The sequence below is a fragment of the Humibacillus xanthopallidus genome, assembly GCF_044793955.1.
Taxonomy (GTDB): domain Bacteria; phylum Actinomycetota; class Actinomycetes; order Actinomycetales; family Dermatophilaceae; genus Humibacillus; species Humibacillus xanthopallidus_C.
Genome location: NZ_CP084995.1, coordinates 1316129 through 1373799 on the forward strand (window position 1 = coordinate 1316129; position 57671 = coordinate 1373799).

A 57671-nucleotide genomic window follows, 5' to 3' on the forward strand; every position below is an offset into this window, starting at 1 on the left:
GTAGCTCGATCTCGAACCGGGCACCGCGCCCGGTGCTCGAGTCCGTCACCCGTGCGGACCCGCCGTGGGCCTCGGCGATGGCCCTCACGATCGAGAGGCCGAGCCCGGAGCTGCGGCCGCCGGAGCTGCGGGCGAAACGCTCGAAGATCCGCTCACGGTCCTCGGGCGCGACGCCCGGCCCGTCGTCCTCCAGCCAGACCCGCACGGTCTGTCCGCTGAGCGCGGACCCCAGGCTCACCCGGGTGCCCGGAGGCGTGTGCTGGCAGGCGTTGGCGGCCAGCTGGGTGACGGCCTGGGTCAGCCGCTGGCCATCGGCCACGACCCGGCCCTGACCCACGTCGACGAGCTGCCAGTCCCGGGCACAGAGGACGGAGGTCTTGCGGAAGACGTCGTGGGTCCATTCGGACAGCTCGAGCGGGCCGATGTCGAGGAAGTCGGGCCGCTCCGCACGGGCGAGGGTCAGCAGGTCCTCGACCATCCGGTTCATCCGGTCGATCTCGTTGGTGATGAGCTTGGTCGTCTCGGCCCGCTCCTGCTCGTCGTCCTCTAGGTCGAGCAGCTCGAGGTGCCCCCTGATGACGGTCAGGGGGGCTCGCAGCTCGTGGCTCGCCTCGTCGAGGAAGCGGCGCTGGTTGCCGAACGAGGACTCCAGACGGCCGATCATGTCGTTGAAGGCCATGGCGATCCGCGAGGCCTCGTCCTGCCCACGCACGGGGATGCGCTGCGAGAGATCGGTGTCCGAGATGAGCCGGGCCGTGTCGGCGAGGCTGCGCAGCGGTCGCAGCACCCGCCCGGCAAGGCCGTAGCCGATGGCGGTCGCGATGAGGATGGTCACGGCGAGGATCAAGGCCTGCGTCGTGACCGCGTCATCGATCTCGGCGCGCTCGGACCGGGGCAGGTTGACGGCGACGAAGTGGCCGCGGCTCCCGCCGACGTCGATGGGGTTGACGATGTAGCGCACGTCTCCCGCCGCGGTGTTGAGACTCCCCTCCCGCAGCGCGGTCTGCGACAGCCAGAAGTCGATCGGCTGGCTCAGCTCCTCCTCCGTCAGCGCCTCGGAGTCCGCCTCGGCCTGGTAGAGCCGGCCGTCGATGAAGGTCAGCAGCGTCTCGCCCTCGTCAGGCACCTCTCGCGCGAAGTAGAGGTCGAACACCGCGGCGAGATCACCCCCGAAGGCCGATCCTGTCGTGGGGTTCGTGCCACCAGCGAGGAGCCTGAACTCCTCGACCTCGCGCGTCAGCGCCGTGTGGATCTCGACGTCGAGCCGCTCCACGAGCACGTTGCGCAGCAGCACGAGCGACACGCCCGCCGAGCCCGCGAGCAGGACCGCCATGGCGGCCAGGATGCGGAGCCTCATGTTGCCGAACAGCCGTTGTGCGCGGAGCAACTCTGGCATCTCCGGAGCGTAGCTCCGGAGACCGTTGTCCGTGCGTCGATCGGCGAGCATCGGGGCGGCCCCTGATGGGGGATGGCCAGGGGCCGCCCGCGAAGTCAGCGCCGGCTCAGGGGGCGGGGGCAAATCTCACCACCAGCTGCGGGGCCCGGTCGGCGCCGTCCTCACGGCTGTGGAATGACTGCTCCGCGTTGCCGCCCTCGGCCGAGTCCCGGATGACGAAGCCGTTGGACTGCCCCGAGCCGTACATCGTGCGGACCTGGCTCGTCACGGCCCACTGGCGCCACCCGGTGCCGGACGTCGTGGTCGCCGCGGTGCCCGTCGTCGCGGGCTGGTTGGACCACGTGGCCCCGCCCTCGGTCCAGGCGGCTGCGGCCGAGAAGGCCTGGAGCGTGCGACCGCCCGCGGCGGATCCTGCCTCGAGGCGCAGCGTGGCCTCGTCCACCACGCACCCTGTCGGGGTCGGGGGAAGCGTGAACCCGACGAGGGTCCGCAGGGCCTGACCGCTCTTGGACCTGACCTTGAGCGAGGAGTCACCACCCTTGTTCTGGCTCGGGCTCGACTGGTCGACCCACGTGTCGCGGTTGGCGGCCAGGGTCAGCACGGGTCCGCAGTCCGGTGCCGTGGGCCCGGGCGGGGGAGGCGTCGGAGTCGTGGAGGTCGACCCGGCTGTCACCCAGGTGATGACGAGCGACGGACGGTCGCTGTTGCTCTCGCGACTGCGGAACTGCTGCTCGTGGTCGTTGCCCTCGCTGGCGTCGCGGACGAGGAAGCTCGGTGCCCCGGCTGCCGAGACCATCGTCCTGACCTGGTCGGTCACCGTCCACTGGCGCCACCCGTTGCCCGAGGTGGTCGTCGCCGCGGGGCCGCCCGTCGCGGGCTGGTTGGCCCACGTGACGGCGTTCTCGTTCCACGCCCCCGTCACGGGGAGCGCCTGGAGGGTGCGCCCCGTGCGCGACGAGGTGGCATTGAGCCGCAGGGTGGCGCTGCCCACCGCGCACGCGCTCGGCACGGTCGGTGCCGGGAAGCGCACGACGGCTCGCAGGTTGCCGCCCGACTTCGACATCACCTTGAGCACGGAGTCGGTGCCCTTGTTGGACGACGGGCTGCCCTGGTCGAGCCAGCTGTCGGCGTTCGCCGTCAGCGTCGTCGTCGGGGCGGTGCACACCGCCGGGGCGGCCTCGACGGTCCAGCTCCACGTGTGCGGCGAGGCGTCGGTGTTGCCGGCGCCGTCGGTGGCCCGCACCGAGAAGGTGTGCGACCCCGCCGAGAGCGCGTTGAGTGTGACCGGTGACGTGCAGCTGCTGTATGCCGCCGCGTCGAGGGCGCACTCGAACGTGGACCCCGGCTCGGAGCTGGCGAACTCGAAGGTCGCCGTCGTGCTCGTCGTCGTGCCCGAGGGGCCGGCTGTGCCGGTCGTGCTCGGGGGCGTCGTGTCGGGCGTGGTGATGGTCCACGATGCCGTTGCCGGTGAGGCGTCGCGGTTGCCGGCGAGGTCGATCGCGCGGACCGCGAACGTGTGGTCGCCGGCCGCGAGCCCGGTCAGGGTCAGCGGCGAGGTGCACGCCGCGTAGGCCGCCGCGTCGACGGAGCACTCGAAGGTGCCCGGCTCGTTGGTCGCGAAGGCGAACGTTGCCGTCGTGCTCGTCGTGGAGCCGGTCGGCGCCGACGTCAACGTCGTCGTGGGCGCGACGGCGGTGACGACCGTCCACTCCCACTCGGTCCAGTTCGGCTGCACGTTGCCGGCCGCGTCCGTGGCCTGCACGGCGAAGGTGTGGGCCCCGACGCCGATGCCGGTGTAGGTCTTGGGCGAGTCACAGGCAACGGTGACACCGTCCAGCCAGCAGGCGAAGGTGGAGTCGGCCTCGTCCGACGCGAACTCGAACGTTGCCGTCGTCATCTCCGTCGGGTCGTCCGGACCAGCGGTGATGGTCGCCTCCGGTGGGCCGTCGACGGTCCAGGCCCGGGTGGCCGGGGTCGGGTCGGCGTTGCCGGTGTGATCGACGGCCCGCACCTCGAGCACGTGGTCGCCCTCGGCCAGCCCAGTGAGGGCGAGCGGGCTCGTGCAGGGTGCGAACGGCACGCCGTCGAGCGAGCACTCGAAGCCCGCACCGGGATCGGTCGACTCGAAGGTGACGGCGGCCGTCGTCGCGGTGGTGAGGGCCTGCGGGCCCGACAGGATCGCTGTCTCGGGCGGTGTGGTGTCGGCCGGTGCTCCCTCTACGGTCCACGTGTGCTCAGCCGGTGTGGCGTCGACGAAGCCGTGGACGCTGGCGCGCACGAGGAGGGTGTGGTCTCCGTCGGCCAGGTCCGCATAGCTCTGCGGTGTGGGGCACGGCAGGAACGGACCTGCGTCGAGGGCGCACTCGAAGGTCGAACCCGGCACGTTCGAGGCGAGCTCGAAGGTCGCCGTCGGGTCGGCGGTCGGGCTGGCGGGGAACGACGTGATGGTCGTCTCCGGCGGGCCCTGCAGCGTCCACGTCACCTGTGCTGACCCGACGTTGCCGGCCAGGTCGGTGGCGCGCACCGTGAGGGTGTGCGGCCCGACCACGTCCGCCGTCGCTTCGTGCGGTGACGCGCACGGCTCGAAGGTCACGCCGTCCAGGGCGCACTCCGTCACGGCAAACGGATCGTTCGTCGAGAAGCTCACGCGCACAACGGGGTTGGTCGTGATAGCGGGCACCGCTGCAACCGTCACGGACGGCGCGATGGTGTCTGCGGCATACGTGAAGGTGTGTGATGCCGGCGTGGCGTCGACGTTGTCCTCGACGTCGATGGCGCGCACGTAGAAGGTGTAGGACCCACCATCCGTCAAAGGCTCCGGCACGTCGGGGTTGGGGTAGGTCCAGGGACTCGTGCAGGCCGTGAAGGCGGCGTCCGCCGGGTCGTTCAGACTGCACTCGAACGTGAGTCCCTGCGGCGAGGTGACGTTGTCGGCACCGGTGAAGCTGAAGGTGACCGCGCCGGTCGGGTCCGCCGGCCCGCCGGTGATGGTGGTGGTGGGCGCGACGGTGTCGAGACCTGCCACGATGACCCACTCGTAGACGGTGACCTCGATCTGCTCCGCCCCTTCCGGGCTGATCGCGTAGACGCGGAACATCCGGTCACCGACGGCGAGGCCGGTGTAGGTGACGGTGCCCGAGTCGCAGGTCGTGAAGGGCTCGCTGTCGATGGCGCACCGGAAGGTCGAGTCGGCCACGTTGGACTCGAACGTGAAGGTCGCGTTCGTGTCGATGGTCTCCCCGCCGGTCGCCGGGTCGGTCCCTTCGGGCGGGATGAACGCCGGACCGTCGGTGACCGTCGCCACGATGCCCGTGACCGTCCACGTCCACGTCGCGGGCGACGCGTCCGTGTTGCCCTCCGGGTCGGTCGCGCGCACCCGGAAGGTGTGCTGACCGACCTCGGTCTCCTCGAAGGAGTGCTCGAAGGCGAACTCGCACGGGCTGTATGCCGCACCGTCGAGCGAGCACTCGAAGGTGACGTCAGGCTCGTCGGACGAGAACGTGAACACCACGTCGAGCAGTGGCGAGGCCAGCGGGGGCTTGATGCCGATGAAGGTGTCCGGCGCCACGTCGGGCGGCAGGGCGGCATACGTCCAGGTGAAGGATGCCGGGCTGGCGTCGACGAGGCCCGTCTCGTCGATGGCGCGCACCTCGAAGACGTGCTCGCCGGGGGTCAGCCCGGTGAGCTGCCACGGGTTGTCGCAGTCGACGAAGTCGGCCTCGTCGGTGCTGTCGAGACGGCACTGGAAGGCCAGGGCCGCGGCCGGCGTCGTGTTGTCGCTGCCGGTGAACGTGAACAGGGCGTTCGCGCTGTTGGACGGGTCGGAGGGCCGGTCGACGATCGTCGTCTCCGGGGCGCCGATGGCGGCCGAGATGTCACAGACGACGCCGAGGCACTGACCCGGCTCCGCGTTGCCCGAGGCGGCGTTGGCGCCACCGTCGGTCGTGCCGCTGACCGCGAGGATGCCCCAGCCGTCGTTGAGCGTCGCCGTGTTGCCGGTCACGGTGTGGCCGGGGTCCGCGACGGCGATGCCGTCTCCGGCGTTGCCGGTCACGGTGTTGCCCCGGATGAGGTTGCCCTCGCCTGCGGGGGCGCTGCCGGCGACCTCGATGCCCGAGCCCGAGCTGCCGCTGATGGTGTTGGAGGCCACGAGGTTGCCGAACGACTCGGCCTCGAGGGTGATGCCGGACCCGGAGCTGCCGGTCACGGTGTTGCCCTCGATGACGTTGTCGCTCGACTGGGTCAGGCAGATGCCGGCCGCGTTGAAGCGGAGGTCGTTGCTCGTCACCGACGAGCCGTCCGCGTCGTCGAGGCTGATGCCACAGCCGCCCGACGTCGTGACCGTGTTGGCCGCGAGGTCGTTGCCGGTCGAGGCCGTGACCGAGATGCCGTCACTGCCGCTCGCGTCGATCGTGTTGCTCCGGACCGTGTTGTCGTCCGACCCGAGGTCGAGGGAGACGCCGGAACCGCTGTTGGCGGTGGCGGTGTTGCCGCTGATGACGTTGCCGTCCGAGGCCGTCAGGCCGACGGCCGACTGGCTCGACCCGGTCACGGTGTTGTCGGTGACCGTGTTGGCGTTGGCCGAGTCGAGCATGATGCCGTCGCCGGCGATCGACCCGATCTCGTTGTCTCGCAACACCGCTCCGGTGGTGCCGCCGGAGAGCTCGATGCCGACCGGGCTCGTGGTCACGCTGGTGTGCCTCACGATGGTGCCGGCGAGGGCGCCGCGCAGCGCGACCCCGGTCACCTGGTTGTCGGCGAGCACCATCTCGTCGACGATGCCGGACGACCCTGTCGAGAGCAGCACGCCGTCGTCGAACTCGCGCACCGTTCCGCCGGTGATCGCGACTGACGCGAAGCCGTTGTTGCGAACGCCCGCACCGAGTCCGATGCCGTCGACGGTGTGGCCGCCGAGGTCGATGGTGATGCCGCCGGCTCCCACGACGAGGCCGTCGCCGGAGCAGTCGGTGAGGTCGCCGGTCAGCACGACGCTCGTGGTGATGGTCTGGCCGCAGCTGGCCGCGGTGGGCACGGGGGCGCTCGTGACGGCCCAGGCGTGCGCTGCTGGTGTCGGATCGGTGAGCCCGTCGCCGTCGGTGGCGGCCACGGTGAAGGTGTGCGGACCCACCCCGAGTCCGGAGTAGCTCGTCGGGCTGGTGCAGGGCGCAGCTGTCCCGTCGAGCGTGCAGGTGAAGGTCACCATCTCCTCGTCCGACGTGAACGTGAAGGTGGCGCCGGTGGCGACGGTCGTCGCATCGGGGGCCGAGAGGATCTCGGTCTCCGGCGCGGCGTCGGGCGCCGGTGGGGTGACGTTCCAGGTCACCGTGGCGGGCGTTGCGTCGACGTTGCCCGACCAGTCGGTGGCGCGCACCTCGAAGGTGTGGCTGCCCAGGGACAGGCCGGTAAGGGAGACCGGCGAGGAGCACGGGGCGAAGGCGGCTGCATCGGTCGAGTCGACGCGGCAGGTGAAGGTGACGGGCGTGGCGTTGTCGGCCCCCGTGAACGCGATCGTCGCCGTCGTGCGGGTGGTCGTGGCAGTCGGACCGGAGACGATGGAGGTGTCCGGGGGCACGAGGTCGGCCGGCAGGCCGGGGCCGCCGTCGCAGACGACGTTGTGGCACTGGATGACGTCGCCGGTCTCGGGGTCGATCGCCCCGCCGGAGTTGCCGGCGGCGCGGTTGCCCCCGCCGTCGACGTTCATGCCCGCGAGGGTGCCGAGCGAGGAGTAGATGCCCCACCCTCCGTTGTTGTCGGCCTGGTTGTCCCGGATCATGTGCCCGAGCCCGATGACGCTGAGGCCGTCGGTGGTGTTGGCGTTCGTCGTGTTGGCGAGCAGGAGGTTGCCCTCGCCCGCCGGCACGCTCGCCCCGACCTCGATCCCGGCGCCACCGTTGGCGTTGGCGATGTTGCCGAGGAAGACGTTGCGCTGCGAGCCGTCGCCGACCTCGATGCCCGACCCGGTGGAGTCACTCGCGTCGTTGCTCTCGAAGCGGTTGCCGGTGGAGGCGTCGATCTCGATGCCCACGGCGTTGAAGCGCAGGTCGTTGCCCCTGACGAGCGACCCGTTGACGGCCTCGAAAGCGACCGCACCGTCGGACGACCCGTGCACGGTGTTGCCGAGGATCTGGCTGCCGTTGGAGAGGTCGACGTGGATGCCGCCCTCGCTGTCGGTCAGCTCGTTGCCCTCGACCCGCGTGTCGTGAGAGCCGTTGGTGACGAGGATCGCGACGTCTGCGGCCAGGCTGACCGTGTTGTCGAGCAGCCGGTTGCCGCTCGAGCCCTCGACCTGCAGGCCCACGTCGCTCGAGCCGACGATCGTGTTGCCCTCGATCGTGTTGGCGCCCGAGCCGAGGAGGTAGATGCCCTGTCCCGAGTTGCCGCTGATCGTGTTGCGCAGCACATGGCTGCGCTCGGTGCCGGTGTCGAGCTGGATGCCGATGCCGTTGCCGGTGCTCGTGTTGTCGCGCACGGTCGTGCCGCCGGTGGCGTCATCCGCGTTGGACAGGGCGATCCCGGCGAGCTCGTTGAGCCGCAGCTCCAGCCCGGTGACGATGCCACGCGCGGACCCCGCTGCCACGGCGACGCCGTTGTCGAACTGCTGCACGACGCCGTTGCGCACGGTGACGGCGTCATGCCCGTCGACCCGGATGCCGATGGCGAGGCCGGTGCCGTCGACGAGGTGGCCGCCGAGGTCGATGGTGATCGAGCCGGCTCCGGCGACGAGACCGTCGCCACCGCAGTCGAGCAGGTCCTGCGTGAGGATGATGCTCTGCGTCACGACCTGGCCACAGGTCGCGGCGGTGGGCACGGGTGCCGGGCCCACCTGCCAGGTGACGCTGGCGGGCGTCGGGTCGACGTTGTCGGCGGCGTCGACGGCGCGCACCGAGAAGGTGTGCGTGCCCACGCCCACCGTGACGGTGTGCGGTGAGGTGCAGGCGGTGTATGCCGCCGAGCCGAGCTGGCACTCGAAGGTGGCCTCGGGCTCGTTGCTGGTGAAGGCGAATGTCGCCGCCGTGTCGACGGTCGTCGCGTCGGGTTGCTCCGTGATCGTCGTCTCAGGCGCGATCGTGTCGGCTGGAGGCGCCTCGATGGTCCACGTGTGGGTTGCCGGGGAGGCGTCGCGGTTGCCCGCGACGTCGATCGCCCGCACCGCGAAGGTGTGCTCGCCGAGCGTGAGTCCGGCGAGCTCCTCGGGGGAGGTGCAGGCCGCGTAGGCGCCGCCGTCGAGGGAGCACTCGAAGGTCAGGTAGGGGCCGGGAGTCGCGTTGTCCGACCCACGGAAGGCGATCGTGGCCGTGGTGCTCGTCGACGGGTCGGTCGGCGCGGAGCTGATCGTCGTCGTGGGTGCGATGCCGTCGGGCCCGGGCGGGGTGGAGACCACGGTCCACATGAAGACGGCTGGGGTGAGGTCGACGTTGTCGGCGGGGTCGATGGCGCGCACCTCGAACGTGTGCTCGCCACTGAGGAGGAGCTCGTAGGTCATGGGGCTCCCGCAGGCGTTCCAGTTCTCGACGTCGACCGGCTGGGCCGGCTCCACCGGGTCGCCGGGATCCGGCGGCTCGGGAGGCTCGGGCTCGGGGTCCGGGGGCGCGTCGACGCGGCACTCGAAGCGGAGCGCGGTCGGGGGAGTCTGGTCGTCGGACCCGGTGAAGCTGAAGGTGTGGCGTCCGAGACTCGGGCTGCCGTTGGCCGGACCGGCCGTGATGGTGGTGTCCGGTGCGGTGGTGTCCGGCGGGACGACGGGCGGAGCTGTGCCCGCGGCGCAGACCACGCCACGGCACTGCTCGGGCTCGGCGTTGCCGGAGGCGAGGTTGCCGCCGCCGTCGGTGGTGCCCGCGGCTGCGGAGATGCCCCACGCGCCGTTGTTGTAGGCCTCGTTGCCCGTCACGATGTGGCCGGCACCGTTGACGGCGATGCCGTCGCCGAGGTTGCCCGTGGCGTCGTTAGCCGAGATGGTGTTGCCGTCGACGGGGTTGCCGTCGGCATCCAGCACCTCGCCCTCGACGGAGATGCCGGTGCCGCCGGTGTGGCTCACCTGGTTGCCGGTGACGGTGTTGCGGGCAGAGCTCTCCAGCGAGATGCCGTCGGCCTGGGTCCGTCGGGCGTCGTTGCTTTCGACCAGGGTGTCGTCGGAGCCACTGAGCTCGACGCCTCCGGGGTTGAAGCGCACGTCGTTGTCGCGGACCACGCCGTGGTCGGAGTTGCCCAGGCTGATGGCTGCGCCACCTGCCTGGTGGAACGTGTTGGCGATGACCCGCACACCGTCGGAGTCGTCGACGTTGACCGCCGAGTCCGAGCTGCGGGTCGTCGTGTTGCCCTCGATGAGGGTGCGGTGCGAGCCGGCGGCGATGAGGAATGCCGCATCGCCGACATCGGAGAGCGTGTTGTCGGTGAAGCGGTTGTCGGTGGAGGCCTCGAGGTGGAAGCCCCCGTCGCTGTCGAGCGTGGGGTCGAGGGTGTCGCCGCTGACGACGTTGCCGTCGATGACGTGCCCGCTCGCGTCGAAGGCGTAGAGCGCGCGACCGAGGTTGCCGCTGAAGGTGTTGTCGGCCACCGTCGACCCCTCGGCGCCGCCGAGCAGGGTGATCCCGTCGCCGTTGAGCACGAAGGTGTTGCCTCGCACGGTGTTGCCGATCCGGCCGTTGTCGGCGTCGAAGAGCTCGACCCCCGCCGAGGTGTTGGTGCGCAGGGTGAGCCCCGTCACGAGGTTGTGCGTGACCCCGGACGTGAGCCGCACCCCGTAGCCGAAGCCGGAGATCGTGCCGTTGCGCACGACGACGTTGGTGTGGCCGCTGTTGCGCACTCCGGCGTAGAAGCCCTCCTCGGCGCCAGGGTCGAGCACGAGCCCGCTCGAGATCGTGTGGCCACCGAGGTCGAGCACGAGGTCGGGCGCGCCGATGACAAGCCCTTCACCGAGACAGCCTGTGAGGTCGTTGCCGACGAGCGTGCTCTCGGTGATCACCTGTCCGCAGACGACGGTGGTCGGCGGCCCGCTGGGGGCCGGGGGTGCTGGCGGCGCGGGGGTGCCGCTCGGCTGGAAGCGCAGCACGAGCTGTGGGGGAGTCGGTGGGTCGGTGATCGCCTCGGACGAGACGAAGGACTGCTGAGCCCCCGCCGCGTCCTCCTCGGCTGCATCCCTGATGATCCACCCGTGGTTCGGCTCGCCCGCGAGGAAGGCCTCGACGTGAGCGCGCACGTCGAACTCCCGGTAGCCGCTGCCGGACGAGGCCTCGGCGGGCGCGGCCGTGCTGGGCTCCGGCTGGTTGTTCCAGATGACAGAGCTCTCCTGCCAGGCGGCACCGGCGGGCGTGGCCTCGAGGGTCCGTCCGTCGTCGCCCTCGCCATAGAGCCTGAGGGTGGCGCTCTCGAGCTCGCAGGGCGGCAGGGAGGTGGGCAGCGTGAGCCGCACCAGGCTCCGCGCGTCGGCGCCGGGCGCGGCGGATCGAACGATGAGCGACTCCAGTGCCCCGACGTTCTCGAGGGGGTTGGCCTCGTCGACCGTGGCGTCGGTTGTGACGGGCATGGTGATGTTGGCGGCGTCACAGTCGACGGCGGTTCCCACGGTCCACGTCCACGAGGCCGGACTGGGGTCGATGTTGTCGGCCGCGTCGACGGCACGCACCTGGAAGGTGTGCTCGCCAGGTGGCAGGTTGCCGTAGGTGGCCGGGTTGGTGCACTCGAGCCAGAGCTCGGGGTCGAGGGTGTCGAGCCGGCATTCGTAGGTCATGAACTCGAGCGGCGTGCGCTCGTCGGTCGCGGTGAAGGAGAAGGTCGCGGCACCACTGCTGCTGGGGTCGGCCGGCTTCTCGACGAGCTGGGTGTCAGGGGGGACGAGGTCCTCGATGCCGTCGAACTGGTGGACGTCGGGGGTCGGGTCGACGTTGCCGGCGCGGTCGATGGCCCGCACCTCGAACGTCCAGAAGCCGTCCTCGATCAGTGGAACCTGCCACGGTTGTGCACAGCCCACGAATCGGAGCTCGGGTGGCAGTGGCGCCGTCGGGTCCGGCGGCTCGGGCGGCTCGGTCGGGTCGGTCTCGATGAGCCTGCACTCGTAGCGCAGGTCCGCGGTCGCGGTGAGGTCGTCGGTGCCGGTGAAGCGGAAGAGTGAGGTGCTCAGGGTGTCCTGCACCGGGCCCGAGACGTAGGAGGTGTCGGGCGGCGTCGTGTCGGGCGGGCCGAAGGGCCCTTCGAACTCGAAGGCGCCGCTGTCGCAGCCGACGTTCTTCGGTCGGGCGATGCCGCGCTGGTCGGTCGTGGGGCACGGAGACACGCCGTTGTCGACCGCAAGGCTCTGTGGCACGAGCGCCATCGTCATGGTGGCCCCGCCGTTGTCGGCGACGGCGTCGAGGCCGGCGGTGGTCGCGTTCTGGCGGTCTCGATCACCGCGGAACCAGCAGGAGTCGCCGTCCTCGAGGTTGCCGCCCTGCGAGCCGACGGCGAAGGAGCAGTTGGGGCCGAGCTGGTTGTCCGCGACGATGGTGTTGCGCAGCACCACCCCGGCGCTGGGCTGGATCGGCACGTTGGGCGAGCCGATCTCACCGCCGACGCCACTGGCGATGGGGGCGGTGTTGTGGGCGATGGTGGAGGACGAGACGTGCACCGGGGCGTCGGCGTCGACATAGATGCCGCCGCCGCGCACCTGGGCGATGTTGCCGGTGATCGTCACGTTCTCGTAGAGGGCCTCGGCGTCGCCGAGGCTGTAGACGCCGCCGCCGAGGCCGGTGTCGTCGTTGAACCGGGCGAGGGCGCGGTTGTCCCAGATGAGCGACTTCTCGACGCGAAGGGCACCGTCGGCGGCGTTGGCCAGCCCGCCGCCGTTCTCTGCGGTGTTGGCACTGATCGTCGTGTCGATGATCGTGAAGTCGCCGCTGCCGTTGCTCTCGATGCCGCCGCCGTCGTGCTCGGCCTCGTTGGCGGTGACCGTCACGTCCCGGAGGGTGACCCTGCTTCCGGCGTTCTCGATGCCTCCACCGGCACCCGCCTCGTTCCCGGTGACCATCGTGTCGGTGATCTCGATCGCGCCCTGGTTGCCGAGCAGCAGACCGCCACCCTCCTCCGTCGCGGTGTTGGCCTCGAAGCGCGCGGCGTCGACGGTGAGCACGCCCATGCCGGAGGCCGCCAGGCCCCCGCCCGAGCCGGAGGGGATCTCGCCCTCGATCTCGGCTCCGGCCACGTTGCCGATGAAGAGCGTTCCGGTGAACGACACTCCCGCCTCGGTGGCGGTGTAGGCGCCGCCACCGTCACCGCTCGTGCGGTTGTCGGCGAACCGTCCGCCGACCACGGTGAGGCGCGACTTCGACGTAGCGGAGAGCCCGGCGCCGTGCGCGCCGGCCTCGTTCGCGGTGAAGGTCGAGTCGCGGACCTCGGTCGTGCTCCCGCCCTCGATGGACACGCCGCCGCCGGTGTCGGCGCCGTTGCTCGACAGGGTGACGCGCGTCAGCACCGCGCGGGCCTCGAGCCCGTTCGGGTTGATGGCGCCCGCGACGTAGAGTCCGCCACCGCCTCGGCCGTGGTTGTCGGTGAGGGTCGAGTCGGTGAGCAGGAGGGTGCCGTGGACGTGGTGGATGCCGCCGCCCTCCGCCTCCGACTCGCTGCCCGAGACCGTGACGTCTCGCAGCGACACCGTGGCGGCGGAGAGGTTGTAGAGGGCTCCGCCGTCCTCGGCGCTCCAACCGTCGCTCAGCGTGAGCCCGGTCAGGGTCACGGCTCCCGCGGTGTCGGTGATCTCGACGAGCCGGTCCATGCCCGTCTGCTCAGGGGGTGCGTCGGCAGGGGTCGGTCCACCGTCGATGACGGTGGCCGCGGCCCCGGCCCCGGCGATCGTTACCGGCGCCGTCAGGTCGAGGTCGCCGGAGTCGTCCTCGTTGGAGCCACCCGGCGGGATCGTCAGCTGGTAGATACCGGCCGGCACCGTGATGGTGTCGGGCACTGGCGTCGCGTTCGCCTCCTGCACCGCCGCGCGCAGGGTGCACGTGCCGGCCGCGCTCAGACAGAGGCCGTCGCCCACATCGGCGTCGACGAGGTCCGTGGTCGCATTGACGCTGAACACCTCGGAGGCATACGAGGCGAGGGGTGCGACCAGCAGGGATGCGGCGATGGCCAGCGCCCCACCCACCCCCACGGTCAGCGTCCACCTGCGCTTGCGGCCCCACCCCAGGAGGTCTCGCTCGGAACTCGTGCCCTTGGTGCCTCTGGGCACCTCGTGACGACCGGACATGTCGCACCCACCCTTGTCTCCCCGGCGGGGCCCCCGCGTCATGAGGACGCGCTCCCGCCTCCTCCAGCGTGGTGCGCGTCCATCAGGGTCGGCTCAGGTGACGATGAGCGCTTTCTTATCTTCCGGCGTCATCGGCCGGCGCCATACGGCCGGCGTCGACCGAGAAGCGGTAGCCGGCCCCACGAACGGTCTGGATCATCTCGGCGCCGATCTTCTTGCGCAAGGTGTTGATGTAAACGTTGACGAGGTTGGTCGTGGGGTCGAAGTCGTAGCCCCACACCTGCGAGAGCAGCTGCTCACGGGTCAGCACGTGGTCGGCGTGCCGCATGAAGGTCTCGAGCAGGGCGAACTCGCGGTTGGTGAACTCGAGCCTGCGACCGTGGTGCTCGGCCCGCCTCGTGTGCAGGTCCAACCGGATGCCTCCGGCCTCGAGCACGAAGCTCGACTGGGTCCCGCTGTCACGCAAGCGGGTTCGCACTCTGGCCAGGAGCTCGTCGAAGGCGAACGGCTTGCGCATGTAGTCGTCTGCGCCGGCTTCGAGGCACGTCACGACGTCGCGTTCCGCGAGGCCGGTCAGCACGATGACGGGCATGGAGCTGCCTTGGCCACGGATGGTCTTGAGGACCTCCAGCCCGTCACCTCGGGGGAGTCCCATGTCGAGGATGACGACGTCGAACTGCTCCGTGGCACAGAGGCTCTCGGCCAGGTCGGCGCGGTCGGCAACGGTCGCGACGTAGCCGGATGCCCGAAGCCCCTTCTCGATGAAGGACGAGATCCGGACGTCGTCCTCGACGACGAGCACGCGGGTCATACGGTGCCCTCGTTGCCGTCCTCGGGACCGTCGGCCCTCGCGAGGGATGGTGGCCGCACCGGCATGATCATCGTGAAGGTCGCGCCCAGCCCCGGCAGCCCGTCGACCTTCACCCGCCCACCGTGTGACTCGGCAACGAGCCGTACGATCGCGAGGCCCAGACCCGCACCCTGGTAGCGCGCGCGGGCGAGGTCCCCACGCACGTAGGGCTCGAAGAGCTCCGGCTCGGCGGGGAGGCCGACCCCGGTGTCACGGACCCACAGCTGCCACTCGTCACCGTCGGCGGCCGTTCCGATGGCGATGGTGTCGCGCTCGGAGGTGTGCATCACGGCGTTGTGCACGAGGTTCATCACGGCCTCGGTGAGCCGGTGCCGGTCAGCGAGCACCGTGACGTCGGCGGCAGCGTCGAGTGCCCAGTGGCGCCTGCCCATCACCGTGGACTTGGCGACGAGCTCGTGCGTCAGCAGGTCGAGCGCCAGCGGCTCGGGTCGCACGAAGTCCCGTTGCTCCGAGTCCGCGAGGATCTCGAGGTCCCCGACGAGGCGGGCCATCCGGTCGAGCTCGTCCATCACGAGTCGGGTCGTGGCCTCGGCGTCGGGTGCGTCGTGGTCGAGCAGCTCGAGGTGTCCACGGCAGATCGCGAGCGGGTCGCGCATCTCGTGGCCGGCGCGCCGCACGAACTCCCGCTGGCTCGCGAGCACCTGCTCGAGGCGGTCGAGCATCGCGTTGAAGCTCCGGGCCATCTCGGCCGCCTCGCCGGTGGTCTGCACCGGCACGCGGCTCGTCATGTCCGACTCGCTGATGGCCTGTGCAGTCTCCGTGAGCTGGCGCACCGGGGCCAGCACCCTCCCGGCGATCGGCCAGGCGAGCAGCGTGGCGAGCGCCAGCACCCCGACGTCGGCGAGCAGTCCGAAACGCCCGATCTCGTTGATCTCCCTGAGCTCGCTGGCAGGCAGGCGCGTCACGACGAAGAGTCCCGACTCGTCCCCCAGCGTGAAGGCACGGCTCTGGAAGTGCCCGGTCCCGAGGGTCGTCTCGTAGGATCCTGCGTCCGCGCCACCGACGTTGTCCTTGCCCTGGCCCCGCGAGGCGGCCAGCCAGTCGGCGGCCACCGCGGCGGGGACGCTCGGCAGGGGATAGCGGACCAGCGAGGCGGATCGCTGCTGCCCGTCGACGAACGTCAGCACGGCCTCGCCCTCACTGGTCACATTCCGTCCGAGATAGAGGTCGAGCAGGGCGCCCGCCGACGTGAACGCCGCACCGGTGTCGGGGTCACGACCGTCTCGGACCAGCCGGTCGAGCTCGAGGATCTCCTGGGACAGCTCACCTTCGACCCGCGCCTCGAGGCGGAGCGTCAGCACCTGGCGGGCCACGACCGTGGACAGGATGGCGCAGAAGGCGAGGAGGATGACGTAGGACGTGAGGATGCGCACGCGGGAGCTCCGCGCCGGTCCGACCCACCTGCGAGCCGGGTGCCAGCCGGGGGCGCTGCCGGTGGCCGGTCGTGGGTCCGTGCGCGACCGGCGGAAGGCGTCGGCCGCCACTCCGGACCTGTTGGACATCAAGCGCGATCTCATGTTGCGCCCGCACCACCCCACTGCCTACTGCCCTACGGGTGCCCCGTCACCCCTGTCGCGAGTGTAGGCACGGCAGGGTGTCGCGACCCGGATATCGCTGTGATTGCAGTCGAACCCGCTCCAAGCAGGGGCGATGCGACGGATTTGTCCGGACATGGGAGGAGAGCCGGTGCCGGGTTGGGGGAGGGGCGCCGGCACCGGCTCTCGAGGGGGCGCCGGGGGAGCGCCTGCTGTGGGCAGCCTGCTCAGTCGGCCGAGTCCGAGCTGTCGGCAGAGGCCTGAGCGGCCGGGAGGACGGGCTGCGCAACCCGTCGCACGGGTGCAGGCACCACCTGGGGTGCGGGAGCAAGAGGTGCCGCCTCGACCCGACGCGGGGTAGCCGCGCTCGCCCTCACCGACGAGTCGGGCGCGATCTCGGCGATGGTCACGGGAGCGGTGTCGGCGGAGGCCGCCGACGTGGTGGGGAGGCTGCCGGCCTCGAGCGCGAACCAGCCCCCCACGCCGCGAGCGGCACCCGCAGGGTCGCCCAGCATGGCCCGGCGGGGGGCCAGAGCAACGCCATCTGCGACCGTCGCCGCGGCCAGTGCGCTCGAGCCGTCGACCTCCGCGGGCAGCACCACCGCAGGCACCACGCCGAGCAACGAGCCGTCACCCGGGTGGAGCGAGAGGGCGAGCGCGCACCCGCCGACCCCCAGCACGGTCGCCGTGCCGACGATGACCCAGTTCTTCGGCTCGGCCATGATGCATCCCCTCGTCGCGGGCCAGGCGAACCTTGCCCTGGTTCATCCCATCCTGCCCCCGGTGGATGAGGTCAGGGAGAGGCCACGGTGAGAGGTCTCTCATCCGGTGGGTGCCGTCATCGTGGCCGCGGGAGGTGCAGCGGGTGTGTGTCGACAGGCCGGTCCGGACGGGGGCCGGTGCGCCGTCGACCCGCGAGTAGCATGGCTGCGCATGCCGAAGCCGCAGGCTCGGACCCGCACCGCACCGACGTGCATCCCGATACAGAGGAGCTGCGACCCGTGAGCGATCCACGGCCCATCGCCGTGATCGTCCTTGCTGCTGGCGAGGGCACACGCATGAAGTCCACGATCCCCAAGGTGCTGCACACGATCGGCGGGCGCTCGCTCGTGGGGCATGCCCTCCGGGCCGCCCGCGGCATCGGACCCGAGCACCTCGCCGTCGTCGTGCGCCACGAGCGCGACCAGGTCGCCGAGCACGTGCTCGAGCACGACCCCGACGTGCTCATCGCCGACCAGGACGAGGTCAAGGGCACCGGTCGAGCCGTCGAGTGTGCGCTCGAGGCCCTCCCGACTGGTCTCGAGGGCACGGTGGTCGTCACCTACGGCGACGTGCCGTTGCTCACCGCGGAGACGCTGCACGGGCTCGTCGCCGTGCACCACGCGAGTCGCGACGCCGTCACCATCATCACGGCCACGCTGCCCGACCCGTCCGGCTACGGACGGGTGCTGCGTGACGACGACGGCACCGTCGCGGCTATCGTCGAGCAGAAGGACGCCACCGACGAGCAGCGCTCGATCCGCGAGGTCAACAGCGGGATCTATGCCTTCGACGCGGTGCTGCTGCGTGAGGCCCTGGCCGAGGTGGGCACCGACAACGCGCAGGGCGAGAAGTACCTCACCGACGTCATCGGCATCGCCCGGGGCCGCGGGCTCGGCGTGCGGGCCCATCTCGTCGAGGACCTCTGGCAGACCGAGGGCGTCAACGACAAGGTGCAGCTCGCCCGTCTCGGCGCCGAGCTCAACCGCCGCACCGTGGAGGCCGCGATGCGCGAGGGCGCCATCGTCATCGACCCCGCGACGACGTGGATCGATGCCGACGTCACGATCGGCCCCGACACGGTCGTGCACCCCGGCACGCAGATCCTCGGCGCGACCTCGATCGGGCGCGACTGCGTCATCGGCCCCGACACGACCCTGCGCGACGTCGAGGTCGACGACGGCGCCAGCGTCGTGCGCACCCAGGCCGAGCTCGCCGAGATCGGTCCGGGCGCGACGGTCGGGCCGTTCTCCTTCCTCCGACCCGGCACGCGCCTCGGCGCCGGCGGCAAGATCGGCGGCTTCGTCGAGACGAAGAACGCCCAGATCGGTGACGGGGCCAAGGTGCCGCACCTCAGCTACTGCGGTGACGCGACCATCGGCCCCGGCGCCAATATCGGCGCGGGCACGATCTTCGCCAACTACGACGGGTTGACCAAGGGCCACACGACGGTCGGCGCGCACAGCTTCGTCGGCAGCAACTCGGTCATCGTCGCGCCGCGCACGATCGGTGACGGCGTCTATGTGGCGGCCGGCTCCGCTGTCGTCAGCGACGTGGAACCCGGTCAGCTCGCGGTCACCCGGGCGCAGCAGCGCAACATCGACGGCTGGGTGGCCCGCCGCCGGGCGGGCACGACGACGGACGAGGCGGCCCGGGCCGCCTCGAGAGCTTCCGAGGGCACCGCGGGAGCCGCCGAGGCGCCGGCCACCGACCAGCTCAGCACCGAACCGAAGGACGCCAACGGATGAGCGGCATCAACAAGACGACCGAGAAGCACCTCATGGTCTTCTCGGGCCGGGCGCACCCGCAGCTGTCGCAGGAGGTCGCTGCGGCGCTCGGCACCGAGCTCGTCCCGACGAGCGCCTACGACTTCGCCAACGGCGAGATCTACGTGCGCTACGAGGAGTCGGTGCGCGGCTGCGACGCCTTCGTCATCCAGAGCCACACGTCGCCCATCAACGAGTGGATCATGGAGCAGCTCATCATGATCGACGCGCTCAAGCGCGCCTCGGCCAAGCGGATCACCGTCGTGCTGCCCTTCTACGGCTACGCCCGGCAGGACAAGAAGCACCGTGGCCGCGAGCCGATCTCGGCCCGGCTCATGGCCGACCTCTTCAAGACCGCCGGCGCCAACCGGCTGATGGCGGTCGACCTGCACACCGCCCAGATCCAGGGCTTCTTCGACGGGCCGGTCGACCACCTCATGGCGATGCCGATCCTCGCCGAGTACGTCGGCGCGAAGTACGGCCACCTCGACCTCGCCGTCGTCTCTCCCGACGCGGGCCGCATCAAGGTCGCCGAGGACTGGAGCTCGCGCCTCGGCGGGGCGCCGCTCGCCTTCATCCACAAGACCCGCGACATCAACCGGCCCAACGAGGTCGTCGCCAACCGGGTCGTCGGCGAGATCAAGGGCCGCGTCTGCGTGCTCGTCGACGACATGATCGACACGGCCGGCACCATCACCAAGGCCGCCGATGCGCTGATGCAGCAGGGCGCCGAGGCCGTGGTCATCGCCGCGACGCACGCGATCCTCTCGGGTCCGGCCGTCGACCGGCTCAAGGCCTGCAAGGTCGACGAGGTCGTCGTCACCAACACCCTGCCGATCCCCGAGGACCGCCGCTTCGACAAGCTCAAGGTGCTCTCGATCGCCCCGCTCGTCTCGATGGCGATCCGGGAGGTCTTCGAGGACGGCTCGGTCACGAGCCTCTTCGACGGAAAGGCCTGACCCTCAGGGTGGGCTGTCGCCTCTCGCGCGCTCCTGCTCGACGAGCGCTTCGAGGTCGATGAGCCGGTGGCGGCCCTGCAGCGGGCGAGCCATCCGGTGGTTGCCCTCGAGGCGGTCGGCGTTGCGGTCGAGGTAGGCCCAGTAGCCGGCGGTGAAGGGGCAGGCGTCGTCGCCGACCCGCTTCCTGGGGTTGTAGCGGCAGCCGCCGCAGTAGTCGCTCATCCGGTCGATGTAGGCCCCGCCCGATACGTAGGGCTTGGTCGCCATGGCGCCGCCGTCGGCGTGCTGGCTCATGCCGACGACGTTGGCGGGCATCACCCAGTCGTAGCCGTCGACGAAGCGGGTCTGGAACCACTCGGTGAGCGCGTCCGGGTCATAGCCGCGCTGCGCCGCCCAGTTGCCGAGCACCATGAGCCGGGGGATGTGGTGCACCCAGCCGCGGTCGCGCACCCCCTCGAGCACGTCGGAGAGGCAGGCGGCGTCGACGCGCTCGGCCTCGAGCTCGCCCCACCACGCCGGCAGGGCGGTCCTCGCCCCGAGACCGTTGCGCCGACGGTAGGCAGGCCCGGCGTGCCAGTAGACGTGCCAGACGTACTCCCGCCAGCCGATGACCTGCCGCACGAAGCCCTCGACGGAGGCGAGCGGCGCGTCCCCGTCGTGCAGCGCCTGCACCGCGCGCTCGGCCACCTCGACGGGGCTCAGCAGCCCGAGGTTCAGCGGCACGGACAGCAGGCTGTGGGCCATCGCCCAGTCGCCGCGCAGCATCGCGTCCTCGTGCGGGCCGAAGGGGCCGAGCCGGTGCGTGACGAAGCGCTCCAGCGCGGCCAGCGCCTCGCGCCGGGTGACGGCGAAGAGCCGCGGCCCGTCCTCGCCGACCGTCTCGAGCCCGTCCTCACGGGTCCAGCGGTCGAGGTCGTCGCGCACCTCGGCGTCGATGTCGCTCTCGCGAGGGCGGTATGCCGCGGGCACCCCGAGCGTGTCAGCGCCTTTGGGCGGTGGCTCGCGGTTGTCCTCGTCGAAGGACCAGCGCCCACCGACGGGACGGTCTCCCTCGACGAGCAGGTCGAGCCGCTGGCGCTGGAAGCGGTAGAAGTCGTCCATCCGCAGCCGCCGCCGCCCGCCCGCCCACTGCGCGAAGTCCTCCCTCGGCAGGCTGAATCCCGGGGTGGGGTCGATGCCCTCGACCTCGCCCGACGCGAGTCGGCGGCGCACGAAGTCGTCGGCGGCGTGCGACGTGGGCTCGTAGACGCGCACCGGCTCACCGATCTCGGCGAGCGCCTCGCCGTAGGTGTCGGTGCGCAGCACCACGGCGGAGTCGCCGAGCTCGGCCGCCCGGTGGCGCAGGGCGGAGAGCACCAGGTGCAGCTTCTGCCGGTGGTAGCGCCGCCGGCCGAGGGCCGCCCGACTCTCGACGAGGAGCACCCCGTCGCGCCCGGGCGCGAAGTGCGGGCCGAGCTGGTCGGCGAAGAGCCACCGTCGAGTCACGCCTGGGTCATACCCGACCGGGTCGCCACCACGACGTGAGGAGGCGGTATGCCGCTGGGCCGGCCCAGCGGCATACCGCCTCGTGCGGTGGCTCAGCCGATCACGCGGCGGGCTTGAGCTGGCCGGGCGGCGTGCCCGCCGAGCTGGCCAGCGTGTCCCACTCCGGGTTGCCGATCGTGCTCACCCAGGTGCGCACCTTGGCGACGTCGCCCCCCGCGTAGGCGAGGCTGAGCATGAGGAGCAGTCGTGCCTTCTGCGGGAGCAGGTCGTCGCCCGCGATGACGCTGCCCGTGGTGCCGCCGTAGACGGATCCCGAGCCGGTGCGCGTCGTGCTGAGGAAGACGACGCCCTTGGCAACCGCTGCCGTGCGAGCAGCGGACTGCGCCGACGAGATGCCGCCGGCCCCGGTGCCCGCGGTCACGATGCCCTTGACCCCGGCGTCGGCGAAGCCGGTGATGCCCTCGCCACCCGCCTGCTGGTAGCCGTAGATGATCTCGGTGCGCGGGAGGTCGGTCGCCGCGATCTTGGACAGGTCGAACGGCGTGTTCCAGCGCTGCGGGTTGTCGCAGGTGGCGACGCGCGCCGGCGCCCGGCCGACCTTGATGTTGGTGCCGTCGATCCAGCCGAGCACGCCGAGCTCGCGGGTCTGGAAGGTGTCCATGCGGTAGGAGCTCGTCTTGGTGACGTCGCGGGCCGCGTGGAACTCGTCTCCGAGCATGAGGACCGCGCCGAAGCAGGTCGTGACCCGGCTGCCGGCGAGGGTGATCGCGTTGTAGAGGTTGGCGGGTCCGTCGGCGCCGATGACGCCGGGACCGTCGACGGTGCCCGCAGCGGTCGGCCGCATGGCCCCCGTCATGACGACGGGCTTGCGGCTCTGCACCGTGAGGTCGAGCCAGTAGGCGAACTCCTCCATCGTGTCGGTGCCGCTCGTGACGACGACGCCGTCCGAGGTCTCGAGAGCCTTCTCGACGGCGAGCGTCAGGGCGTGGAACTCGGCGATCGTGTAGCCGCCCGAGCCCTTGTTGCCGAACTGGATCGTGTCGACCTCTGCGACCGCATCGATCTCGGGACGTAGGTCGTCGACGAGGTCGGCGATCGGGATCTGGCCCGCGCGGTAGTTGGTGAAGCTGCCGCGGTTGGTCGCGACGCCGGCGATGGTGCCGCCGGTGCCGATGACCGTCACCTTGGGCTTGCCGCTGGGCGCTGCGACGAGCGCCTGCTGGTAGGCGACGTTGCTCGCGAGGTCGGGCGTGAGGTCGGCGGTGGCGACCCTGCCGGCCGGGGCCGCGCCGACGGGGTCGGACGTGCTTCGTCCGAGCGCCCAGGTCGCCGCGGCCGAGGCGACGCAGAGGGCGAGGACGAGGAAGACGGCGACGATCCGCCGTGGTGTGAGGTGCTCGAGATGGGTCACGTGGTTGCTCCTGTGCCTGCATGACGAGACCGGGCGGCCTGGAGGTGGGCGACGTTGGCGACGTTGGCCGGGGACCGGGGCGCCCTCGGGGGTGGCGCCGACCCGAACCTCGCAGACGTTGTGGCACAGGGCGTTTCGCCCGGGTTACGTCGCTGTTGCGGCCTTGCGGGAGCGCGCACGGTAGGCCGCAGTGTGGGCCCGCGCGGCGCAGCCGCCGTCGCAGAAGCGACGGGACCGGTTGCGCGAGAGATCGATGACGACGTCGTCGCAGTCGTCGGCCTCGCAGATGCGCAGTCGGCGCAGCTCGTCGGCGCGCACGACGTCGATGGCGGCGATGGCGGCCTCGACAGCCATCCGCTGGGCGAGCGGTGCATCGGCCGGCGTCGCGTGGATGTGCCAGCCGACGTCATCGTGGTCGACGAGCTGGGGCACGGCCCGTGACTCGGCGAGCAGGGCGTTGACGAGGTCGACGACGCCTGCCTCGTCGAGCTCCCACAGCCCCCGCAGTCGCGGGCGCAGCTCGCGCACGGCGGCGAGCTCACGGGCGTCGCGGTCGTGGCGGCCGGTCCACCGCTGGGAGGCGACGAGGTCGTCGAGCTGCTCGAGGCTGGTCAACGTGTCGGGGCTGGAGTCGCCCGGCACCGAGCCCGGCATCGTGTTGACGAGCGCTGCCGCACCTTCGAGCGCCGCTTCGGTGTCATGGGTGAAGACCATCTTGACTCCTGACGTCGACGAGGGATAGCGTCATGAGTGTAAGCGATTTTGGTCCTGACATCGTTCCGCGCGGGCGTGTCGCAGCACGAGAACGGGGTGGGTCATGGCGCTCGAGGCCACGAGTGGCGCAGTGACCGGAGCCGCCCCGCGGGCCCCGCTCCACCGGGCGGCGCCGCGCCACCCGGTCGTCGGGCTGTCGGTCGCCCTCGTCTCGGCCGCGGCCTTCGCGACCTCGGGCGCCTTCGCCAAGTCGCTGCTCGTCGCCGGCTGGGCGCCGGGATCGGTCGTCACCCTGCGCATCACCCTGGCGGCGCTCGTGCTCCTCGTGCCGACCCTCCTCGCGCTGCGCGGACGGTGGGCGGCCCTGCGCCGCAACGCGTGGGTCGTCGTCGGCTACGGCCTCACCGGGGTGGCCGGGTGCCAGCTCGCCTACTTCTATGCGGTCACCCACCTCTCGGTCGGCGTGGCCCTCCTGCTCGAGTACCTCGCGCCCGTGCTCATCGTGCTCTGGCTCTGGGGCCGCCACCGGCAGACCCCGCGACGCCTCACGGTGCTCGGGGTCGCGCTCGCCGTCGTCGGTCTGCTGCTCGTGCTCGACGTCGTCGGGGGTGGTGCGACGGTGAGCCTCGTCGGCGTGCTCTGGGGTCTCGGCGCCGCCGTCTGCCTCGTGCTCTACTTCCTGCTCGCCGCCCACGTCGACGACGACGTTCCGGCGCTCGGGCTCGCCGGTGGCGGCCTGGCCGTGGGCGCCCTCGCGCTCTGGGCAGCCGGGCTCAGCGGCCTGCTCGACACCACCCGGGGCGCGTCCGACGTCGTGCTGAGCGGCGTCGTCGTGCCGTGGTGGGTGCCGATCCTCGTCATCGCCCTCGTCGCCGCGGCCTTCGCCTACGTCACCGGCATCGTCGCGGTGCGGCTGCTGGGGCCCAAGGTGGCCTCGTTCGTCGCGCTGACCGAGGTGCTCTTCGCGGTGCTCTTCGCCTGGATCCTGCTCGCCGAGCTGCCGGCCCCGGTGCAGCTCCTCGGCGGCGCCCTCATCGTCGCGGGGGTGGTCGCGGTGCGGGCCGACGAGTCCCGTCGGGCGCCCGGTGGCCCCTCGTCAGCGATCCGAGAGCCGGCGTCCACGCCCGCGACATAGGCTGGCGCCATGCGCGGGCGCACGGGCATGAGCCTGTTGCTGGGGGTGCTGCTCCTCTCCGGGGTCGCGGCGTGCGTCGCGGTGCCGGCCGTGGGCCCGACCGCCGGCGCCGCCCCGACCAGCCCCACCACACCGACCGCGCCGGCGGGAGAGCTGCGCTTCACGGCGGCGGGCGACTACGGCGCGACCGACGACACGGGCAGCGTGCTCGAGACGATCCGCGCCAGCGACCCCGACGTCCACTTCGCCCTCGGCGACCTGTCCTACGGCCGGCCCGGCGAGGAGGACCAGTGGTGCCGCTTCGTCACCGACCGGGTGGGGCCGGACTTGCCGTTCCAGCTGCTGCCGGGCAACCACGAAAGCGACGGGAGCAACGGCGCCATCGCAGCCTTCGCCGAGTGCCTGCCCAACCGGCTGCCGGGTCTCGTCGGCAGCTACCCGGGTCAGTACTACGTCGACCTCCCGCAGGGCGCGCCCCTCGTGCGCTTCGTCATGATCTCGCCGGCGATCACCTTCCCCGACGGCACCTGGACCTACACCGCGGGCTCGGACCGCTTCGCCTGGACGGCGGCGGCCATCGACGGCGCGCGCAGCGCGGGCGTGCCCTGGGTCGTCGTCGGCATGCACAAGCCCTGCCTCTCGACCGGCGTCCACTCCTGCGACGTCGGCCCCGACCTGCTCCACCTGCTGGTGTCCGAGCGCGTCGACCTCGTGATCTCCGGTCACGAGCACATGTACGAGCGCACCCGGCAGCTGGACGAGGGGCCCGGCTGCCCGCGCATCACGATCGGCTCGTTCACGCCGGCGTGCGTGGCCGACGCCGATGACGCCCTCGTCGCCGGGGCCGGCACCGTCTTCGTCACGGTGGGCACGGGCGGCACGGCGCTGCGGTCGACCCGACGCGCGGACGCCGAGGCTCCGTACTTCGCGGCGGTCTCGGCCGCCAACGCCGATCCCACCCATGGCGTCCTCGACGCGCGCGCGACGCCCACCGAGCTGCGCCTGTCCTTCCGGCGCGCCACGGGCGGCACCTTCACCGACGCGGTCGCGATCACCCGGTCCGGCGCCCCCTGGGCCCTGGTCCCGGCAGATTTCGTGGCGGGCCGCACCGTCCCGTAAGATCGAGCAGTTGCCTCGGCGAGGGACGGCGCACGGCTGGCTTCGGCCGGTCACGACGCAGTCCGTGATCGACGCGGGCGACCTGACCAGCGCGTGCTTGCGGTCAGGTCCGCCTCTGCGTGCGGACCACGACATCCCCGACCGAACACCCGCGCGGCGTCCCGCGTCGAGGCCGACCATCGCCTCAACCCCCCGATCTCCAGGAGACTCCCCGTGTCCGACAGCACCAAGCTCACCGCTGCGAAGCGCACCGACTTCGGCAAGGGCGCCGCCCGCAAGATCCGCCGCGCCGGCAACATCCCCGCCGTCATGTACGGCCACGGCACCGAGCCCGTGCACATCTCGCTGCCGGGCCACGACACGATGATGGCCCTCAAGCAGGCCAACGCCCTGCTCACCATCGTCATCGACGGTGACGAGCAGCTCGCCCTGGCCAAGGACGTGCAGCGCGACCCGATCAAGCCGGTCATCGACCACGTCGACCTCGTCGTCGTCCGCAAGGGCGAGAAGGTCACCGTCGACGTCTCCGTGCACCTCGAGGGCGAGGCCGCTCCCGAGACCGTCGTCACGCTCGACAACAACTCCCTCCAGCTCGAGGTCCTCGCGACCAACATCCCCGAGAACGTCGTCGTCTCGGTCGAGGGCCTCGCGGCCGGCACGCAGATCCTCGCCGGCGCCGTCGAGCTGCCCGAGGGTGCGACCCTCGTCACCGACGAGGACGCCCTCGTCGTCAACGTCACGCAGGCCATCTCCGAGGAGGCCCTCGAGGCCGAGCTCGCCGAGGCCGAGGCCGAGGCCGGCATCGAGCGCGAGGAGTCCGACGAGGAGGCTGCCGAGTCCGCCGAGGCTGCCGAGTCCGAGGGTGGCGAGCCCGCCGAGGGCGACGCCAAGAGCGACGAGGCCTGAGCCACCAGCTGATTCGCGTCCACGCGCCGGGCGGCAGTCGTATGCCGCCCGGTCGCGTGGGCGCATCGCCCGCACTACGCATCGAGGAAGGTCATGGACACCTGGCTCGTCGTCGGACTCGGCAACCCCGGTCCGGACTACGCCGGTAACCGACACAACGTCGGCGCCATGGCCGTCGAGGGTCTCGCTGCCCGCGACGCCACCGGCGCCGCGGGCGGACGAGCCTCGTTCAAGGCGCACAAGGCCCGCGCGCGCGTGGCCGAAGTGCGCCTTCGCGTTCCCGGCCCCAAGGTCGTGCTCGCCGTGCCGTCCACCTACATGAACGTCTCGGGCGGACCGGTCTCGGCGCTGCTCAAGTACTACGACGTGCCCGTCGAGCGACTCATCGTGCTGCACGACGAGCTCGACATCGACCCCGGGCTCGTGCGCCTCAAGCAGGGCGGGGGAGAGGGCGGCCACAACGGCCTGCGCTCGATCTCGCAGTCCGTCGGCTCCAAGGACTACCTCCGCGTCCGCCTCGGCATCGGCCGCCCGCCCGGCCGGCAGGATCCCGCCGACTTCGTGCTCAAGGACTTCTCCAAGGCCGAGCGCACCGAGGTGCTCCCCTTCCTGCTCGATGACGCTGCCGACGCGGTCGAGGCCCTCATCGACGTGGGTCTGCTCGACGCGCAGCAGCGCTTCCACGCCCCGCGCTGAGCCCCGACCCTCAGGGGACGGGGCCGTCGGCGGCGCCGCCTAGACTGGTGAGTCTGATGTCGCATCCTCTGCTGTCCGCCTTCAGGGCGCTCCCCGATGTCCACCACGTCCTCCAGCAGGTCGGTCGCTCACGCCTCGTCGACGTGTCGGCGAGCGACGGCACCCGGCCCTTCCTCGTCGCTGCGCTCGCGCAACAGGCCCAGGTGGGCCCCGAGGCCGCACCGGTCGTCGTCGTCACGGCGACGACGCGCGAGGCCGAGGATCTCGCCGCCTCGCTCGGCGCGTTCCTACCGCCCGAGCGCGTCGCGGTCTTCCCCTCGTGGGAGACGCTGCCCCACGAGCGACTCTCTCCCCGCAGCGACACCGTCGGTCGGCGCCTCGCCGTGCTGCGACGGATCGCGCACCCCGATCCGCACGACACGGCATACGGCCCCCTGTCGGTGGTCGTGGCGCCCGTGCGCGCGGTCCTGCAGCCGTTGACCAAGGGGCTCGGCGAGCTCGTTCCGGTCGCGTTGCGACCCGGAGACGAGCGCCCGCTGCCCGACGTCGTCGACGCCCTCGTGGCCGCCGCCTACACCCGCACCGACCTCGTCGAGCGGCGGGGCGAGTTCGCCGTGCGCGGCGGCATCCTCGACGTCTTCCCGCCGACCGAGGAGCACCCGGTCCGCATCGAGTTCTGGGGTGACACGGTCGAGGAGGTGCGCTGGTTCAAGGTCGCCGACCAGCGCTCGCTCGAGGTCGCCGAGCACGGCCTCTGGGCGCCCCCCTGCCGTGAGCTGCTGCTCACCACCGACGTGCGCGCCCGGGCCAAGGCGCTCGCCGACCAGCTGCCCGGCGTCTCCGAGATGCTCGCAAAGGTCGCCGAGGGCATCGCCGTCGAGGGCATGGAGTCGCTCGCCCCCGCCCTCGTCGAGGGCATGGAGTCCGTGCTCGACGTGCTGCCCGCGAGCACCGTCGTGCTGCTCGCCGACCCAGAGCGCATCCGGCGCCGCGCCCACGACCTCGTCGCGACGAGCGACGAGTTCCTCGAGGCCAGCTGGGCCAATGCGGCGGCGGGCAACCAGGTGCCCGTCGACCTGCAGTCACTGCTCGGCGGCGCCTCCTACTGGACCCTCGCCCAGGTGCGCGCCCATGCCACCGCGCACGACCGTTCGTGGTGGACGCTCACCCCGTTCGCCGCCGACGAAGAGCTGGTCATCGAGGACGACGACGTCGACGAGCGGCTCGCCGTGCGCACCGTCGACACCGAGGCCTTCCGCGGCGACACCGAGCGCGCCGTCGCACACCTGCGCTCGCGGGTCGCGGACGGCTGGCGGGTCACCGTCGTCACCGAGGGGCCGGGCCTCGCCAAGCGCGTCGAGGAGGTGCTGCGCGAGCACGAGGTGGCGGTGCAGTCGCTCTCGGCCGCGGCCGACACCGTGGAGCCCGGGCACGTCGGGGTCACCACCGCGCCGCTGGGTCGTGGGTTCACCCACGAGGGCGCGCGCCTCGAGGTCGTGACCGAGACCGACCTCACCGGCCAGCCCGGCTCCGGCACCTCCACCAAGGACATGCGGCGCATGCCGTCACGCCGCCGCAACCAGGTCGACCCGCTCCAGCTGCGGCCGGGCGACTTCGTCGTGCACGAGCAGCACGGTGTCGGCCGCTTCGTCGAGATGATGCAGCGCACGGTCGCGGGCGCCACCCGCGAGTACCTCGTCATCGAGTACGCCCCGAGCAAGCGCGGCCAGCCGGGCGACCGCCTCTACGTGCCGACCGACCAGCTCGACCAGGTGACGAAGTACGTCGGCGGCGAGGAGCCCAGCCTCAACAAGATGGGCGGCTCCGACTGGACCAAGACGAAGTCGCGGGCCAAGCGCTACGTCAAGCAGATCGCTGCCGACCTCATCCGGCTCTACAGCGCCCGTCAGGCGACTCGAGGGCATGCCTTCGCGCCCGACAGCCCGTGGCAGCGCGAGCTCGAGGAGGCCTTCGGCTACGTCGAGACGCCCGACCAGCTGATCAGCATCGACGAGGTCAAGGCCGACATGGAGAAGCAGGTCCCGATGGACCGGCTCATCTGCGGCGACGTCGGCTACGGCAAGACCGAGATCGCGGTGCGCGCCGCCTTCAAGGCGATCCAGGACGGCAAGCAGGTGGCGGTGCTGGTGCCGACGACCCTGCTCGTCAGCCAGCACCAGCAGACCTTCGCCGAGCGCTACGCGCAGTTCCCCGTCAAGGTCGCATCCCTCTCGCGCTTCCAGAGCGACAAGGAGGCCAAGGAGGTCATGGCCGGCATGGCCGACGGCACCATCGACCTCGTCATCGGCACGCACCGCCTGCTCGCCAAGGACGTGACGTTCAAGGACCTCGGCCTCGTCGTCATCGACGAGGAGCAGCGCTTCGGCGTCGAGCACAAAGAGCTGCTCAAGACGATGCGCACCGCCGTCGACGTGCTGTCGATGTCGGCGACGCCCATCCCGCGCACGCTCGAGATGGCGGTGACCGGCATCCGCGAGATGTCGACCCTCGCCACCCCGCCCGAGGAGCGGCACCCGGTGCTCACCTTCGTCGGTGCCTACGACGAGAAGCAGATCACCGCCGCCATCCGACGCGAGCTGCTGCGCGAGGGGCAGGTCTTCTTCGTCCACAACAAGGTGAGCAGCATCGAGAAGGCTGCCCTCCGCCTGCGCGAGCTCGTGCCCGAGGCGCGCATCGCAACCGCCCATGGCCAGATGGGCGAGCACAAGCTCGAGGCCGTCGTCGAGGACTTCTGGGAGAAGCGCTTCGACGTGCTGGTCTGCACGACGATCGTCGAGACCGGCCTCGACATCAGCAACGCCAACACCCTCATCGTCGAGCGCTCCGACATGCTCGGCCTCTCGCAGCTGCACCAGCTGCGCGGACGCGTCGGGCGCGGTCGCGAGCGCGCCTACGCCTACTTCCTCTACCCGCCCGAGAAGCCGATGACCGAGACGGCGCACGACCGGCTGCGCACGATCGCGAGCAACACCGACCTCGGATCCGGCATGGCAGTCGCCATGAAGGACCTCGAGATCCGCGGCGCCGGCAACCTCCTCGGTGGCGAGCAGTCGGGCCACATCCAGGGGGTCGGCTTCGACCTCTACGTGCGGCTCATCGGTGAGGCGGTCGCCGACTTCCGCGGCGAGACGTCCGACGTCCCGGCCGAGATCAAGATCGAGCTGCCGGTCAACGCCCACCTCCCGCACGACTACGTGCCGGGGGAGCGGCTGCGCCTCGAGGCCTACAAAAAGCTCGCCTCCGTCGAGAGCGACGCGGGCGTCGACGAGATCGAGGCCGAGCTGCGCGACCGCTACGGCGCCCCGCCCGAGCCGGTGCGCAACCTCCTCGAGGTCGCCCGGCTCCGGGTCGTCGCCCGGCAGGCCCACATCGGTGACATCGGCCTGCAGGGCAAGGTCGTGCGCTTCGGCCCGGTCAAGGACCTGCGCGAGAGCCAGCAGCTGCGTCTCCAGCGCCTCTACCCCGGCACGCTCGTCAAGGAGGCGCTCGGCACGATGCTCGTGCCGGCCCCGATGACGGCCCGGGTCGGTGGCAAGCCGTTGCGTGACGTCGAGGTGCTCGCCTGGGCGCGTCAGCTCATCACCGCCGTGCTGCTCGACGACATCGCGGCCGGCCATGCCGTGGTGAGCGCCGGGGCCGGGGCATCGTAGGATGACTGACGCATCCGCCAGAGGAGGAAACCAGTGAAGGCTCTGTCCGCACGACCGGCACGTCCGGTCCGGTCCGCACGGTCAGCACGGTCTGCCCGGTCGCCCCGGCGACTCGCCGCTGCGCTCGTGGCCGGAGCCACCGCCGTCGCGTTCCTCGGAGGGTGCGGGTTCCAGACCCGGCAGCAGGCCGCGGCCGTCGTCAACGGCGAGGTCATCTCGCAGACCGACGTGCAGACGACCTACGAGCAGCTGCAGACCGCGCGCTACGACTTCACCGAGAACGTCGTGCTCACCGCCCTCATCGCGGCGCCCCTGCTCGAGAGCGCGGTCGCGCCGTCGGGCGGCTGGAAGCCCGACGAGACCTACGCCCAGGTCATGACGGCCATCCCCGACGCGACCGAGTCGACCAAGGACTTCGTCGCCGCCGTCTCGCTCATCCAGTCGCAGACGATGACGCCGGCCCAGATGGAGGCCTACCGCACCGACCTGCAGAAGGCGGAGATCTCGGTCAACCCCCGCTTCGGCGAGATCGTGCCCTCCGACCAGGGCCCGGTCTACTTCTCGATCGGGCCGTCGACGCCCAACTGGATCAAGCCCGTGGCCCCCGAGGCCGCGGCGCCCGCCTCCTGAGCGCCGTCCCGACTGCTGCGGGCGGACGCCTCGTCCTGCTCGTCTCCACCCCGCGGATCGCCCCGGGGCTGCTCACCCGCGAGGCGTGGGCCACCCTCGAGCAGGCGTATGCCGTGTGGGGCGTCCCCGACGAGCCCCAGACCGCCGCCGTGGTCGAGGCGGGTATCCCGGTCGAGGCGCCCGAGGACGGTGCGGCCGTCGACCCGGCCGTGCTCGCTCGAGCCCTCGTCGGCCTGACCGAGGCGGCGGGGGAGTCGCCCGTCGTGTGGGTCGGGTCGTCCGACGGCGACCCCGGCCTCAGTGAGGCGATCGCTGTCGAGGTGACGCGGCTGCCCGATCCCCCCGACGTCGAGCTGCTCATCGGCTCCTTCGACGTGCCCGGTGCCCGGCTCCTCGACGTCGTGGCGGTCATGGACCGGCTCCGCTCGCCCGGTGGGTGCCCGTGGGACGCCGAGCAGACCCACGCCAGCCTGGTGCCCTACCTCCTCGAGGAGGCGCACGAGGCGATCGAGGCGATCGAGAGCGGCGACCCCGCCCACATGCAGGAGGAGCTCGGCGACCTCCTGCTGCAGATCGCCTTCCAGGCCCGTGTCGCGCAGGAGCACCCGAGCCAGCCCTTCGACATCGACGACGTCGCGGGCGACCTCGTCGACAAGCTCGTGCGACGACACCCGCACGTCTTCGCCGACGTCGAGGCCGACACCCCCGACGCGGTGGCCGCCAACTGGGAGACCATCAAGTCGCAGGAGAAGCTGCACCGCACCCACCCGGTCGAAGGGGTGCCGGTGTCGTTGCCGGCCCTGGCCCGGGCCGAGAAGTACGTCGGCCGGCTCGACAAGGCCGGTCGCTCCGACCTGGTCGACGCGGCCGTGGCTGCGGGCGGCCTGGGCGGCCGACTGCTCGAGCTCGTTGGGGCTGCTCGCGCCGACGGCGTCGACGCCGAGGCCGCGCTGCGAGAGACGCTGCGCGCGCTCGCCGCAGCGAGCGAGGACTCCGCCACCCCCTGACCTGCCACGTCGAGTGCCCGCGTCCCGACGCCAGCGCCCGTCGGGAACTGGGCACTCGATGCTGTTTGGGGGCGCAGGTGTGGTCGAGTGCTCAATTGTCGACACCCGGAGGTTTGTCGGGAACTGGGCACTCGATGGTGTTTGGGGGCGCAGGTGCGGTCGAGCGCTCACGTGTCGACGCCGGGCGTGCCTGCTTGGTCACTGGGGACTCGAGACGTCGTGAGACCCAGCCCGTCGGGTGCTCGCCCTCGACGGGGACCCGGCCACCCGGCATACGGGCTGGGTGGGGGTCAGTAGGCCCCGCGGGTGCGCAGGACGGCGTGGATGGTCTTGGCCATGATCGCGAGGTCCTGCACGATCGACCAGTTGTCGACGTAGTAGAGGTCGAGCCGCACCGTGTCGTCCCATGAGAGGTCACTGCGACCGGAGACCTGCCACAGCCCGGTCATGCCCGGCCGCACATGGAGGCGGCGCTGCACGTCGGGGTGGTAGCGCCGCACCTCGGCCGGCAGCGCCGGGCGGGGGCCGACGAGGCTCATGTCGCCGGAGATGACGTTGAACAGCTGCGGGAGCTCGTCGATCGAGAACCGGCGCATGAAGGCCCCGACGGCTGTGACCCGGGGGTCGCGGCGCGCCTTGAAGAGGAGGCTGTCGGGGTCGCTCGTGAGGTGGCTGACGCCGTCGAGCTGGGCCTCGGCGTCGACGACCATGCTGCGCAGCTTGAGGCACTCGAAGAACTCGCCGTCGCGCCCCACGCGCGTCTGGCGGAAGAGCACCGGCCCGCCGTCGCCCGCCTTGATGAGGATCGCGCACACGACCATGAGCGGCAGGGCGAGCACGAGGAGCACGCTCGCGCCGACGAGGTCGAAGATGCGCTTCAGCCCGCGAGAGGCCTCGAGGCTCTGCGGCTGCTCGACGTGGACGAGGGGGACGCCGCCCACCGGGCGCATGGCCATGCGCCCCGAGGAGATGTCGCTGAGGCTCGGCACGACCGCCATCTGCACGTGGTGACCCTCGAGGTCCCAGGCGATCCGGCGGAAGTCGACGGCGGAAGGAAAGGCCCCCTCGGTGAAGACGACGAGGTCGGCCTTCTCGCGCCGCACGGCGTCAGCGGTGCGTCCGCTCACCCCGACGACGGGCACCCCGCGCGGGGTGGTGGCCGACGCCGGCGTCGACGAGGGGACGAGCGCGCCGACGATGCGATAGCCGAGCCACGACTCGCGGTCGAGCACGGCGGCCACCTCGTCGATGTGCGAGGCCGAGCCCGAGATGAGGACTCGCGTCAGCAGGTGCCCGTGCGCGTGGGCCCGGTGCACGAGACGCCGCGCAACCCAGCGCCACAGCAGGAGCAGGGGCACGCCGATGACGAAGAGGAGCACGAAGAAGCCCCGCGACAGGTTGAACTTCGTCAGGTAGCTGATGATGCCGATGAGGCCGGCCGTGATGCCGGCGGCGCTGCAGATGCGGGCGTACTCGATCGTGCCGGCGCCGACGTGGGCGCGGGCGTAGGTGCCCATCACGACGTTGGCGAGCATCCAGGCCGCGACGATCCAGAGGCCGACCGACTGCGCGACGTCGTTGATGTCAGCGGTCGGGTCGAACAACCCGAGACTCGTGCGCCCCAGAGCAGCCAGCACGGTGGCGAGCGCGATGACGACGAGATCGCCCCCCGCGATCGCGAGCTGCAGCAGCCGTTGGCTGCGGGTGCGGTCGGTCAGTGGCTGTGTGATCGGGCGCGCACTGATGTCGATGAGCGCGACCCCTGTCTCCCCCATGGGCTGACCCATGCACTCTCCCCAAACCCGGCGCACTCGACGCCGATCCCTCAGTCTCCACCCCTGGAGACGTCGTCCTGCTCCCGGCCCCCCGGTTCAGGCTACGTGTGAGTATGCCGGATGGAGGGACGAATAAGGGGCTTCCTTGACCAAATTCGTGCTAGCCCTGTGAGCGACCAACGTCGGCGGCCCGTATGCCGGGTCGCTCCGGCGGGCGCGGCGCGTCGGGGACTACGCTCGGACGCAGTCCTTCCCAAACCCCTACCGCGCCCGAGAAGGGCGCGACCTGCCGAGGAGTGTCAGTGGCCACCATTGAGGAGATTGGCGCCCGCGAGATCCTGGACTCGCGCGGCAACCCCACCGTCGAGGTCGAGCTGCGGCTCGACGACGGCACTTTCGCCCGGGCGGCCGTGCCGTCGGGCGCCTCGACCGGCGCCTTCGAGGCGTCCGAGCGCCGCGACGGCGACAAGGGCCGCTACCTCGGCAAGGGCGTGCTGCAGGCGGTCGACGCCGTCATCGAGGAGATCAACCCGCGCCTCGTCGGCTTCGAGGCGAGCGAGCAGCGCCTCATCGACGCCGAGATGATGGCGCTCGACGGCTCGGCCAACAAGGAGAACCTCGGCGCCAACGCGATCCTCGGGGTGTCCCTCGCCGTCGCGCACGCCGCGGCCGAGTCGGCCGGACTGCCGCTCTTCCGCTACGTCGGCGGGCCCAACGCGCACGTGCTGCCGGTCCCGATGATGAACATCCTCAACGGTGGGTCGCACGCCGACTCCAACGTCGACATCCAGGAGTTCATGATCGCCCCCATCGGGGCCCCCACCTTCCGCGAGGCGGTGCGCTGGGGCGCCGAGGTCTACCACGCCCTCAAGAAGGTGCTGCACGAGCGCGGCCTCGCCACGGGTCTCGGTGACGAGGGCGGCTTCGCCCCCAACCTGGAGTCCAACCGTGCCGCGCTCGACCTCATCGTCGAGGCCATCGAGGCGGCCGGCTACGTCGCCGGCCGCGACATCGCGCTGGCGCTCGACGTTGCGGCCTCCGAGTTCCACGACAACGGGTCCTACTCCTTCGAGGGCGGGTCCAAGAGCGCCGACGAGATGGTCGCCTACTACGCGGAGCTCGTCGCGGCCTACCCGCTCGTCTCCATCGAGGACCCGCTCGACGAGGACGACTGGGACGGCTGGAAGGCGATGACCGACCTCCTCGGCGACAAGGTGCAGCTCGTCGGCGACGACCTCTTCGTCACCAACCCCGAGCGGCTCGGTCGTGGCATCTCCACCGGCACCGCCAACGCGCTCCTGGTCAAGGTCAACCAGATCGGCACCCTGACCGAGACGCTCGACGCCGTCACGCTCGCGCAGACCAACGGCTACCGCTGCATGATGAGCCACCGCTCCGGCGAGACCGAGGACGTCACCATCGCCGACCTCGCGGTCGCGACGAACTGCGGCCAGATCAAGACCGGCGCCCCGGCCCGCTCCGAGCGCGTCGCGAAGTACAACCAGCTGCTGCGCATCGAGGAGGAGCTCGACGACGCCGCCGTGTATGCCGGCGCCGGCGCCTTCCCGCGCTTCGACGCGACCCGCTACGGCGCCCAGGGCTGACCTGTGGCCGAGCGCACGCCTCCTCGCCCCGGCCGCTCCTCGAGCGGTCGGGGCGATGGCGCGCGTCCGGCCTCGGGAGCCCGGTCGACGACCAGCGCCTCGTCGTCGAGCGCCCGCCCGTCGACGGCGCGCGGGGCCACCGGCCGTTCGGCCGGCGCCCGCCCTGCCAAGGCCGCTCGCTCCACGGCGAGGTCGGGAGCCTCCCGCCCGTCGCGATCGGGTCCCGGCAAGGAGCGGCCCGGTCTCGCTGCCCGGCCGCGCACGGCTCCCCCCGCGCCCCCGTCGGCCTCGGCGGGCTGGGTCAGGGGGGCGATCCTGCTCACCATCGTCGTCATGCTCGCCGTGACCCTCGTGCCGACCCTGCGCTCGCTCATCCAGCAGCGCGGTGACACGGTCGCCCTGCAGGACCGCGTCGTGCAGCAGCAGCAGTCGGTGGCCGACCTCACCCGCGAGGCCGCCCTCTGGAAGGACCCCGCCTACATCGAGCTGCAGGCGCGCGAGCGGCTCAAGTTCGTGCGCGTCGGCGACCGCGCCTACACCGTCATCGACAACGGCACCAACGACGCCAGCGCGGCCGCTGCAGAGCGCCCGGTCGTCGCCGCACCGCTCGCCAACGCGTCGGCTCCGTGGTACGGCAAGGTGTGGCAGTCGATCCAGATCGCCGACCGGCCCACTGCCGGCCTCCCCGCCACGCGATGAGCGCTCAACTGCCAGAAGGCCGTTCGCCTGTCGACCCGCGCGACCTCGAGGCCGTGCAGCGCCAGCTCGGCCGGCCGGCACGTGGAGTGGCCGAGGTCGCCCACCGCTGCCCGTGCGGCGAGCCCGACGTGCTGCGCACCGAGCCCCGGCTGCCCGATGGCACACCGTTCCCGACGACCTACTACGCGACGTGTCCCCGCCTGACGGGCGCGGTCAGCACCCTCGAGACGGCCGGGGTCATGCGGGAGATGAGCGAGCGGCTGGGCGTGGACGACGACCTCTCAGCCGCCTACCGCTCGGCCCACGAGCACTACCTCGCGAGCCGCGCCGAGCTGGGCGAGGTGCCCGAGATCGAGGGTGTCTCGGCCGGCGGCATGCCGACCCGCGTCAAGTGCCTGCACGTGCTCGTCGCCCACTCGCTGGCGGCCGGGCCCGGAGTCAACCCACTCGGCGACGAGGCACTCGCGATGCTCGGAGACTGGTGGACGCCCACATCGTGCGCGGCCGTGCACGCGGCCGAGGACGCCTCGACCGACCAGTCGGACCGACCCCACCAACCCGACCAACGCGACCATCCCGACCAACCCATTCAGGACGTCCACCGTGGCTGACTCGACGATCCGCGTCGGAGCGATCGACTGCGGCACCAACTCCATCCGTCTGCTCGTGGCAGACATCGACCCGGCGACCCGCTCGCTCGTCGACCTGCACCGCCGCATGGAGATCGTGCGGCTGGGCCACGGGGTCGATCGCACGGGCTCGATCGCGCCGGAGTCGATGGAGCGCACCCTGCGGGTGACGAGGGAGTACGCCGTCACCTGCCGCGAGCTCGGTGCCGAGCGGGTCCGCTTCGTGGCGACCTCGGCCTCCCGTGACGCGAGCAACGCCGCGGAGTTCATCGCGGGCGTGCACACCGCCTTCCAGGAGGACTTCGGGGCCGACGTGGCACCCGAGGTCGTGAGCGGTGACGAGGAGGCCTCCCTGTCCTTTGCTGGCGCCACCGGTGGCCTCGCGGCCCGGGGCGTGGCGGGCCCCTACCTCGTCGTCGACCTCGGTGGTGGCTCCACGGAGTTCGTGCGTGGCACCGACCACGTCGAGGCAGCGCGCTCGGTCGACATCGGCTGTGTGCGCCTGACCGAGCGCCATCTCGCGAGCGACCCGCCGACCCCCGCCCAGATCGATGCGGCCACGGCCGACGTCGACGCCGCCCTCGACGAGGCCGAACGGTCCGTGCCCTTCGAGGGGGTCGCGACCCTCGTCGGCTTGGCGGGCAGCATCACGACGATCACGGCCCACCTGCTGCGTCTGCCCGCCTACTCGGCCGAGCGGGTCCACCTCACCCGGTCAAGCCCTGACGACATGATCGTGGCGTCCACCGAGCTGCTCTCGATGTCGCGAGCCGAGCGGGCCGCGCTGCCCTATCTGCACCCCGGCCGGGTCGATGTGATCGGCGCAGGGGGTCTGGTCTGGCGCCGGATCGTGGAGCGCTTCGTGGAGCGCAGCGGCAGCACCGAGATCGTCACGTCAGAGCACGACATCCTCGACGGCATCGCCCTGAGTCAGATCGTCTGAGCCATCCGACCTCCGGCACCGCCGAGGTGTCGGACGCTCTCAGGCGAGGGCCTTGGCCTTCAGCGAGTCGAACTCCGCCTGGCTGATGGCACCGCTGTCGAGCAGTCCCTTGGCCGTGGCGATCTGCTCGGCGGGGTTGGACTGCTTGGCCACGGACTGGATGTAGGCGTCGGTCGCGCTCTTGGCCTCGGTGGCGTCACGCATCTGACGCTTCGCCATGCCGTTTCCGCGGGCGACGAGGTAGACGAGCGCTCCCAGTACGGGCAGGAAGAGGATGAAGAGCATCCACAGCGCCTTCCACCAGCCGCTCAGCTCCGGGTCCCGGAACAGATCGACGACGATCTGGAAGAGGGCCATCAGGAAGGCGACGAAGAAGAAGCTCCACACGAGGAGCCAGAAGAAGTCCCAGAAACTCATGACGCACCTCGACCGTCCGTGAGCCGCCCGGTCGGAGGCTCTCCTCCAAGGCTAGGGAGCGTCCGTCGCGTGGTTCATCACCCCCGTGGGGTGAATGAGCAGGTGGTCAGCCGGTGGCGGCGGTGACTGCACGGCGCGTCGGCTCGGGTGTCGCCTCCACGGGCCGGCGACGCGACACGATGAAGCGGCCGACCATCCAGAGGGCGGCCGAGAGGCCCAGGGCCCACGTGCCGTTGGAGAGGGTGGCGTCGACCGCACCGTAGGTGACGAAGAAGAGCGTCACGAAGACGACGGCCCGGATGGCTCGCTCCGAGAGGCGCACGGCGCCGAGCAGCACGCCGCCCCAGAGGAGGTACCACGGGTGGATGACCGGGCCCGAGGCGACGAGCGCGAGCAGCGCCCCGGCCGCAGCGAGCACGGGCTTGCGCGGGGCGACCCGCCAGACGATCACCGCGATGGACACGAGGCCGAGCAGCAGACCGATGCTCTGGGCGATCGGCACGGCGACCGCGGCGGTCGCGAGCGGCATACCGGCGAGGTTCATGAACCACTCGATCGACGCGCCGACAAAGGTCGGCGGGGCGATGAGCGAGCGCAGGCTCGCGGGCACGGAGAGGTTGGAGGTCCACCCCCAGCCGAGGCCGGTGAACGCGGTGATGGTGGCGAAGGCCGCGATGGTGACGAGAGTGAGGCTCATGCCATGGCGCAGGAGCGAGCGCAGGCGAGCCGAAGCGCCCAGACCGGCGGTGCCGTCGGCCTGCATCGCCATGCCGATGACCCCGATGAGGGCGAGGGCGCCGGTCTGCTTGTAGGTCGCGGCGGCCGCGATCAGCGCGGCGCCGACCCAGAAGCGTCCGAGGCTGGCGACGTAGAGGGCGAGCACGACGAGCGCGACCATGATGGCGTCGCCGTGCGCCCCACCGACGAAGTGCATGATGACGAGCGGGTTGAGCACCGCCAGCCAGAGGGCCTGGGACGGGTTGACGCCGAAACGCTTCGCGAGGCGCGGCAGCGTCCAGGCCAGCAGGGCGACGGCGGCCAGCGCCGGCAGGCGCATGAGGACCGCGGCGAGATAGGCGTTGTCGCCGGCGATCGCGACGACCGCGTGCTGCACCTGGAGGGCGAGCGGGCCGTAGGGCGCAGGGGTGAGCAGCCACATCGGGTCGACCTGGTCGGCGAACTGACCGGGGACCCAGTAGGGGCCGTAGGCGTAGGGGTCGAGACCGCGCTGGACGATGAGCCCTTGCGCGGCGTAGCTGTAGGCGTCGCGGCTGAAGAGCGGCGGGGCGAGCAGGACTGGCAGGCTCCAGAAGACCCACGCGAGGCTCGGCACCCGGCGACCGTCGCGCGGGCGCATGCGCAGCCAAGCGTCGACGAGCAGCCCCAGACCGGCGATGAGCAGCACGGTGGCGACGAAGCGTCCGACGCCCTCGCCCATCCACTGCAGGTGCAGCTGCTCGATGATCGGGGCCTTGGCAGGCAGGAAGGCCGGAGTCAGGGATCCGGCGCCGACGAGGGCCATGCCGAGGGTGCCTCGGCGGACCATCGGGTCGGCCCACGCGCGGTGCAGCGCCGCCACGAGCCGGGCGAACCACTCGATCAGAGCCAGCCTGATCATGTCAGGGCGTGCCAGAACCGTCGGGGGCGTGCCCGCGACACGTTGCTCCAGCACTCTCGACTCCTCGTTGCGTATCGTCGCTGCTCTTCTTCTTCTCGCCGTGGCTCGCCGTTGTGCGCAGGCTGGTGGTCCGAGAAAAGAACGCGATGAAACCGCCCCTGGACCCTGATTGCTGTTCTAGTCTATGCCCCCGCGCCACCGGGAGCACGCATCCGGCTCGAGGACTGGGCGCTCCGTGACCGGATCGTGCTGCAGATCACACCGTGGACCAGCGCCTCGCCCTCACGCCCGTCGCACCCGATTCGTATCCCTTTCGTACCCCCGGAGGGACTCGAACCCTCACCGTTGGCGATTTTAAGTCGCCTGCCTCTGCCAGTTGGGCCACGGGGGCGCCGACCCAGTATGCCGTCGCCCGCGCGTGCGACCGCGTCACGATCTCGTCTCACCCGTCACGGACGCGGGGTGCGGGAACCGGGGGTGGGGGTCCGTTCGCTTACGCTTGGGGACAGTCGCCACGCCCAGGAGCGGGTCGTGGCACCCAGTGCTTCGAGGAGCGCACTCACATGGCAGGTGGAAACCCGGTCTTCGACCGGCTCAACAAGCAGATCGAGAAGGAGCGCTACGCCGGCTTCGGCGCGCCGCAGGGGAGCCCCCAGCAGCCGGCCCAGCAGGGCACGCAGGCCGCGACGAGCGGTTACGCGGCCCAGGACGCGATGACGGCGCAGCAGCTCAACGAGATGTACAACCAGGCGCCGGCCGGCCCGACCGACACCGGCCGCGTCACCATCGACGACGTCGTCGTCAAGAGCCTCGTGCTGTTCGTCGTCACGGTCGCCGTCGCCGGCGTGTCGTGGGTCTGGACCGCGGCCAACACCGACATGACGCTGCCTTTCTGGCTCGGCGGCATGTTCGGCACGCTGATCCTCGGCTTCGCCATCGCCTTCATGAAGAAGGTGTCGGTGCCGCTGCTCATGGTCTATGCCGTGCTGCAGGGCGCCTTCCTCGGCGCCTTCAGCCAGTACATCAACTCCATCCCGCAGTACGAAGGCGTCGTGCAGATGGCCGTCCTCGCGACGCTCTGCGTGTTCGTCGCGATGTACATCGGCTACGCCACCGGCTTCGTCAAGGTCAACGCCAAGACCCGCCGGATGTTCTTCTTCGCGATCGTCGGCTACGGCCTCTTCTCGCTGCTCCAGGTCGTGCTGCTGATGACCGGTGTCATCGACGGCTGGGGCTTCGGTGGCAGCGGCCCGCTCGGCATCGGTCTGTCGATCCTTGGTGTCGGCCTCGCCTCCTACTCGCTGGCGATCGACTTCGACTCGATCGACAACGCCGTCAAGGTCGGCGCCCCGAAGAAGTACTCGTGGCTGCTGGCCCACGGCCTGATCGTCTCGATCGTCTGGCTCTACATCGAGTTCGTGCGTCTCTTCGCGCGTCTGCGCGACTGACCTCAGGTCCACAGCATGGCCTCTCCTCGCGCGGGTTCGCCGACCCCGCAGGAGGTGGCAGACGAACTCCGGCGCGTGGTCGAGCGGTGGCACCAGCTGCCGCTCGACCACGCGCTTTCGCGTATGCCGTCCGTCTCGGCCCTCGTGCAGTCGCTGGCCGACCGGGTGGCCGCGTCATGTGACGTGCCCCGGCAGCGCGTGCCCGACCTCGGCCCCGCCGTCGTCATGGACCAGCTGACCGTGATGGTGCACGACCTCTACCGGGCCGAGCCCGACGCCGACCCGGCGGCGGTCGCCGAGGAGCTGGCCGGCATACGCCGCTCCCTCTGAATCCAGAGAGCAATCCCGCGCGTGACGATCGAAAGAGCAATCCGTCCGCGGGGTCGGCGGGGAGCGTGACCGCTCGCGTGGGAGGTGCGGACGGATTGCTCTTTCGATCAGGTGGGACGGCGGCCTACGCCCGTGCGTTGTGAATCGAGAGAGCGATCCGCGCGGGGTGCTCGAACGCGCGCGGATCGCTCTTCGATCAGGTGAGGCGCTCGAAGATGACGGCCATGCCCTGGCCGCCGCCGACGCACATCGTCTCGAGGCCGAACTGCTCGTCGCGCTCACGGAGCGCGTTGATGAGCGTGCCCGTGATGCGGGCCCCGGTGGCGCCGAAGGGGTGGCCGATGGCGATCGCGCCGCCGTTGACGTTGAGCTTGTCGTAGTCCATGCCGATCTGGTCGGCGGACCCGATGACCTGGGCGGCGAACGCCTCGTTGATCTCGTAGAGGTCGATGTCGCCGATCGACAGGCCGGCTCGCTTGAGCGCGAGGTTGGTCGCCTCGACCGGGCCGAGGCCCATGATCTCGGGGGAGAGGCCCGTCGCGGCGGTCGACACGACGCGCGCCAGCGGCTGGAGGCCGAGCTCCTTCGCCTTGGTGTCGCTCATGATGACGAGCGCCGCCGCGCCGTCGTTGAGCGGGCAACAGTTGCCGGCGGTGACGGTGCCCTGTTGGCGGAAGACGGGGTTGAGCGACTGCACCGCTTCGAGCGTCACGCCGGCGCGCGGGCCGTCGTCCTTGGTCACGACGGTGCCATCGGGGGCGGTGATGGGCGTGATCTCCCAGTCGAAGAAACCACGGCCGATCGCAGCCTCGGCGCGGTTCTGGCTGGTGACACCCCACTCGTCCTGGCGCTCGCGGGTGATGCCGTAGGCAGTGGCGACGTTCTCTGCCGTCTGACCCATCGAGATGTAGATGTCGGGCATCAGGCCCTCGTCACGCGGGTCGGTCCACGTCTCGTTGGTCTCGGCGATCCGCTTCGTGCGGGCCTGCGCCTCGGCGAAGCGGCCGTTCTGCTGGTCCTCCTTGGCGCCGCCCGCACCGGCCCAGTCGGTGTACTGCGAGACGCACTCCACACCGGCCGAGATGAAGATGTCGCCCTCACCGGCCTTGATCGCGTGGAAGGCCATCCGCGTCGTCTGGGCCGAGGAGGCGCAGAAGCGGTTGATCGTGGCGGCCGGCGTCGCGTCGAGGTCGAGCAGGGTCGCGACCACCTTGGCCATGTTGGAGCCGTGCCGACCAGAGGGCTCGGCGCAGCCGAGGTAGAGGTCCTCGACGAGCCGCGGGTCGAGGCCCGGCACCTTGTCGAGGGCCGCCTGGATGACGGTGGCCGCGAGGTCGTCGGGCCGGACGTAATTGAGCGAGCCCTTGAAGGCTCGGCCGAACGGCGAGCGGGCGGTCGAGACGATGACGGCTTCGGTCACGGGTTTCTCCTGCACTGCATCGACGGCCCGCGCGGCGGTGCGACGGGCGACTAAGCGCTTGCTCAGTTCCCCCGATGGTAGGACGTCGGCGGGTCCGTGCGACAGGGCGGTCGCCGTGGGCTGCGTCTCCCTGTGGCCCGCTGGCCCCGCCGCCGCCAAGGCCGCCCAATTCCTCGCTACCGCCCGCCCGCTGGGGCGGCTGCCGTCCGCTGCGGCCCGGTAAGGTGGAGCCGACCCGTTGCGCGGGCCCCCTCTCGGTCCAGCCGAACGGGAGAGCCCCCTGCTCCGGTGAGGACACTGCCGCCCATCGCGGCCCCACTCAGACCACCAGGGGAACCCATGAAGACCATGACCACGCGTGTGGTCGCGCTCGTCGGCGCGCTCACCATCACCCTCGGAGCAGCCGCCTGCTCCAAGACCGAGACCCCGACGACCGGGGCCTCCGGCTCGACCCCGGCAGCCACCTCGAGCGCGGCCGCCGAGGCAGATGCGCCGGCGGCCACCGAGGTGCTCGAGAAGGCCAAGAGCAACGCCCTGTCCGCGACGTCCGGCGCCTTCGCGGGCACCGTCGAGGACGACGGCAAGGAGACGACGATCGACTTCAAGGGCACGAGCGACGGCAAGACCGCCGACATCACGATCTCGATGGTCGGCGACGGCAAGGCCCGCGTCATCTCGGTCGCCGACGGCATCTTCATCCAGGGCGACGAGACCTTCTGGAAGAAGCAGAACGCCCCCGCCAAGGTGCTCGAGGCCAAGGACAAGTTCATCAAGGCGCCGGCCTCGGCCGCCTCGATGACCCAGAGCCTCAGCCTCAAGGCCTTCCTCGAGAAGGCCTTCGGGGCCGTGACCGCCGACCAGGTGGCGTCCGACGTGACGGAGGAGACCGTCGGCGGCGTCGACTGCTGGGTCATCACCGACACCAAGGGCAAGGCCGAAGGCGCGCTCTACGTGTCCAAGGACGCCATGGAGGTTGTCCGCTTCACTGGTTCCACGAAGAGCCCGGGCCAGCTCGACTTCTCGAAGTGGAACGAGGACCTCGGCATCAAGGCGCCCCCCGCCAGCCAGATCCTCACGCTTCCCTGAGCCGCAGCTCCGCACCGACCCCCGGGGTCGTCCGCCGTCATGGTGGGCGGCCCCGCTCGCGTATGCCGCCGTCCCCGCGCCCGTGCCCACGGCTGGGTCGGGGCTCACGTCAACGGCACCGACCGAACGCAGCGCGTGGTGAACGCACTGCGTGAGGAAGGCAGCGCGCGGCGATCGACTGCTCGTCGGACGAACCCGGCCGATGGCGAGCTCAGCGGACGGAGGTGTCCTCGCGAGACGGCATACGGCCGCTGCTGTCGTCGGTGGAGGCGGAGCCGACGGCTGCCCCGTCGGGTGCCGCCTCGTGCGAGACCGGCTGCGGGTCGGCGGTGGAGGCAGGCACGGCCGGGCGGATGCGGTGCCGGAGCACGGCCCAGCGGCCCTGGCGGCCGCGGGCCTGACCCGCGATCTCGGCAGGCGCGACCTCGGTGCCGGGGTGCGCGACCGCGAGCGTTGCGGCCCGGGCGACCGGCCCGATGCCCTCGCCGCGCTGCGGGCTGGGACGGGTCGGGGTCGTGCGCTCGCCGAAGAGGTCGAGCGCGGCGCTGACCGACGGGAGGAGGGCGGCGGCGACGCGTGCGTAGCCGGCAGCGCTCGGGTGGAAGCGGTCGGCGCTGAACAACGTCTGCGGGTCGGCGGTGAAGGCGGCGCCGAGCATGTCGCCGATCGACACGGCGCGGCCGCCGGCCTCGACGACGGCGACGGTCTGGGCCGCGGCGAGGTCACGCGACCAGCGGCGGGCGAGCCAGCGCAGCGGCTGGGGCACCGGCTCGACGGCGCCGAGGTCGGGGCAGGTGCCGACGACGACCTCGGCCCCCGTCTCGCGCAGGCGGCGCACGGTCATCTCGAGATGGCGCACGGCCACCGAGCGGTCGATGCGGTGGGTCACGTCGTTGGCGCCGATGAGCAGCAGCGCCACGTCAGGAGAAGGCGTTTCGGCGAGAGCGCGCTCGAGCTGGCTCTCGAGCCCGGGGGACTCGGCCCCCACGACGGCCACGTTGGTCACCTCGACCGGACGCCCGCTGAAGGCAGCGACCCCGTTGGCGATCGTCGCGCCGATGGTCTCGTGCGGGTGGTCGACGCCGAGGCCAGCGGCCGTCGAGTCACCGAGCATGACGAGCCGGATGGGCTCGCCCGAGCCGGCGCCGTAGCGGCCCGCGTCGACCGGGGGGGCCTCGAAGCGCTGCCCGACGATGCGACGCGTCAGCGCTGCCTCGACCCGCAGCACGCCGTAGGACAGCGCGCCGATGGCGCCCAGCCCTGCCACCCCGACGCCGCCACCGTAGGCAGCGGTCTGGGCGATCCTGCGTGCGCGGCGTGCCCGTCCCATGAGCGTGACCCCCTCCTGCCCTCGGTGCGTGGATCACCACGGTAACGCGCGGCGCCGGCGGCTCGTGCCCGGCTCCGGTGGGCGGGCGGCGCGCCTAGGATGGGGCGGTGAAGTATGCAGAGAACGTCGCGGACCTCGTCGGCAACACCCCCCTCGTCAAGCTCGGCTCCGTCGTCAAGGACGCAGGGGTGAGGTGCACGGTCCTCGCGAAGGTCGAGTACTTCAACCCCGGAGGCTCGGTCAAGGACCGCATCGCGCTGCGCATGGTCGAGGCCGCCGAGCGCGACGGCCTGCTGAAGCCCGGCGGCACCATCGTCGAGCCGACGAGTGGCAACACCGGCGTCGGGCTCGCGCTCGTCGCCCAGCGTCGTGGCTACTCCTGCGTCTTCGTCTGCCCCGACAAGGTGAGCCAGGACAAGCGTGACGTGCTCAAGGCCTACGGCGCCGAGGTCGTCGTGTGTCCGACCGCCGTCGAGCCGGACCACCCCGACTCCTACTACTCCGTGTCCGACCGGCTCGTCCGCGAGATCGAGGGTGCCTGGAAGCCCAACCAGTACTACAACCCCGAGGGCCCCAACAGCCACTACCTGACCACCGGGCCCGAGATCTGGCGCGACACCGACGGGCGCGTCACGCACTTCGTCGCCGGCGCCGGCACGGGCGGCACGATCAGCGGCACCGGCAAGTACCTCAAGGAGGTCAGCGACGGCGCGGTGCGCATCATCGCGGCCGACCCCGAGGGCTCGGTCTACTCCGGCGGCACCGGCCGCCCCTACCTCGTCGAGGGCGTCGGCGAGGACTTCTGGCCCGGCGCCTACGACCCGTCGGTCGTCGACGAGGTCATCGCGGTGTCCGACGCCGACTCCTTCGAGATGACCCGTCGCCTCGCCCGCGAGGAGGGCCTGCTCGTCGGGGGGTCGTGCGGCATGGCCGTCGTCGCCGCGCTGCGTGCGGCCAAGGACCTGCCCGACGACGCGATCGTCGTCGTGCTGCTGCCCGACTCGGGGCGCGGCTACATGTCCAAGATCTTCAACGACGAGTGGATGCACTCCTACGGCTTCCTCACCGACCACACCGAGCAGACCGTCGGAGACGTGCTGCGCTCCAAGTCGGGCGAGCTGCCGGCCCTCGTGCACACGCACCCCGGCGAGACGATCCGCGACGCGGTGCAGATCCTCAAGGAGTACGGCGTCTCGCAGATGCCCGTCGTCAAGGCCGAGCCGCCCGTCATGTCGGGTGAGGTCGCCGGCGCGGTGAGCGAACGTGCCCTGCTCGAGGCCCTCTTCACGGGTCGGGCCCACCTGGCCGACGCCGTCGAGAAACACATCGAGCCGGGGCTGCCCCTCGTGGGTGCCGGCTCGCCCGTGTCGGCGGCCCGCAAGGAGCTGCAGGCCAGCGACGCGATCCTCGTCGTCGACGACGGCAAGCCCGTCGGTGTGCTGACCCGCGCCGACCTCCTCGCCTTCCTCGCCGACTGACCTCCGTCAGGCGCTGCCTGAGACGACGTATGCCGCTGGGCTCGCTTCCACGAGAAGCGAGCCCAGCGGCATACGGGCGGAAAGTGCTGCGGCTCAGGCGTCCTGCTTGGCTTTCGCCTCGGCCTTCTTGGCCTGCTTGTATTCCCGGACCTTGAGCAGAGAGTCGGCGTCGACGACGTCGGCCACCGAGCGGTAGCCGTCGAGGGCGTAGTCGCCGGCGACGGCCTCCCAGCCCTCGGGGCGCACGCCGAGCTGCTTGGCGAGCAGGGCCACGAAGATCTGTGCCTTCTGCTTGCCGAAGCCCGGCAGCTCCTGGACGCGCTTCAAGAGCTCCTTGCCGGTGCTCGCCTCGGTCCACAGACGCGTGACGTCGCCGTCGTAGCGGTCCTCGACGAGGGCGGCGAGCTCCTGGAGGCGAGCTGCCATCGACCCGGGGAAGCGGTGGATCGCCGGTGGGGTGCTGGCCATCGCCTTGAACTCGTCGGGGTCGGCGGCGGCGATCGCGCCGGGGTCGAGGGTGCCGAACCGGCTCAGCACCTTGTAGCCCCCGCGGAACGCGTGCTCCATGCCGTACTGCTGGTCGAGCATCATCCCGACGACGACCGCGAACGGATGGTCGTCGAGGACCTGGTCAGCGGCTGGTTCGTTGGCGATCTGGAAGCCCATGCAGGCATGCTCTCACGGGCGTCCGGGCCGCTCAGGTCGATCAGGCCGGCGGGACCGCCGCCCACGAGGGGGTCCCGGCGTCGACGACGCCGTCACCCGACGTCAGGGCCGCGACGAGCCCGCGCACGAGCTCCTCGGCGGCCGGCTCGACGGCCACCTCGACGACGAGGCCGGTGGCTGACCAGACCGTGGACGTGACCAGGCAGGCCGGGTGCCCGCGCAGCGCGTTCTCCACGCGCGGGCCGTTGGCGCCCGCCACCTCGACGACGAGCCCGGTGCGCAGCTCGTACGTCACGAGGCGCGCCACGTCGACGGCCGCTGACACGACGTCACCGTAGGCACGGATGAGGCCGCCGGTGCCGAGCAGTGTGCCTCCGAACCACCGGGTCACGACCGCTGCCACGTCGGTGAGTCCGCGTCCGCGCAGCACCTCGAGCATCGGGGCACCCGCCGTGCCCGATGGCTCGCCGTCGTCGTTGCTTCGTGTCGTGTCCGCGTCCGGACCGAGCACGAAGGCGGTGCAGTGGTGCCGGGCGTCCCGGCTGGCGGCCCGCGTCTGCTCCATGAACGCGCGTGCCTCGGTCTCCGTCGAGACGGGCGCGACGTCGCACACGAATCGGGACCGTCGCACCTCGACCTCAGACCGGGCCGGCCCGGCGAGGGTCACGTAACGGCGGGGCCCGTTCAGCGGCATACCTCCTCGTGGCTGTCGACCGGACGGCCGACGAGGCGAGTATGCCGTGCGCTCCCGATGGCCCGACAGCGCCGGCCCCGCGACCGCTCAGCTGAGATATCGCTCCACGACGATGTCGACGAGCTCCTGAGCCGGGGGCTCGTCGGGCAGCAGCAGAGGGGGAGTGACCACGTCGGCCCCACTGGCCGCGGCGAGGTCGGCGAAGAAGCCGGGGGCGAGCAGGTAGGTCGCGACGATGACGCGGGGCCGGTCGGCGTCTGGCCCGTCAGCCGCGGCCGGCTCCGCTTTGTCTCCAACCGCTTGAAGACGTTGCGCGGCAACGGCATTCGCGAGTCGTGGCTCCACGGCGGAGAGGTAGGCGGCGATGACGGGGGCGCCCACGAGGTCGGCGAGGGCCTCTGCGGTGGCGGCGCAGTCGGACACAGCGCGCCCGTCGGACGAGCCGGCGGATGCGAGCACGACCCGGTCGCCGTCGCGCAGCCCGGCCGCGACGAGCCGACGGTGCAGCAGGGCCACGAGCCGGGGGTCGGGGCCGAGCGCCGGTGAGACCACCGTGTGCGATCGGCCCGCCGCGATGTCGGTCAGGTCGACGAAGACGTGGTAGCCGGCCGACAGCAGCAGGGGCACGAGCCGGGCGTCGCGATCGCCAGGCAGGGTGTCGAGCACGGCGGCGGGGTCGGGCTGCTGCACGTCGACGAAGGCGCCGTGGACCTCGAGGTCGGGTCGGGCGGCAGCGACCGCGGCGACGAGCCCGGCGACGGCTGCCTGACCGTCGGGCGAGGCGGTGCCGTGCGAGCAGGCGATGAGGGCAGGGGCGTCGGATCCCATGGCCCCACTCTCGCACCCGGCCCGCGCGAGCGGAGAGCCCGTCCGACCGCACAGCGAGACCGCGGCCGGGTGAGCGGGGCTTAACCGGGGGATCGCCGGAGCGAAACGCCGGTGAAACACACGCTGCCTACCGTGGTGGTCACTGCACCCGCCACACGGCCGTCACGCACCCGACGCGCTCGCCGTGCGGCATACCGGCGCCGTCTGTGGGAGGCACGCATGCTCATCGAGACCGACGTCGTCGGGCTGCCGGTGCTCGTGGTCGGGCCGTCGGCCCTCACGGAGCCGGCGGTGCGTCGCTACCGGCGGGCCGGTGCCCAGGTCATCGGCGTGGAGTCGCCCACGGGCGTCACGCCGGTCCTCGCCGAGTGGGCCCGCCTCGCGGTGCTCGTGGGTGACGCGCGGCAGTGGCCGCAGGCCCGCGCCGCCCTCGCTGGATCGGCCCTGGTCGTCGAGGAGGCAGCCCCGGACACGGCGCGCGGCCGCGTGATCCTCGTCGGGGCCGGCCCCGGCGGCACGGGGTTGCTCACGATCGATGGCCGGCGCGCGCTCGCGGACGCCGACGTCGTGCTCACCGACCGCCTCGCCGAGGTGGGAGACGTGGCAGCGCTGGCTCCGGGGGCGGAGGTCATCGACGTCGGCAAGCTGCCCGGGCACCACGCGGTGCCGCAGACGGAGATCGAGCGGATCATGGTCGAGCGGGCCCTCGCCGGGCTCACCGTCGTGCGGCTCAAGGGGGGAGACCCCTACGTCTTCGGCCGCGGGGGCGAGGAGGTCGCCGCCGCCGTCGGCGCCGGCGTGCCCGTCACCGTCGTGCCCGGAGTGTCGTCGGCCGTGGGCGTGCCGGGCGCGGCGGGCATCCCCGTCACCCATCGCGGAGTCAGCCACGTGGTGACGATCGTCTCGGGGCACGTGCCGCTCGACGACCAGCGGGCCCGGGCGCTCGCCGACCTGGGCGGCACCGTGGTGGTGCTCATGGGCATGCACAACCTCGTGCCCATCGCGGCCGCCCTCGAGCGCTGCGGCCTCGACCCCGACACCCCCGCCGCCGTCGTCGAGCGCGGCTTCACCCCCGACCAGCGCAGTCTCGTCGGCACCCTCGGCACCCTGCCGGGACTCGTCGAGCGGGGCGGGGCGGCCTCTCCAGCCGTCATCGTCATCGGCGATGTGGTGCGCCAGTCGCAGGTGTGGGCGCGCCGGGCCGGTGCCCGCGCGCTCGAGGTCGTCGGATGAGCGGCCGCTCCCACCCGACCACCGCGTGGTCGGCGCAGCTGACCGGCCCCGACCCCGACGTCGCGCGCGCGGAGGGCAGCGGCGCCGTGCTCGAGGGCTTCCGGATCGCGGTGACGTCCGACCGGAGGTCGGCCGACCTCGTCGACGCCTTCGTGCGCCGGGGCGCTGAGGTCATCCATGCACCCGCGGTGCGCATCGCCCCCGTCGACGAGGACGAGATCCTCGTGGGGGACACCCGTGCCGTCATCGACAGCCAGCCCGACGTCGTCATCGTGACGACGGCCTACGGCTTCCGCCGGTGGATCGAGTGCGCCGACGCCGCGGGGCTCGGTGAGGACCTCGCCCGCGCGCTCGACCGCGCCCGCATCATCGTGCGGGGTCCCAAGGCCCGCGGGGCAGTGCGCGCGGCTGGTCACGACGACGACGGCATCGCCGACGACGAGCGCACGGCCTCGACCGTCACGCTGGCCCTCGACGCCGGTGTCCTCGGCAAGCGGGTCGCGGTGCAGCTGCACGGGCACGAGGACGTCGAGCAGCTCGAGCGCCTTCGCTCCGCAGGTGCGTCGGTGCTCACCGTCGCGCCCTACCGCTGGGTGCGACCGACGGACGAGAGCCGCCTCGGTCGTCTCGTCATGGCGGTCGCGGCGCGGGAGGTCGACGTCGTGACCTTCACCTCCGCGCCTGCGGTCGACGGACTCGTCTCTGCCGCAGCGCAGCTCGGCATGGACGGGGTGCTCCTCGACGCGATGCGCTGCGGGGTCACGGCCGCCGCGGTCGGGCCCGTCACGGCAGCCCCCCTCATCGACGCCGGAATCGTGCCGATCGTGCCCGAGCGCTTCCGCATGGGGGCGCTCATCCGCACCGTGGTGGAGCACCTCACCCTCAACGGCATCGAGCAGGTGCAGACCGCGCTCGGGCCCCTCGTCGTGCACGGCCGGGTGGTGACCTTCGGTGGCGAGACGGTGACGCTGGCCCGCGGGCCCCGGGCGATGCTCGCGGCGCTGATGGCCGAGCCGGGCGCCGTGTGCACGCGCGAGCGGCTGCTCGACGGGCTGCCCGAGGCCGAGAACGAGCACGCTCTCGACATGGCGGTGAGCCGCCTGAGGGCGGCCCTGCCCGACCGTCACCTCGTGCAGACGGTCGTGCGCCGGGGCTACCGCCTCAACGTCTGACGGCTTGCGTCACGGCCCCCGCGGCCCCTGCGGCCGCGTGTGCCGCCGCTGCCTCCTCCGCGTCGGAGACGATGGCCGGTGCGTGGTCGGCGATCCAGGCCATCAGGGGCACCATCCGCTCGGCCAGGCCGGACCCGCGATCGGTCAGGGAGTACTCGACGTGCGGCGGCACGACCGGACGTGCGTCACGGTGCACGAGACCGTCCGCCTCGAGCTGCCGCAGCGTCTGCGCGAGCATCTTCTCGCTGACTCCCTCGGCGCGGCGGCGCAGCTCGCTCCAGCGCAGTGCCTCGCCCTCTGCGAGGGCGAGGATGACGAGGGTGCCCCACTTGCTCGTCACGTGGTCGAGCACGACACGGCTCGGGCAGCCCGACGAGAACACCCCGTCGGGGAAGTACTGGCGCAGCGGGGCACTAACCGTCATGTCAGTACCTTACTTCAAAGTGGGTACTACCTCCTGGGAAGCATGCGGCTGAGCGCGCGGTTGTCGCCGGTGAGACACCCCCACCACGTCCGTGAAAGGACCGTCATGAAGCTTCTCGTCACTGGTGCCAGCGGCCACCTCGGCCACCTCGTCGTCGACTCCCTCCTCGAGCGCGGCGTGCCCGCGAGCGACGTCGTCGCCATCGCGCGCACGCCCGAGTCGATCGCCGACCTCGCCGAGCGCGGCGTCGAGGTGCGTCGCGCCGACTACGACGACCCGTCGTCGCTCGAGGCGGCGTTCGTCGGCGTGGACCGTCTGCTGCTCGTCTCCGGCAGCGCCGTCGGTCAGCGAATCGCCCAGCACACCAACGTGATCGAGGCAGCCAAGGCTGCAGGTGTGGGTTTCGTCGCCTACACGAGCATCACCCGCGCCGACAGCTCCGACCTCGTGCTCGCGGCTGAGCACCGGGCGACGGAGCAGCTCCTCGCGGCCTCCGGTCTGCCCCACGCCCTCCTGCGCAACTCGTGGTACCTCGAGAACTACACGGGCCAGGTCGCCTCGGCTCTAGAGCACGGCGCCGTCCTAGGCGCGGCCGGTGAGGGGCGGGTCAGCGCCGCTACCCGCGCCGACTACGCCGACGCCGCGGCCGTCGTGCTCGCCGGCCCCGGCCACGAGGGTGCGGTCTACGAGCTCGGCTCCGACGACGCCTTCACCCTCGAGGAGTGTGCCTCGACCCTGGCTCGCGTCTCCGGTCGCGAGGTGGCCTACCGCGACCTCTCGGTCGAGGACTACACCGCGGCTCTCGTCGCGGCTGGCCTGCCGCAGGGGTATGCCGCCGTGCTCGCCGACGGCGACCGTGGCCTCGCGCAGGGGGCGCTGTTCACCGACACCGGTGACCTCTCGCGGCTCACCGGCCGGCCGACGACCGGTGTCGAGACGGCGCTGCACGCCGCCCTGGCCAACACCGTCGCCTGACGGACGGCCCCGCCGGGGTCGGTGCAAACTGCCCACTCGACCCAAACCCTCAGTCGAGTGGGCACTTTGCACCCGCGGGGGTCGGTGCAAACTGCCCACTCGACTGTGAATGGGTGGTCCCCCAAGTCGAGTGGGCACTTTGCACCCGCGGGGGTCGGGGGAAACTGCCCACTCGACTGTGATTGGGGTGTCAGGGGTGGGGGACACCGAGGCGCACGAGGCCGTGCTGGACGCGGACGGCATACGTCGGCAGGGCGACCCCGGGGTCGTCGAGGGCGGCGCCGGTGCGCAGCGAGAAGACCTGTTTGAGCAGGGGCGAGGCCACGGTCGGCTCGCCGGCCCGGTCGCCGGTGAGGCCGCGTGAGATGACGCCGGCGCCGGCATACGGGTCGATGTTGCCGACGGCATAGATCATCCCGTTGGGCAGGAGGAAGAGGGCGGCCTGGGCGCCACCGGGCAGGAGCACGGCGACCCCGCGCCCGGGGACGAGCCAGCTGACCGGGCAGGCCGACACCCAGACCTTCGCGCCCGGTGCGGGCAGGATGCCGGGGCGGACGACGGTCCGCGGAGTCGTCGCCGTCACAGGGTCGGCGACATCAGGGGGCGCGGGGGCGGTGATGGAAGTGGTCATGATGGGTTCCCCTCGGGCTCAGACGTTTTCACGGACAGCGGGCAGGCCGAGCAGCACCGGCACCTTGCGGGGACCGGACTCGTCGAAGGCCACGGTGGGGTCGGCCTCCTCGGGTGCGTTGACGAACGACACGAAGCGGGAGAGCTTCTCGGGGTCGTCGAGCACGGCCTTCCACTCGTCCTGGTAGCCGTCGACGTGCCGTGCCATGGCCGCTTCGAGGTCATCGGCAATCGCCAGGGAGTCGTCGCATACGACGGCCTTGAGGTGGTCGAGCCCGCCCTCGAGAGAGTCGAGCCAGGGTGCCGTGCGCTGGAGCCGGTCGGCGGTGCGCACGTAGAACATGAGGAAGCGGTCGATGTAGCGCACGAGCCTCGCGTCGTCGAGGTCGCTCGCGAGCAGCTTCGCGTGGGCCGGGGTCTGGCCGCCGTTGCCGCAGACGTAGAGGTTCCAGCCCTTGTCGGTGGCGATGACGCCGACGTCCTTGCCGCGGGCCTCGGCGCACTCGCGCGCGCAGCCGGAGACGCCGAACTTGATCTTGTGCGGCGACCGCAGCCCGCGGTAGCGGTGCTCGAGGTCGACGGCCATGCCCACCGAGTCCTGCACGCCGTAGCGGCACCACGACGAGCCGACGCACGACTTCACGGTGCGCAGCGACTTGCCGTAGGCCTGCCCCGACTCCATGCCGACGTCGACGAGGCGCTGCCAGATCGCCGGCAGCTGCTCGACGCGCGCACCGAAGAGGTCGATGCGCTGGCCACCGGTGACCTTGACGTAGAGGTCGAAGTCCTTGGCGATCTGGCCGATGATGATGAGCTGGTCGGCCGTGACCTCACCACCCGGCATGCGTGGGACGACGGAGTAGGTGCCGTTCTTCTGGATGTTGGCGAGGAAGTGGTCGTTGCTGTCCTGCAGGGAGGCCTGCTCGCCGTCGAGGATGTGGTCGCTGCTCGTCGACGCGAGGATCGAGGCGACGGTCGGCTTGCAGATCTCGCAGCCGGTGCCCGTGCCGTAGCGGGCGAGCAGCCCTGAGAAGGTGCGGATCCCGGTGGACGTCACGATCTCGAAGAGCTCGGCCCGGCTCTGCTCGAAGTGCTCGCACAGGGCTTTGGAGAGCTCGACCCCCGAGTCGACGAGGAGCTTCTTGACCGTCGGCAGGCAGCCACCGCAGGTGGTGCCGGCGTTGGTGCACCCCTTGATGGCCGCGAGGTCGCAGGCGCCCTCGGCGATCGCGCCGCAGATCGAGCCCTTCGTGACGTTGTTGCACGAGCAGATGACGGCGTCGTCCGGAAGGGCGTCGGCCCCGAGCTCGGCCCCGGCGGGGGAGACGAGCGCGCCCGGGTCGCCAGGCACCTCGCGGCCGACATACGCCTTGAGCGTCGTGTAGGCCGACGCATCGCCGACAAGGATGCCGCCGAGCAGCGTGCGGGCGTCGTCGCTGACGACGACCTTGGCATAGGTGCCCTTCGTCGCGTCGGTGTGCACGATCTCGAGGGCTCCCGGCGTGGTCGCCATCGCGTCGCCGAACGACGCGACATCGACGCCGAGGAGCTTGAGCTTGGTCGACAGGTCTGCCCCGGGGAAGGTGGCCTCGCCGCCGAGCAGACGGTCGGCGACGACCTCGGCCATCGTGTAGCCCGGCGCGACGAGTCCGTAGCAGCGGCCCTCGACCGCCGCGACCTCGCCGATGGCCCAGACGTTCTCGTCACTCGTGCGGCAGGCGAGGTCGGTGACGACGCCGCCCCTCTCGCCGACCTCCAGGCCGGCGACACGAGCCACCGCATCCGACGGGCGCACGCCGGCGGAAAAGACGACGAGATCGGTGAGCAGCGCCGTGCCGTCCGAGAGCTCCACGGCGAGGCGGCCGTCGTCCTGGGCCGCGATCGAGCTCGTGCCGGCGCCCGTGTGCACCTGCACGCCGAGGTTGCTGATGAGCCCCTTGAGCACCGCTCCGCCGCCGTCGTCGACCTGCAGGGGCATGAGCCGCGGCGCGAACTCGACGACGTGGGGCGTGAGGCCGAGCATCCGCAGGGCGTTCGCCGCCTCGAGACCGAGCAGGCCACCGCCGACGACGAGTCCGTTGGCCTCGCGGCCCTCGGCGGCGGCCCGCTCGATGGCGGCCTCGGCCCGGGCCCGGATGCCGTCGAGGTCATCGAGAGTGCGATAGACATAGCACCCGTCGGAGTCGTGGCCCGGCACGGGCGGCACGAACGGGTAGGAGCCGGTGGCCAGCACGACGGAGTCATAGGCGATGACCTCGCCGGAGCTCGTCGTCACGGTGCGGGCCTCGCGGTCGACGTGCTCGGCCCGGGTGCCCAGCCGCAGCTCGACCAAGTCGTCGCCGGCATACGAGTTGCCTGCCAGTGCAAGGGCATTGCGGTCCCACGCGCCGACGTAGGACGAGAGACCCACGCGGTCGTATGCCGCATCCGCCTCCTCCGAGAGCACGATGACCTTCCACGCGCTCTCCGTGTCACGCGCCCGGATGGCCTCGACGAAGCGGTGGCCCACCATGCCGTGACCGATGACGACGACGGTGCGGGTGGCGGTGCTGCGCGGCTGCTCGGCGGTGGTGGACATCAGGCGGCTCCTTCGGTCAGGACGGCGGCTGCCGGCACTGGTGCGGTGGTCGTGCTGGTCTTGGGGGCTGAGGCTGGGGCAGCGCGCCCCGGTGGGGTCGGCTCGGCGGAGCGCAGCCACGAGCAGAGCCCGTCGACGGCGCCCTTGCACGAGCCGCAGCCCGTCGTGGCGCGGGTCGCCTCCGCGATGGCTGAGACCGAGTCGGCGCCCGCCCGGAAGGCGCCGACGACGGCCGCCTTGGTGACGCTGTTGCAACGGCAGACGACGGCGGTGCCGGGCATCTCGGCGAGGTTGACGCTCTCGGTGGCACCCGAGCGTGTGATCGCTCGACCGAGCATGAGGGACAAGCGATCTCGCGGCACCATCGCGCCAGTGTCGTAGAGCTGCGTGAGCGCTCCGGCCGCGTCGCCGACCCCGAGCAGGATCGCGCCGACGAGGCGGTCCTGGCGCAGCACGAGCTTGGCGTAGCGCCCCCGGCTCGGGTCGGTGAAGGTGAGCACCTCGTGGCCGGGGTCGTGCACGTCGACGTCGACAGTGCCCATGCTCGCGAGGTCGATGTCATGCGCCTTGAGCCGCGTCAGGACGCTCGTGCCCTCGTAGGTGGCGTCGGCGTCGGCACCCGTCAGCACGTCGGAGAGCACACGGGCGTGGTCCCAGCCGGGCTGCACGAGCCCGGCGACCTCGCCACGGTGCTGGGCGCACTCGCCGATGGCGTGCACGTGCGGCACCGACGTCGCCAGGCGGTCGTCGACAACGATTGCCCGCTCGACCTCGAGACCCATCGCGACGGCGAGGTCGGTGCGCGAGCGCACACCGGCGGCCACCACGACGAGGTCGGCCGGGAGAGCGCTCCCGTCGTCGAGCACGACGTGCGCCGGCTCGCCGCCCTCGGCCGCGTGGCGGGCCACGACGAAGCGGCCCAGCACGAGGCGGGCGCCGATGCCCCGCACGACTCGCGAGAGCACGGCCCCGCCGTCGGCATCGAGCTGGCGGTCCATCGGGAAGTCCTGCGGGTGCACGATCGTGACATCGACCCCGTTGCCGAGCAGCCCGCGCGCTGCCTCGAGACCGAGCAGGCCGCCGCCGAGCACCACTGCCGTGGAGGCGGATTCGGCGGCGTCGACGATGCGGCCGCAGTCGTCGATGGTGCGGAAGGCCACGACCCCGTCGGCCAGCCCGGTCTTCGGACCGGGCGAGCCGGCATACAGGCCCTCGCTCGGGGGGACGAAAGAGGTGCTCCCGGTGGCGAGGACGAGCTCGTCCCACTGGACGACCCGCTCGTCCCCTCCGGCGACGGGGGTGAGCGTGGCGGCGCGGGACGTGACGTCGACGGCCGTCACGCGCGCGCCCGTGACGACGTCGATGTGTCGCGCAGCCCACCAGCCGTCGGGCTTGAGACGCGTGTCGCGGGGGGTGA

42 protein-coding genes and 1 tRNA gene (3 of these 43 only partly in view) are annotated in these 57671 nt (G+C 71.6%); 21 read left to right on the forward strand and 22 right to left on the reverse strand.

Features of this window, described 5'->3' with window-relative positions:
* On the forward strand, window positions 1–4 hold the 3' end of the coding sequence (locus tag LG278_RS05990) for a response regulator transcription factor (RefSeq protein WP_404391906.1). It extends 461 nt beyond the left edge of the window; only the last 4 of its 465 coding nucleotides appear in the window; the start codon falls outside the window, past its left edge; its stop codon occupies window positions 2–4.
* Here the strand turns inward: LG278_RS05990 and LG278_RS05995 are convergent.
* From LG278_RS05995 to LG278_RS06015, 5 genes are all read right to left on the reverse strand, one after another.
* Window positions 1–1396, reverse strand: partial view of a sensor histidine kinase gene (locus LG278_RS05995; protein ID WP_404391908.1) — the 5' portion only. The gene continues 23 nt to the left of window position 1, outside the view; 1396 of the gene's 1419 nt are visible here — the first part of the coding sequence; it begins with the start codon at window positions 1394–1396; its stop codon lies beyond the left edge, outside the window. The two genes, LG278_RS05990 and LG278_RS05995, sit on opposite strands and share 27 nt — an antisense overlap.
* Window positions 1397–1502: 106 nt before the next feature.
* A complete protein-coding gene (locus LG278_RS06000; protein ID WP_404391910.1) occupies window positions 1503–13613 on the reverse strand; it encodes a right-handed parallel beta-helix repeat-containing protein in 12111 nt (4036 codons plus the stop codon).
* Window positions 13614–13728: 115 nt separating this feature from the next.
* Window positions 13729–14424 carry a response regulator transcription factor gene (locus tag LG278_RS06005; RefSeq protein WP_404391912.1) on the reverse strand — a complete coding sequence of 232 codons (696 nt, stop codon included), beginning with the start codon at window positions 14422–14424 and terminating at the stop codon, window positions 13729–13731.
* A complete protein-coding gene (locus LG278_RS06010; RefSeq protein WP_404391914.1) occupies window positions 14421–15986 on the reverse strand; it encodes an ATP-binding protein in 1566 nt (521 codons plus the stop codon). Before LG278_RS06010 ends, LG278_RS06005 begins: the two co-directional genes overlap by 4 nt.
* A 260-nt stretch (window positions 15987–16246) precedes the next feature.
* Window positions 16247–16741: a hypothetical protein gene (locus LG278_RS06015; RefSeq protein WP_404391916.1), complete on the reverse strand. Its 495-nt coding sequence runs from the start codon at window positions 16739–16741 to the stop codon at window positions 16247–16249.
* Window positions 16742–17077: 336 nt separating this feature from the next.
* Between LG278_RS06015 and glmU the strand changes: the two genes are divergently transcribed.
* Both glmU and LG278_RS06025 read left to right on the forward strand, forming a co-directional pair.
* Entirely contained in the window at window positions 17078–18526 is a 1449-nt protein-coding gene (glmU, locus tag LG278_RS06020; protein ID WP_404391918.1) for a bifunctional UDP-N-acetylglucosamine diphosphorylase/glucosamine-1-phosphate N-acetyltransferase GlmU, read from the forward strand.
* Window positions 18523–19503 carry a ribose-phosphate diphosphokinase gene (locus LG278_RS06025; RefSeq protein ID WP_404391920.1) on the forward strand — a complete coding sequence of 327 codons (981 nt, stop codon included), beginning with the start codon at window positions 18523–18525 and terminating at the stop codon, window positions 19501–19503. Before glmU ends, LG278_RS06025 begins: the two co-directional genes overlap by 4 nt.
* Before the next feature lie 3 nt (window positions 19504–19506).
* Here the strand turns inward: LG278_RS06025 and LG278_RS06030 are convergent, their stop codons facing one another.
* From LG278_RS06030 to LG278_RS06040, 3 genes are all read right to left on the reverse strand, one after another.
* Complete coding sequence (locus LG278_RS06030; protein ID WP_404391922.1) at window positions 19507–20988, reverse strand: cryptochrome/photolyase family protein; 1482 nt, start codon at window positions 20986–20988, stop codon at window positions 19507–19509.
* Window positions 20989–21088: 100 nt separating this feature from the next.
* A complete protein-coding gene (locus LG278_RS06035) occupies window positions 21089–22399 on the reverse strand; it encodes an asparaginase (protein ID WP_404391924.1) in 1311 nt (436 codons plus the stop codon).
* Between the two features lie 144 nt (window positions 22400–22543).
* A complete protein-coding gene (locus tag LG278_RS06040) occupies window positions 22544–23113 on the reverse strand; it encodes a CGNR zinc finger domain-containing protein (RefSeq protein WP_404391926.1) in 570 nt (189 codons plus the stop codon).
* Window positions 23114–23216: 103 nt separating this feature from the next.
* Here LG278_RS06040 and LG278_RS06045 point away from each other — a divergent pair, with 103 nt between their 5' ends.
* The 7 genes from LG278_RS06045 to LG278_RS06075 all read left to right on the forward strand — a co-directional run bounded on the left by LG278_RS06045 (window position 23217) and on the right by LG278_RS06075 (window position 32277).
* A complete protein-coding gene (locus tag LG278_RS06045; protein WP_404391928.1) occupies window positions 23217–24248 on the forward strand; it encodes an EamA family transporter in 1032 nt (343 codons plus the stop codon).
* A 9-nt stretch (window positions 24249–24257) separates the two neighbouring features.
* The gene (locus LG278_RS06050) at window positions 24258–25367 is read left to right on the forward strand and encodes a metallophosphoesterase (protein WP_404391930.1); all 1110 of its coding nucleotides are present in this window, start codon (window positions 24258–24260) and stop codon (window positions 25365–25367) included.
* Window positions 25368–25580: 213 nt separating this feature from the next.
* Window positions 25581–26273, forward strand: coding sequence for a 50S ribosomal protein L25/general stress protein Ctc (locus LG278_RS06055; RefSeq protein ID WP_404391932.1), 693 nt, complete (start codon window positions 25581–25583; stop codon window positions 26271–26273).
* Between the two features lie 93 nt (window positions 26274–26366).
* Window positions 26367–26969 (forward strand): aminoacyl-tRNA hydrolase, encoded by a 603-nt coding sequence (gene pth / locus LG278_RS06060; RefSeq protein WP_404391934.1) that lies wholly within the window; start codon window positions 26367–26369, stop codon window positions 26967–26969.
* A gap of 56 nt (window positions 26970–27025) precedes the next feature.
* Window positions 27026–30640, forward strand: coding sequence for a transcription-repair coupling factor (mfd, locus tag LG278_RS06065; protein ID WP_404391936.1), 3615 nt, complete (start codon window positions 27026–27028; stop codon window positions 30638–30640).
* 126 nt (window positions 30641–30766) lie between these two features.
* Window positions 30767–31270 carry a hypothetical protein gene (locus LG278_RS06070; protein WP_404391938.1) on the forward strand — a complete coding sequence of 168 codons (504 nt, stop codon included), beginning with the start codon at window positions 30767–30769 and terminating at the stop codon, window positions 31268–31270.
* A 113-nt stretch (window positions 31271–31383) separates the two neighbouring features.
* Window positions 31384–32277, forward strand: a complete 894-nt coding sequence (locus tag LG278_RS06075) for a MazG family protein (RefSeq protein ID WP_404391940.1) — start codon at window positions 31384–31386, stop codon at window positions 32275–32277.
* A 290-nt stretch (window positions 32278–32567) separates the two neighbouring features.
* Here LG278_RS06075 and LG278_RS06080 read toward each other — a convergent pair whose 3' ends face one another.
* Window positions 32568–34052, reverse strand: a complete 1485-nt coding sequence (locus LG278_RS06080) for a sugar transferase (protein ID WP_404391942.1) — start codon at window positions 34050–34052, stop codon at window positions 32568–32570.
* 302 nt (window positions 34053–34354) lie between these two features.
* On the opposite strand from LG278_RS06080, the gene eno reads away from it, so the two are divergent.
* The gene (eno, locus tag LG278_RS06085) at window positions 34355–35656 is read left to right on the forward strand and encodes a phosphopyruvate hydratase (RefSeq protein WP_404391944.1); all 1302 of its coding nucleotides are present in this window, start codon (window positions 34355–34357) and stop codon (window positions 35654–35656) included.
* On the opposite strand, the gene LG278_RS06090 is transcribed toward eno, so the two are convergent.
* Complete coding sequence (locus LG278_RS06090; protein WP_404391946.1) at window positions 35638–35991, reverse strand: hypothetical protein; 354 nt, start codon at window positions 35989–35991, stop codon at window positions 35638–35640. The genes eno and LG278_RS06090 overlap by 19 nt on opposite strands.
* Between LG278_RS06090 and LG278_RS06095 the strand changes: the two genes are divergently transcribed.
* The 3 genes from LG278_RS06095 to LG278_RS06105 are packed head-to-tail and all read left to right on the forward strand — an operon-like array spanning window position 35990 to window position 37927.
* Window positions 35990–36355: a septum formation initiator family protein gene (locus tag LG278_RS06095; protein ID WP_404391948.1), complete on the forward strand. Its 366-nt coding sequence runs from the start codon at window positions 35990–35992 to the stop codon at window positions 36353–36355. The two genes, LG278_RS06090 and LG278_RS06095, sit on opposite strands and share 2 nt — an antisense overlap.
* The gene (locus tag LG278_RS06100; protein WP_404391950.1) at window positions 36352–36966 is read left to right on the forward strand and encodes a DUF501 domain-containing protein; all 615 of its coding nucleotides are present in this window, start codon (window positions 36352–36354) and stop codon (window positions 36964–36966) included. Before LG278_RS06095 ends, LG278_RS06100 begins: the two co-directional genes overlap by 4 nt.
* Complete coding sequence (locus LG278_RS06105; RefSeq protein ID WP_404391952.1) at window positions 36959–37927, forward strand: exopolyphosphatase; 969 nt, start codon at window positions 36959–36961, stop codon at window positions 37925–37927. The genes LG278_RS06100 and LG278_RS06105 overlap by 8 nt, the downstream gene beginning before the upstream one ends.
* A 39-nt stretch (window positions 37928–37966) precedes the next feature.
* On the opposite strand, the gene LG278_RS06110 is transcribed toward LG278_RS06105, so the two are convergent.
* The 3 genes from LG278_RS06110 to LG278_RS06120 all read right to left on the reverse strand — a co-directional run bounded on the left by LG278_RS06110 (window position 37967) and on the right by LG278_RS06120 (window position 40353).
* On the reverse strand, window positions 37967–38344 hold the full coding sequence (locus LG278_RS06110) for a PLDc N-terminal domain-containing protein (protein WP_404391954.1): 378 nt from the start codon (window positions 38342–38344) through the stop codon (window positions 37967–37969).
* A 106-nt stretch (window positions 38345–38450) separates the two neighbouring features.
* Window positions 38451–40016 (reverse strand): polyprenol phosphomannose-dependent alpha 1,6 mannosyltransferase MptB, encoded by a 1566-nt coding sequence (mptB, locus tag LG278_RS06115; protein WP_404391956.1) that lies wholly within the window; start codon window positions 40014–40016, stop codon window positions 38451–38453.
* Window positions 40017–40278: 262 nt separating this feature from the next.
* Window positions 40279–40353 (reverse strand) — tRNA-Leu (locus tag LG278_RS06120).
* A gap of 172 nt (window positions 40354–40525) precedes the next feature.
* Here LG278_RS06120 and LG278_RS06125 point away from each other — a divergent pair.
* Window positions 40526–41410 (forward strand): Bax inhibitor-1/YccA family protein, encoded by an 885-nt coding sequence (locus LG278_RS06125; protein ID WP_404391958.1) that lies wholly within the window; start codon window positions 40526–40528, stop codon window positions 41408–41410.
* Window positions 41411–41464: 54 nt separating this feature from the next.
* Window positions 41465–41740 carry a hypothetical protein gene (locus tag LG278_RS06130; protein ID WP_404391960.1) on the forward strand — a complete coding sequence of 92 codons (276 nt, stop codon included), beginning with the start codon at window positions 41465–41467 and terminating at the stop codon, window positions 41738–41740.
* A 196-nt stretch (window positions 41741–41936) separates the two neighbouring features.
* Here LG278_RS06130 and LG278_RS06135 read toward each other — a convergent pair whose 3' ends face one another.
* Window positions 41937–43160, reverse strand: a complete 1224-nt coding sequence (locus tag LG278_RS06135; RefSeq protein WP_404391962.1) for an acetyl-CoA C-acetyltransferase — start codon at window positions 43158–43160, stop codon at window positions 41937–41939.
* Window positions 43161–43499: 339 nt separating this feature from the next.
* Between LG278_RS06135 and LG278_RS06140 the strand changes: the two genes are divergently transcribed.
* The gene (locus LG278_RS06140; protein WP_404391964.1) at window positions 43500–44246 is read left to right on the forward strand and encodes a hypothetical protein; all 747 of its coding nucleotides are present in this window, start codon (window positions 43500–43502) and stop codon (window positions 44244–44246) included.
* 211 nt (window positions 44247–44457) lie between these two features.
* Here the strand turns inward: LG278_RS06140 and LG278_RS06145 are convergent, their stop codons facing one another.
* Window positions 44458–45576 (reverse strand): SGNH/GDSL hydrolase family protein, encoded by a 1119-nt coding sequence (locus LG278_RS06145; RefSeq protein ID WP_404391966.1) that lies wholly within the window; start codon window positions 45574–45576, stop codon window positions 44458–44460.
* 107 nt (window positions 45577–45683) lie between these two features.
* Between LG278_RS06145 and LG278_RS06150 the strand changes: the two genes are divergently transcribed.
* The gene (locus tag LG278_RS06150; RefSeq protein ID WP_404391968.1) at window positions 45684–47054 is read left to right on the forward strand and encodes a cystathionine beta-synthase; all 1371 of its coding nucleotides are present in this window, start codon (window positions 45684–45686) and stop codon (window positions 47052–47054) included.
* A 93-nt stretch (window positions 47055–47147) separates the two neighbouring features.
* Here LG278_RS06150 and LG278_RS06155 read toward each other — a convergent pair whose 3' ends face one another.
* From LG278_RS06155 to LG278_RS06165, 3 genes are all read right to left on the reverse strand, one after another.
* Window positions 47148–47720, reverse strand: a complete 573-nt coding sequence (locus LG278_RS06155; RefSeq protein ID WP_404391970.1) for an HhH-GPD-type base excision DNA repair protein — start codon at window positions 47718–47720, stop codon at window positions 47148–47150.
* A 40-nt stretch (window positions 47721–47760) separates the two neighbouring features.
* A complete protein-coding gene (locus tag LG278_RS06160; protein WP_404391972.1) occupies window positions 47761–48414 on the reverse strand; it encodes an IMPACT family protein in 654 nt (217 codons plus the stop codon).
* Between the two features lie 87 nt (window positions 48415–48501).
* Window positions 48502–49242, reverse strand: a complete 741-nt coding sequence (locus tag LG278_RS06165) for a sirohydrochlorin chelatase (protein WP_404391974.1) — start codon at window positions 49240–49242, stop codon at window positions 48502–48504.
* 219 nt (window positions 49243–49461) lie between these two features.
* Here LG278_RS06165 and cobA point away from each other — a divergent pair, with 219 nt between their 5' ends.
* Both cobA and LG278_RS06175 read left to right on the forward strand, forming a co-directional pair.
* Window positions 49462–50475: a uroporphyrinogen-III C-methyltransferase gene (gene cobA, locus LG278_RS06170; RefSeq protein WP_404391976.1), complete on the forward strand. Its 1014-nt coding sequence runs from the start codon at window positions 49462–49464 to the stop codon at window positions 50473–50475.
* Complete coding sequence (locus LG278_RS06175) at window positions 50472–51647, forward strand: uroporphyrinogen-III synthase (protein ID WP_404391978.1); 1176 nt, start codon at window positions 50472–50474, stop codon at window positions 51645–51647. Before cobA ends, LG278_RS06175 begins: the two co-directional genes overlap by 4 nt.
* Here LG278_RS06175 and LG278_RS06180 read toward each other — a convergent pair.
* On the reverse strand, window positions 51637–52071 hold the full coding sequence (locus tag LG278_RS06180; protein ID WP_404391980.1) for a winged helix-turn-helix transcriptional regulator: 435 nt from the start codon (window positions 52069–52071) through the stop codon (window positions 51637–51639). The two genes, LG278_RS06175 and LG278_RS06180, sit on opposite strands and share 11 nt — an antisense overlap.
* A gap of 105 nt (window positions 52072–52176) precedes the next feature.
* On the opposite strand from LG278_RS06180, the gene LG278_RS06185 reads away from it, so the two are divergent.
* Window positions 52177–53046 (forward strand): SDR family oxidoreductase, encoded by an 870-nt coding sequence (locus LG278_RS06185; RefSeq protein WP_404391982.1) that lies wholly within the window; start codon window positions 52177–52179, stop codon window positions 53044–53046.
* Window positions 53047–53236: 190 nt separating this feature from the next.
* Here LG278_RS06185 and LG278_RS06190 read toward each other — a convergent pair whose 3' ends face one another.
* The 3 genes in view from LG278_RS06190 to LG278_RS06200 are tightly spaced (at most 18 nt apart) and all read right to left on the reverse strand, a layout consistent with a single transcriptional unit that may run on beyond the window.
* Window positions 53237–53677 carry a nitrite reductase (NAD(P)H) small subunit family protein gene (locus LG278_RS06190; protein ID WP_404391984.1) on the reverse strand — a complete coding sequence of 147 codons (441 nt, stop codon included), beginning with the start codon at window positions 53675–53677 and terminating at the stop codon, window positions 53237–53239.
* 18 nt (window positions 53678–53695) lie between these two features.
* A complete protein-coding gene (gene nirB, locus LG278_RS06195) occupies window positions 53696–56254 on the reverse strand; it encodes a nitrite reductase large subunit NirB (RefSeq protein ID WP_404391985.1) in 2559 nt (852 codons plus the stop codon).
* On the reverse strand, window positions 56254–57671 hold the 3' portion of the coding sequence (locus tag LG278_RS06200) for an FAD-dependent oxidoreductase (RefSeq protein ID WP_404391987.1). Its footprint extends 178 nt past the window's final position; only the last 1418 of its 1596 coding nucleotides appear in the window; the start codon falls outside the window, past its right edge; its stop codon occupies window positions 56254–56256. Before LG278_RS06200 ends, nirB begins: the two co-directional genes overlap by 1 nt.

What these genes read in the sequence shown, in the direction of transcription:
- LG278_RS06000 (WP_404391910.1), bottom strand. Translation starts at nt 13,613, where the DNA reads ATGTCCGGTCGTCACGAGGTGCCCAGAGGCACCAAGGGCACGAGTTCC.
- LG278_RS06005 (WP_404391912.1), bottom strand. Translation starts at nt 14,424, where the DNA reads ATGACCCGCGTGCTCGTCGTCGAGGACGACGTCCGGATCTCGTCCTTC.
- LG278_RS06010 (WP_404391914.1), bottom strand. Translation starts at nt 15,986, where the DNA reads ATGTCCAACAGGTCCGGAGTGGCGGCCGACGCCTTCCGCCGGTCGCGC.
- LG278_RS06015 (WP_404391916.1), bottom strand. Translation starts at nt 16,741, where the DNA reads ATGGCCGAGCCGAAGAACTGGGTCATCGTCGGCACGGCGACCGTGCTG.
- glmU (WP_404391918.1), top strand. Translation starts at nt 17,078, where the DNA reads ATGAAGTCCACGATCCCCAAGGTGCTGCACACGATCGGCGGGCGCTCG.
- LG278_RS06025 (WP_404391920.1), top strand. Translation starts at nt 18,523, where the DNA reads ATGAGCGGCATCAACAAGACGACCGAGAAGCACCTCATGGTCTTCTCG.
- LG278_RS06040 (WP_404391926.1), bottom strand. Translation starts at nt 23,113, where the DNA reads ATGGTCTTCACCCATGACACCGAAGCGGCGCTCGAAGGTGCGGCAGCG.
- LG278_RS06045 (WP_404391928.1), top strand. Translation starts at nt 23,217, where the DNA reads ATGGCGCTCGAGGCCACGAGTGGCGCAGTGACCGGAGCCGCCCCGCGG.
- LG278_RS06050 (WP_404391930.1), top strand. Translation starts at nt 24,258, where the DNA reads ATGCGCGGGCGCACGGGCATGAGCCTGTTGCTGGGGGTGCTGCTCCTC.
- pth (WP_404391934.1), top strand. Translation starts at nt 26,367, where the DNA reads ATGGACACCTGGCTCGTCGTCGGACTCGGCAACCCCGGTCCGGACTAC.
- mfd (WP_404391936.1), top strand. Translation starts at nt 27,026, where the DNA reads ATGTCGCATCCTCTGCTGTCCGCCTTCAGGGCGCTCCCCGATGTCCAC.
- LG278_RS06080 (WP_404391942.1), bottom strand. Translation starts at nt 34,052, where the DNA reads ATGGGGGAGACAGGGGTCGCGCTCATCGACATCAGTGCGCGCCCGATC.
- LG278_RS06095 (WP_404391948.1), top strand. Translation starts at nt 35,990, where the DNA reads ATGCTCGCCGTGACCCTCGTGCCGACCCTGCGCTCGCTCATCCAGCAG.
- LG278_RS06090 (WP_404391946.1), bottom strand. Translation starts at nt 35,991, where the DNA reads ATGACGACGATGGTGAGCAGGATCGCCCCCCTGACCCAGCCCGCCGAG.
- LG278_RS06100 (WP_404391950.1), top strand. Translation starts at nt 36,352, where the DNA reads ATGAGCGCTCAACTGCCAGAAGGCCGTTCGCCTGTCGACCCGCGCGAC.
- LG278_RS06110 (WP_404391954.1), bottom strand. Translation starts at nt 38,344, where the DNA reads ATGAGTTTCTGGGACTTCTTCTGGCTCCTCGTGTGGAGCTTCTTCTTC.
- LG278_RS06125 (WP_404391958.1), top strand. Translation starts at nt 40,526, where the DNA reads ATGGCAGGTGGAAACCCGGTCTTCGACCGGCTCAACAAGCAGATCGAG.
- LG278_RS06140 (WP_404391964.1), top strand. Translation starts at nt 43,500, where the DNA reads ATGAAGACCATGACCACGCGTGTGGTCGCGCTCGTCGGCGCGCTCACC.
- LG278_RS06145 (WP_404391966.1), bottom strand. Translation starts at nt 45,576, where the DNA reads ATGGGACGGGCACGCCGCGCACGCAGGATCGCCCAGACCGCTGCCTAC.
- LG278_RS06155 (WP_404391970.1), bottom strand. Translation starts at nt 47,720, where the DNA reads ATGGGCTTCCAGATCGCCAACGAACCAGCCGCTGACCAGGTCCTCGAC.
- LG278_RS06160 (WP_404391972.1), bottom strand. Translation starts at nt 48,414, where the DNA reads ATGCCGCTGAACGGGCCCCGCCGTTACGTGACCCTCGCCGGGCCGGCC.
- LG278_RS06165 (WP_404391974.1), bottom strand. Translation starts at nt 49,242, where the DNA reads ATGGGATCCGACGCCCCTGCCCTCATCGCCTGCTCGCACGGCACCGCC.
- cobA (WP_404391976.1), top strand. Translation starts at nt 49,462, where the DNA reads ATGCTCATCGAGACCGACGTCGTCGGGCTGCCGGTGCTCGTGGTCGGG.
- LG278_RS06175 (WP_404391978.1), top strand. Translation starts at nt 50,472, where the DNA reads ATGAGCGGCCGCTCCCACCCGACCACCGCGTGGTCGGCGCAGCTGACC.
- LG278_RS06180 (WP_404391980.1), bottom strand. Translation starts at nt 52,071, where the DNA reads ATGACGGTTAGTGCCCCGCTGCGCCAGTACTTCCCCGACGGGGTGTTC.
- LG278_RS06185 (WP_404391982.1), top strand. Translation starts at nt 52,177, where the DNA reads ATGAAGCTTCTCGTCACTGGTGCCAGCGGCCACCTCGGCCACCTCGTC.
- LG278_RS06190 (WP_404391984.1), bottom strand. Translation starts at nt 53,677, where the DNA reads ATGACCACTTCCATCACCGCCCCCGCGCCCCCTGATGTCGCCGACCCT.
- nirB (WP_404391985.1), bottom strand. Translation starts at nt 56,254, where the DNA reads ATGTCCACCACCGCCGAGCAGCCGCGCAGCACCGCCACCCGCACCGTC.